This window comes from Pseudooctadecabacter jejudonensis, from assembly GCF_900172275.1.
GTDB lineage: Bacteria > Pseudomonadota > Alphaproteobacteria > Rhodobacterales > Rhodobacteraceae > Octadecabacter > Octadecabacter jejudonensis.
In genome coordinates this window covers 1-56,869 of sequence record NZ_FWFT01000003.1, presented here as the reverse complement: position 1 = coordinate 56,869, position 56,869 = coordinate 1, and the positions used below count along the sequence as shown (strand labels likewise).

53 protein-coding genes, 2 tRNA genes and 2 pseudogenes (1 of these 57 cut by a window edge) are annotated in these 56,869 nt (G+C 59.3%); 21 read left to right on the top strand and 36 right to left on the bottom strand.

What is annotated here, in order from left to right; translation table 11 throughout:
• From PSJ8397_RS09440 to PSJ8397_RS09430, 3 genes are all read right to left on the bottom strand, one after another.
• Positions 1-126, bottom strand: partial view of an endonuclease/exonuclease/phosphatase family protein gene (locus PSJ8397_RS09440; protein ID WP_085864371.1) — the start only. The gene continues 975 nt to the left of window position 1, outside the view; only the first 126 of its 1,101 coding nucleotides appear in the window; it begins with the start codon at positions 124-126; its stop codon lies beyond the left edge, outside the window.
• A 72-nt stretch (positions 127-198) separates the two neighbouring features.
• The gene (gene lipB / locus PSJ8397_RS09435; RefSeq protein WP_085864370.1) at positions 199-867 is read right to left on the bottom strand and encodes a lipoyl(octanoyl) transferase LipB; all 669 of its coding nucleotides are present in this window, start codon (positions 865-867) and stop codon (positions 199-201) included.
• Positions 868-1,659, bottom strand: a complete 792-nt coding sequence (locus tag PSJ8397_RS09430) for a LytTR family DNA-binding domain-containing protein (protein ID WP_159453118.1) — start codon at positions 1,657-1,659, stop codon at positions 868-870.
• Positions 1,660-1,761: 102 nt separating this feature from the next.
• Here PSJ8397_RS09430 and PSJ8397_RS09425 point away from each other — a divergent pair, with 102 nt between their 5' ends.
• The 6 genes from PSJ8397_RS09425 to PSJ8397_RS09395 all read left to right on the top strand — a co-directional run bounded on the left by PSJ8397_RS09425 (position 1,762) and on the right by PSJ8397_RS09395 (position 6,635).
• On the top strand, positions 1,762-2,265 hold the full coding sequence (locus tag PSJ8397_RS09425) for a DUF2306 domain-containing protein (RefSeq protein WP_085864368.1): 504 nt from the start codon (positions 1,762-1,764) through the stop codon (positions 2,263-2,265).
• On the top strand, positions 2,255-2,743 hold the full coding sequence (locus PSJ8397_RS09420) for a DUF2306 domain-containing protein (protein ID WP_085864367.1): 489 nt from the start codon (positions 2,255-2,257) through the stop codon (positions 2,741-2,743). The genes PSJ8397_RS09425 and PSJ8397_RS09420 overlap by 11 nt, the downstream gene beginning before the upstream one ends.
• A 76-nt stretch (positions 2,744-2,819) precedes the next feature.
• Positions 2,820-2,906: transfer RNA gene (locus tag PSJ8397_RS09415), tRNA-Leu, on the top strand.
• A 661-nt stretch (positions 2,907-3,567) separates the two neighbouring features.
• Positions 3,568-4,458: a hypothetical protein gene (locus PSJ8397_RS16855; RefSeq protein WP_143515421.1), complete on the top strand. Its 891-nt coding sequence runs from the start codon at positions 3,568-3,570 to the stop codon at positions 4,456-4,458.
• 10 nt (positions 4,459-4,468) lie between these two features.
• Positions 4,469-6,289, top strand: coding sequence for a carbamoyltransferase family protein (locus tag PSJ8397_RS09400; protein ID WP_085864365.1), 1,821 nt, complete (start codon positions 4,469-4,471; stop codon positions 6,287-6,289).
• Positions 6,282-6,635 (top strand): hypothetical protein, encoded by a 354-nt coding sequence (locus PSJ8397_RS09395; protein WP_085864364.1) that lies wholly within the window; start codon positions 6,282-6,284, stop codon positions 6,633-6,635. The genes PSJ8397_RS09400 and PSJ8397_RS09395 overlap by 8 nt, the downstream gene beginning before the upstream one ends.
• A gap of 219 nt (positions 6,636-6,854) precedes the next feature.
• Here PSJ8397_RS09395 and tnpC read toward each other — a convergent pair.
• Positions 6,855-7,535: pseudogene (gene tnpC / locus PSJ8397_RS09390) on the bottom strand (IS66 family transposase); the annotation flags it as partial.
• A 215-nt stretch (positions 7,536-7,750) separates the two neighbouring features.
• On the opposite strand from tnpC, the gene glgB reads away from it, so the two are divergent.
• From glgB to PSJ8397_RS09365, 5 genes are read left to right on the top strand one after another with little or no spacing between them, the layout of a single operon-like run.
• Positions 7,751-10,006: a 1,4-alpha-glucan branching protein GlgB gene (glgB, locus tag PSJ8397_RS09385; RefSeq protein WP_085864363.1), complete on the top strand. Its 2,256-nt coding sequence runs from the start codon at positions 7,751-7,753 to the stop codon at positions 10,004-10,006.
• A gap of 18 nt (positions 10,007-10,024) precedes the next feature.
• The gene (glgC, locus tag PSJ8397_RS09380) at positions 10,025-11,281 is read left to right on the top strand and encodes a glucose-1-phosphate adenylyltransferase (protein WP_085864362.1); all 1,257 of its coding nucleotides are present in this window, start codon (positions 10,025-10,027) and stop codon (positions 11,279-11,281) included.
• Entirely contained in the window at positions 11,278-12,702 is a 1,425-nt protein-coding gene (gene glgA, locus PSJ8397_RS09375; protein ID WP_085864361.1) for a glycogen synthase GlgA, read from the top strand. Before glgC ends, glgA begins: the two co-directional genes overlap by 4 nt.
• A 2-nt stretch (positions 12,703-12,704) precedes the next feature.
• The gene (gene glgX, locus PSJ8397_RS09370; protein WP_085864360.1) at positions 12,705-14,792 is read left to right on the top strand and encodes a glycogen debranching protein GlgX; all 2,088 of its coding nucleotides are present in this window, start codon (positions 12,705-12,707) and stop codon (positions 14,790-14,792) included.
• Positions 14,793-14,803: 11 nt separating this feature from the next.
• A complete protein-coding gene (locus tag PSJ8397_RS09365) occupies positions 14,804-16,429 on the top strand; it encodes an alpha-D-glucose phosphate-specific phosphoglucomutase (RefSeq protein ID WP_085864359.1) in 1,626 nt (541 codons plus the stop codon).
• Here the strand turns inward: PSJ8397_RS09365 and PSJ8397_RS09360 are convergent.
• The 8 genes from PSJ8397_RS09360 to PSJ8397_RS09325 all read right to left on the bottom strand — a co-directional run bounded on the left by PSJ8397_RS09360 (position 16,426) and on the right by PSJ8397_RS09325 (position 24,701).
• On the bottom strand, positions 16,426-18,030 hold the full coding sequence (locus tag PSJ8397_RS09360; protein WP_085864358.1) for an alpha-glucosidase: 1,605 nt from the start codon (positions 18,028-18,030) through the stop codon (positions 16,426-16,428). The genes PSJ8397_RS09365 and PSJ8397_RS09360 overlap by 4 nt on opposite strands.
• A 162-nt stretch (positions 18,031-18,192) precedes the next feature.
• On the bottom strand, positions 18,193-19,122 hold the full coding sequence (locus PSJ8397_RS09355) for an AEC family transporter (RefSeq protein ID WP_085864357.1): 930 nt from the start codon (positions 19,120-19,122) through the stop codon (positions 18,193-18,195).
• Positions 19,123-19,274: 152 nt separating this feature from the next.
• The gene (locus PSJ8397_RS09350) at positions 19,275-20,069 is read right to left on the bottom strand and encodes an MBL fold metallo-hydrolase (RefSeq protein ID WP_085864356.1); all 795 of its coding nucleotides are present in this window, start codon (positions 20,067-20,069) and stop codon (positions 19,275-19,277) included.
• Positions 20,066-20,863, bottom strand: coding sequence for a TatD family hydrolase (locus tag PSJ8397_RS09345; protein ID WP_085864355.1), 798 nt, complete (start codon positions 20,861-20,863; stop codon positions 20,066-20,068). Before PSJ8397_RS09345 ends, PSJ8397_RS09350 begins: the two co-directional genes overlap by 4 nt.
• A 13-nt stretch (positions 20,864-20,876) precedes the next feature.
• Entirely contained in the window at positions 20,877-22,007 is a 1,131-nt protein-coding gene (locus PSJ8397_RS09340; protein WP_085864354.1) for a DNA polymerase III subunit delta', read from the bottom strand.
• Positions 22,007-22,657 carry a dTMP kinase gene (tmk, locus tag PSJ8397_RS09335; protein ID WP_085864353.1) on the bottom strand — a complete coding sequence of 217 codons (651 nt, stop codon included), beginning with the start codon at positions 22,655-22,657 and terminating at the stop codon, positions 22,007-22,009. Before tmk ends, PSJ8397_RS09340 begins: the two co-directional genes overlap by 1 nt.
• Positions 22,658-22,660: 3 nt before the next feature.
• A complete protein-coding gene (locus PSJ8397_RS09330) occupies positions 22,661-23,845 on the bottom strand; it encodes a D-alanyl-D-alanine carboxypeptidase family protein (protein WP_085864352.1) in 1,185 nt (394 codons plus the stop codon).
• A gap of 19 nt (positions 23,846-23,864) precedes the next feature.
• Entirely contained in the window at positions 23,865-24,701 is an 837-nt protein-coding gene (locus PSJ8397_RS09325) for an SPOR domain-containing protein (RefSeq protein ID WP_407691742.1), read from the bottom strand.
• Between the two features lie 291 nt (positions 24,702-24,992).
• On the opposite strand from PSJ8397_RS09325, the gene PSJ8397_RS09320 reads away from it, so the two are divergent.
• The 4 genes from PSJ8397_RS09320 (at position 24,993) to PSJ8397_RS16840 (ending at position 27,210) form a co-directional block, all read left to right on the top strand.
• A tRNA-Ser gene (locus tag PSJ8397_RS09320) sits at positions 24,993-25,082 on the top strand.
• A 145-nt stretch (positions 25,083-25,227) separates the two neighbouring features.
• On the top strand, positions 25,228-25,470 hold the full coding sequence (locus tag PSJ8397_RS16850; protein WP_143515420.1) for a DUF6538 domain-containing protein: 243 nt from the start codon (positions 25,228-25,230) through the stop codon (positions 25,468-25,470).
• A gap of 12 nt (positions 25,471-25,482) precedes the next feature.
• Positions 25,483-26,118: a site-specific integrase gene (locus tag PSJ8397_RS16845; protein WP_143515419.1), complete on the top strand. Its 636-nt coding sequence runs from the start codon at positions 25,483-25,485 to the stop codon at positions 26,116-26,118.
• Positions 26,119-26,139: 21 nt separating this feature from the next.
• A complete protein-coding gene (locus tag PSJ8397_RS16840; protein ID WP_143515418.1) occupies positions 26,140-27,210 on the top strand; it encodes a hypothetical protein in 1,071 nt (356 codons plus the stop codon).
• Between the two features lie 207 nt (positions 27,211-27,417).
• Here the strand turns inward: PSJ8397_RS16840 and PSJ8397_RS09310 are convergent, their stop codons facing one another.
• On the bottom strand, positions 27,418-29,724 hold the full coding sequence (locus PSJ8397_RS09310) for a TRAP transporter permease (protein ID WP_085864350.1): 2,307 nt from the start codon (positions 29,722-29,724) through the stop codon (positions 27,418-27,420).
• A gap of 16 nt (positions 29,725-29,740) precedes the next feature.
• A complete protein-coding gene (locus PSJ8397_RS09305; protein ID WP_085864349.1) occupies positions 29,741-30,796 on the bottom strand; it encodes a TAXI family TRAP transporter solute-binding subunit in 1,056 nt (351 codons plus the stop codon).
• 134 nt (positions 30,797-30,930) lie between these two features.
• On the opposite strand from PSJ8397_RS09305, the gene PSJ8397_RS09300 reads away from it, so the two are divergent.
• Complete coding sequence (locus PSJ8397_RS09300; RefSeq protein WP_085864348.1) at positions 30,931-31,440, top strand: MarR family winged helix-turn-helix transcriptional regulator; 510 nt, start codon at positions 30,931-30,933, stop codon at positions 31,438-31,440.
• Positions 31,437-33,083 carry a sulfatase-like hydrolase/transferase gene (locus tag PSJ8397_RS09295; protein ID WP_085864347.1) on the top strand — a complete coding sequence of 549 codons (1,647 nt, stop codon included), beginning with the start codon at positions 31,437-31,439 and terminating at the stop codon, positions 33,081-33,083. Before PSJ8397_RS09300 ends, PSJ8397_RS09295 begins: the two co-directional genes overlap by 4 nt.
• Before the next feature lie 797 nt (positions 33,084-33,880).
• Here PSJ8397_RS09295 and PSJ8397_RS09290 read toward each other — a convergent pair.
• The 20 genes from PSJ8397_RS09290 to PSJ8397_RS09205 form a co-directional block, all read right to left on the bottom strand.
• On the bottom strand, positions 33,881-34,381 hold the full coding sequence (locus PSJ8397_RS09290) for a cytochrome b (protein WP_085864346.1): 501 nt from the start codon (positions 34,379-34,381) through the stop codon (positions 33,881-33,883).
• 28 nt (positions 34,382-34,409) lie between these two features.
• Positions 34,410-34,601, bottom strand: a complete 192-nt coding sequence (locus PSJ8397_RS09285; RefSeq protein ID WP_085864345.1) for a hypothetical protein — start codon at positions 34,599-34,601, stop codon at positions 34,410-34,412.
• A gap of 77 nt (positions 34,602-34,678) precedes the next feature.
• The gene (locus PSJ8397_RS09280; protein ID WP_085864344.1) at positions 34,679-35,962 is read right to left on the bottom strand and encodes a sensor histidine kinase; all 1,284 of its coding nucleotides are present in this window, start codon (positions 35,960-35,962) and stop codon (positions 34,679-34,681) included.
• Positions 35,946-36,626, bottom strand: a complete 681-nt coding sequence (locus PSJ8397_RS09275) for a winged helix-turn-helix domain-containing protein (RefSeq protein ID WP_085864343.1) — start codon at positions 36,624-36,626, stop codon at positions 35,946-35,948. Before PSJ8397_RS09275 ends, PSJ8397_RS09280 begins: the two co-directional genes overlap by 17 nt.
• Positions 36,627-36,711: 85 nt before the next feature.
• On the bottom strand, positions 36,712-37,056 hold the full coding sequence (locus tag PSJ8397_RS09270) for a PepSY domain-containing protein (RefSeq protein ID WP_159453117.1): 345 nt from the start codon (positions 37,054-37,056) through the stop codon (positions 36,712-36,714).
• A 139-nt stretch (positions 37,057-37,195) separates the two neighbouring features.
• On the bottom strand, positions 37,196-38,212 hold the full coding sequence (locus PSJ8397_RS09265; protein WP_085864341.1) for a LacI family DNA-binding transcriptional regulator: 1,017 nt from the start codon (positions 38,210-38,212) through the stop codon (positions 37,196-37,198).
• Between the two features lie 248 nt (positions 38,213-38,460).
• The gene (locus PSJ8397_RS09260) at positions 38,461-40,020 is read right to left on the bottom strand and encodes a trimethylamine methyltransferase family protein (RefSeq protein WP_085864340.1); all 1,560 of its coding nucleotides are present in this window, start codon (positions 40,018-40,020) and stop codon (positions 38,461-38,463) included.
• Between the two features lie 98 nt (positions 40,021-40,118).
• Complete coding sequence (locus tag PSJ8397_RS09255) at positions 40,119-41,066, bottom strand: isopenicillin N synthase family dioxygenase (protein ID WP_085864339.1); 948 nt, start codon at positions 41,064-41,066, stop codon at positions 40,119-40,121.
• A gap of 172 nt (positions 41,067-41,238) precedes the next feature.
• Positions 41,239-41,934, bottom strand: coding sequence for an urea ABC transporter ATP-binding subunit UrtE (urtE, locus tag PSJ8397_RS09250; protein WP_085864338.1), 696 nt, complete (start codon positions 41,932-41,934; stop codon positions 41,239-41,241).
• Complete coding sequence (gene urtD / locus PSJ8397_RS09245) at positions 41,921-42,676, bottom strand: urea ABC transporter ATP-binding protein UrtD (RefSeq protein WP_085864337.1); 756 nt, start codon at positions 42,674-42,676, stop codon at positions 41,921-41,923. The genes urtE and urtD overlap by 14 nt, the downstream gene beginning before the upstream one ends.
• Positions 42,673-43,842 carry an urea ABC transporter permease subunit UrtC gene (gene urtC / locus PSJ8397_RS09240; protein WP_085864336.1) on the bottom strand — a complete coding sequence of 390 codons (1,170 nt, stop codon included), beginning with the start codon at positions 43,840-43,842 and terminating at the stop codon, positions 42,673-42,675. Before urtC ends, urtD begins: the two co-directional genes overlap by 4 nt.
• Before the next feature lie 3 nt (positions 43,843-43,845).
• On the bottom strand, positions 43,846-45,774 hold the full coding sequence (urtB, locus tag PSJ8397_RS09235) for an urea ABC transporter permease subunit UrtB (protein WP_085864335.1): 1,929 nt from the start codon (positions 45,772-45,774) through the stop codon (positions 43,846-43,848).
• A gap of 87 nt (positions 45,775-45,861) precedes the next feature.
• Positions 45,862-47,145 (bottom strand): urea ABC transporter substrate-binding protein, encoded by a 1,284-nt coding sequence (gene urtA, locus PSJ8397_RS09230; RefSeq protein WP_085864334.1) that lies wholly within the window; start codon positions 47,143-47,145, stop codon positions 45,862-45,864.
• Positions 47,146-47,703: 558 nt separating this feature from the next.
• Positions 47,704-48,348 carry a 3-oxo-tetronate 4-phosphate decarboxylase gene (gene otnC, locus PSJ8397_RS09225; protein ID WP_085864333.1) on the bottom strand — a complete coding sequence of 215 codons (645 nt, stop codon included), beginning with the start codon at positions 48,346-48,348 and terminating at the stop codon, positions 47,704-47,706.
• Positions 48,345-48,647 (bottom strand): nucleotide-binding domain containing protein, encoded by a 303-nt coding sequence (locus PSJ8397_RS17205; protein WP_235000667.1) that lies wholly within the window; start codon positions 48,645-48,647, stop codon positions 48,345-48,347. Before PSJ8397_RS17205 ends, otnC begins: the two co-directional genes overlap by 4 nt.
• 21 nt (positions 48,648-48,668) lie before the next feature.
• Positions 48,669-49,055 carry a four-carbon acid sugar kinase family protein gene (locus PSJ8397_RS17200; RefSeq protein WP_235000665.1) on the bottom strand — a complete coding sequence of 129 codons (387 nt, stop codon included), beginning with the start codon at positions 49,053-49,055 and terminating at the stop codon, positions 48,669-48,671.
• A complete protein-coding gene (locus PSJ8397_RS17195; RefSeq protein WP_235000663.1) occupies positions 48,989-49,258 on the bottom strand; it encodes a four-carbon acid sugar kinase family protein in 270 nt (89 codons plus the stop codon). Before PSJ8397_RS17195 ends, PSJ8397_RS17200 begins: the two co-directional genes overlap by 67 nt.
• A complete protein-coding gene (locus tag PSJ8397_RS09215; protein WP_085864332.1) occupies positions 49,255-50,052 on the bottom strand; it encodes an N-acyl homoserine lactonase family protein in 798 nt (265 codons plus the stop codon). The genes PSJ8397_RS17195 and PSJ8397_RS09215 overlap by 4 nt, the downstream gene beginning before the upstream one ends.
• The gene (locus PSJ8397_RS09210) at positions 50,049-50,339 is read right to left on the bottom strand and encodes a putative quinol monooxygenase (RefSeq protein WP_085864331.1); all 291 of its coding nucleotides are present in this window, start codon (positions 50,337-50,339) and stop codon (positions 50,049-50,051) included. Before PSJ8397_RS09210 ends, PSJ8397_RS09215 begins: the two co-directional genes overlap by 4 nt.
• Entirely contained in the window at positions 50,339-51,301 is a 963-nt protein-coding gene (locus tag PSJ8397_RS09205; RefSeq protein WP_085864330.1) for a tripartite tricarboxylate transporter permease, read from the bottom strand. The genes PSJ8397_RS09210 and PSJ8397_RS09205 overlap by 1 nt, the downstream gene beginning before the upstream one ends.
• A 315-nt stretch (positions 51,302-51,616) precedes the next feature.
• Here PSJ8397_RS09205 and PSJ8397_RS09200 point away from each other — a divergent pair, with 315 nt between their 5' ends.
• Genes PSJ8397_RS09200 through PSJ8397_RS09190 form a run of 3 tightly spaced genes read left to right on the top strand, consistent with a single transcriptional unit; the run spans position 51,617 to position 54,408 of the window.
• Positions 51,617-52,708, top strand: a complete 1,092-nt coding sequence (locus tag PSJ8397_RS09200; RefSeq protein WP_085864329.1) for an isocitrate/isopropylmalate dehydrogenase family protein — start codon at positions 51,617-51,619, stop codon at positions 52,706-52,708.
• Positions 52,705-53,727: a Gfo/Idh/MocA family protein gene (locus PSJ8397_RS09195; RefSeq protein ID WP_085864328.1), complete on the top strand. Its 1,023-nt coding sequence runs from the start codon at positions 52,705-52,707 to the stop codon at positions 53,725-53,727. The genes PSJ8397_RS09200 and PSJ8397_RS09195 overlap by 4 nt, the downstream gene beginning before the upstream one ends.
• Before the next feature lie 12 nt (positions 53,728-53,739).
• Positions 53,740-54,408, top strand: coding sequence for a GntR family transcriptional regulator (locus PSJ8397_RS09190; RefSeq protein WP_085864327.1), 669 nt, complete (start codon positions 53,740-53,742; stop codon positions 54,406-54,408).
• Here the strand turns inward: PSJ8397_RS09190 and nagA are convergent.
• The gene (gene nagA, locus PSJ8397_RS09185; RefSeq protein ID WP_085864326.1) at positions 54,405-55,520 is read right to left on the bottom strand and encodes an N-acetylglucosamine-6-phosphate deacetylase; all 1,116 of its coding nucleotides are present in this window, start codon (positions 55,518-55,520) and stop codon (positions 54,405-54,407) included. The two genes, PSJ8397_RS09190 and nagA, sit on opposite strands and share 4 nt — an antisense overlap.
• Entirely contained in the window at positions 55,513-56,421 is a 909-nt protein-coding gene (locus PSJ8397_RS09180; RefSeq protein ID WP_085864325.1) for an ROK family protein, read from the bottom strand. Before PSJ8397_RS09180 ends, nagA begins: the two co-directional genes overlap by 8 nt.
• A 284-nt stretch (positions 56,422-56,705) precedes the next feature.
• Between PSJ8397_RS09180 and PSJ8397_RS16835 the strand changes: the two are divergent.
• Positions 56,706-56,869, top strand: a pseudogene (locus tag PSJ8397_RS16835) (histidinol dehydrogenase); the annotation flags it as partial.

Sequence of the window (56,869 nt, the reverse complement as noted above, 5' to 3'; positions counted from 1 at the left end):
AAGCTGTAACCGCACAAATTCCGGCCCACGTAACGCTCCATGATGTACCCGCAGGAACGGGATCAGGGTCAGCCCCAAAAGGGCGGCGCTTACGCTGGTGACGATGATGTAGAGGAGGGGCGTCATTTTCAGGCCTGGCTTGGACAAAGGGGCGAAAGCCTAACCCGCACGTATGCCGATCCGTTCCCGCGTACGGGGCTATTGGGGGGTGTCGGTGCGGGGGGTTATGGCCGCATCAAAGGTTTGGCGCAGGGCAACATCAACGTCGGCCATGGTGACGGGCAACCCCAGATCCACCAAAGATGTCACCCCGTGTTCGGCGATCCCGCAGGGCACGATGCCCCCGAAATGGTCCAGATCTGGTTCCACGTTGATTGACAGGCCGTGAAAGCTGATCCACTTGCGCAACCGAATGCCGATGGCTGCGATTTTGTCTTCGGCTTTGGCACCCGTGAGTGTCAGCGGTTTGTCATCCCGCGTGACCCAGACGCCCACGCGGCCCTCGCGGATTTCGCCCTTGACGTTAAAGCGGTCCAACGTGGCGATGACCCAATGTTCAAGGTCTTGCACAAAGCGGCGCACATCATGGCCGCGCTTGCCAACATCAAGCATGACATAGGCGACCCGTTGGCCGGGCCCGTGGTAGGTGTATTGACCGCCCCGTTTGGTGATGTGGACCGGAAAACGGTCCGGGTCTGTCAGGTCCGCAGGCTTGGCCGAGGTTCCAGCGGTATACAGCGGCGGATGTTCAACCAGCCAGACACATTCCTCCGCCGCCCCGCGTGCAATCGCATCGGCGCGGTCTTCCATGAACGTCACGGCGGCGTCGTAGTCTGTCAAACCGTCTGTTGTGATCCATTCAACCATCTATGATCGCGGCAAAAGCCCCGCCTCCTTCAGTTTGGCCACATTGGCCCGGCTGACGGGAATATCGGGGCCGTGGGTCATCGACAAGAGGGCACCATCCCCCTTGCGAACCGCCGCCGTCACCTGATCCGTCGCGATCCAGTGGGAGCGGTGAACATGCAATCCTGCGTCCTGCGGCACCTCGCGCAGGGCATCACCAAGACGCAGCAGCAACATCTCCTCGCCCTTGGTGGTGCGTACACGCACGTAGTGGTCTTCGACGCTGATCGACACAAGGGTGCCGCGTTTGTCCAAAGGCACGCGGTCAAGAAGGGCGGGGCGGGCGTGATCGGTGGAAAGTGCAGGGCTGTCCGGTGCAGGGCCGGTGCCTGCGTCGATCATGTGAAAGATGACACTGATGATGGAGGCAATGACGGCCACGTTGATAAACCCCTCGACCGCGATTGCCCCGCTGGCCCAAAAGTCAAAGGCGAGGCCATTCAGAACATAGACCACTGCAAAGACGCCCAGAGACGTCAACGTCGCGCCAAGTGCGGCCTTTTTCCAGACAGGCGCGTCTGGCCCCGCCAATAGGGTCGCAAACATGTTGGCAAAAAAACCGGTGGAATAGGTGGTGGCTACAAGGATCACCCAATAGGCCAGTCGGGGCGCTGCGCGCATGGTGCGATCGGTTTCAAACGGGGCCATGACAGTGAGGATCACCGCCGCCCCGATCAAGGCCGCCGCCCGAGGCGGGTGGCCCATATGGGCCCGCCATTCACGAAGCGCAGACTGCGGTGGGGTGTCGTTCACGAAAGGGTCTCGTCGTTTGGCACAAAGGGTCTGGGGCGCGAACGGCCGCTGGGTCAAGGGTACGCTATCGCTAAACCAATTGCCAATTCGAAAGGACACGACATGACCCTTGACCCATGTCTGAATGCCCCCGTTCACATCCAGATCCACGCAGCCTCTGCCCTTGTGGCTTTGGTGCTGGGCCCCGTGGCTTTGTACGGTCAGCGCAGGGCGGGCCTGCATAAGACGGTGGGATATGTTTGGGTGTTGGCGATGGCATCGGTGTCCCTATCGGCGTTTTTCATCCATTCGTTTGCGGTCATAGGGCCGTTCAGCCCGCTGCATGGGTTTGCTGTTGTGACGTTGGTGTCCCTGTGGCTGGGCATCGGGCACGCACGGCGCGGCGATATCACTGCGCACCGCGCGGTGTTCGGCAATCTGTATCGGTTCGGGCTGGTGCTGGCGGGGCTGGCCAATTTCATGCCGGGCCGAACTTCGAACCAAGCGGCCTTTGACGGGGCCGATCATCTGGGGTGGTGGGTGATTGGTGCAGGGGTGTTCTGCGTCATCCTGCGTGCCGTCTTGCGCCAACGTCAGATCCAAGGGGGGATGCCTCATGTCGCTTGATCCGATCCTGTCATCTGCGCCCATCGTGCAACTGCATGTGCTTTTTGCCTGTCTTGCGCTTTTGTCCGGTCCTATCGCGATGTTTCGGCGCAAACGCGACCGGCTGCACAAAATCGCGGGCTACGTTGGGGTGGTGGGGATGCTGGGCCTCGCACTCACGGGTCTTGGCATCAAAAGCAACATCGCGGTCCTTGCACATTTCGGCCCAATCCATGTGTTCAGCATCTTGGCGACCTGGGGCATGGCGGAGGCGATCTGGGCCATTCGCATCGGTGACATCGCGCGCCACCGCAGGTCGATGCAATCGACGTGGTTTGGCGCGTTGGGTGTGGCGGGACTGTTCACGTTGCTGCCCGGACGGACCCTGAACCGCGCCCTGTTTGGTGAGCCGTCGGCCGCCGGATATGTCGTGATTGCCATGGGCCTTTTGGGGCTTTGGGCGCTGTGGCGGATGCAGCGTGACAGGACGCTGCCTTAAATCGGGGGACGCATGCTTTTTGCCCTTGAGGTGTGGGGCCGCTTTGTCTAAAGCACCTCCACCAAGCCTAGACAGTGCGGTCGTGGCGGAATTGGTAGACGCGCAGCGTTGAGGTCGCTGTGGGGTAACACCCGTGGAAGTTCGAGTCTTCTCGACCGCACCATTCTCATAAATTCGAACGGTGCGGCCGTACTTTTGTATGAGTTCGAACTTTGCTCGAACGGGCGCACCAAAAATCCCAATAAAATATATCTGGATTGGGATTTTTCATTTCTGGTCCCCCAACTGGTCCCCCAAGCTGATCATAAGCTTCTCGACCTCGGACACGCTGACGAATGTGATGCCGCCATGCTTTCGCAGGGTGATCAGACCCTTTTTCGACCAGTTGTGGGTCGTTTATCGTGACACGCCTATGGCGTGCTTGGCATCCACTGGACGGAAATATGCAGTTGAAACGGTCATTCATCTCCTCCCTGCGTCCGGGCGGCGCGGGAGGAGTACCCCCGCGAAGCGCTCTGCGGAGCGGTCAAACCGAAGATGAAAGACGCAGACGTTCTGGATGCGCTCTATCCATTGCGACTGCGGCACGGGACGCCCGAATACAGTCGCTCCGATAATGGTCCGGAGGGAACAATCAGATCCGACCCCATCAGGCCCTAAACACGAGCCCGCCCGTGCCAGAAACCTTGCTCAAAAGTGGCCCGTAAAAATGGGGCCCGTAAAAATGGAGCTGGACAGCGGTGGCCAAAGGTTCGAATGCGACTAGACCTACCTGGGCGCGAAGGCTAGTGTCCCAGCTGAGTGACGTGCTGGGAAAATCGCCCTTGGCAAACATTATTTTTGACCCAGTTCTAGGGTGGCGCAGAGCGCCAGGCCGCGCACGCGCCGCTATAGGAGACAGCATTACCTGGGAGTGGGATATTGATCCCACAGGATTTCGCCGTTTGCCAAACGCTCGGCCAGGCAAGGGGCAAAAGAAAGTCTGGGTTTTCGGGTGTTCGTTTACTGAAGGTCAGTGCTTGCCGATAGAACAGACCTATTGTTATTTGCTTCAAGACCGCTTTGGTGGGGCAGAGATACAACCTTATGCCATAGCTGGTTATTCGTCATTTCAGAATCTTCTTCAACTGCAAGCCAACCTGATGACATCCAAACCGGATGTTGTTGTGTTCGGTTACTTTCACTTTCATCTTATTCGCAATGTGGCTCACCCGATCCTTTGGAAGAATCGACATTCTCACCCCGCTTTTGGAAGACTTCAAAAGGTTGGAAGCCGGAGCACCGAGATATTCAGGCCGGCCGCCTTCATTAATGAGTTCGGCAAACTGAATTTTCGTAAAGTCAACATGCCGCTTTCCGAGCAAGAGTACGAGGGCATGATGGCATACGCGCCAGATAGGTTTACACGTCACCAGATTTCTTGTCGCGTGTTTGAAGAGGCACGCGCTTTGACAGAAGCTGCGGGTGCGAAGTTTGTTGTCGCGGTCTTGAGAAGTGGTGATTCAATCGAGGCGAAAGAGGTGGATAAGACACCACCAATGGAAACCATGTTCGTCAAGCAATTGTTGGAACGTGGTTTCGATGTCGTTGATGCCGATCCAAATAAGCCGTTCGAAGACATCAGTTTTTATCCGACTGATATCCATCCTAACAGCTCTGCGAACAAGCATTTCGCGGCGGTGATTGGCGAAAAACTCGATACGATGCTGAACTGAAGAGGTAAGCATGCTCATTGCCGGTGTATCTGGTCTTTATCACGATGCGGCTGCGGCCTTGGTCCGAGATGGCAGGATTATCGCCGCGGCGCAGGAAGAGCTTTTTTCCCGTAAGAAACATGATGCGCGCTTCCCGAAACAAGCGCTGCAGTATTGTCTATCGCAAGCCGGCGAAGACGAAGCTCTTGATGCGATCGTGTTCTATGAAGACCCTGTACTCAATCTAGACCGTGTCATGCAGAACGCCTTTCACATTGCCCCCGAAGGCGGGGACGTTTGGAATGCAACTCTCACTTCGGCGCTTGGCAAAAAAGCGGCGATTGGTTCAGAGCTACGGTCATTTGTGTCTTCGGACGACAAAGTATTCTTTTGCAAACACCATTTATCGCATGCGGCGTCGGCGTTTTTCCCATCTCCGTTCAATGAAGCTGCTCTGGTGGTTGCCGATGGTGTTGGGGAGTGGGCGACCACGAGCCTGGGCCACGGCAACGGAGCGGAGATTCGACTGGATCGAGAGATCTCGTACCCGCATTCGCTGGGGTTAATGTACTCCGCCTTCACAGAATTTTGTGGGTTGAAGGTCAATTCCGGCGAGTACAAGCTGATGGGCCTTGCGCCGTATGGGCGCCCTGTACTTGCCCAAAAGTTTTTGGATGAACTCATTGATGTGAAGACAGACGGATCGTTTCAACTCAATCTGGACTACTTCGCGTTCAACAAGCTCAAAAACAGTTTCGCACCTCAGCTTGCGAATTTGGTGTCCTGCCAACCGATCCCCCTTGGGGGTCAACTGAAACTGCGCCACATGGATATCGCAGCGTCAATCCAAGCCGTCATCGAGGACATCATGTTACGATTGGCACGCACGGCCCTGGAAACGTCCGGAAGCCGCAATCTGTGTCTCTCTGGCGGACTGGCTTTGAATTGCGTCTCCAACGGACACATTCGACGTAAGCTGGAGAACCTTGACGGTCTGTGGATTCAACCCGCAGCTGGCGACGCGGGCGGCGCGCTAGGGGCTGCTTTGGCGCATTATTATTCCGAAAATCCCGAACGTCAGGCACAGAGCAATGACAGTCAGAGCGGCAGTTTCCTAGGGCCGCGCTATTCCAAGGCGCAGATCCAACATGCACTTGAGGACCAAAACCTCGTTTACCGATCTCTTCCAGAAGACGAACAACACAAAGACGTTGTCTCGGCGCTCGCGAAAGGTCAGATCGTGGCCAGGTTCACGTCTCGGACCGAGTTCGGACCGCGCGCCTTAGGAAACCGCTCTATTTTGGCGGACCCGCGCGTTCAAGACGCGCAGAAACACGTCAATCTGCGAATTAAGTTCCGAGAAAGCTGGCGCCCCTTTGCCGTGGCGATTCTCGCTGAAAGTCTGCAAGATGTTTTCGAGCTAGAGGACGAAAGTCCCTACATGCTGGTTGTATCCCATGTCAAAGAAGAATTGCGTAGGCCATTGGACTGGGACACCTTTCGTAACACAGATGCGGACATGCAGGCTTTGCTTAAACAGCCTGCGTCGTTCGTACCAGGTGTGACACACGTGGATCATAGTGCACGGATCCAGACAGTGGACAAATCTCGCAATCCAGCATTTCATCGCATACTTTCAGAGTTTGAGGCGCAAACAGGTTGCCCGATGCTTATCAACACCTCGTTCAATGTCAGAGGAGAGCCGTTGGTCAACTCGCCAGAAAATGCGATCGCATGCTTTCTGAACACAGGGCTTGATGTCCTTTGGATAGAAGATTTTGTTGTGCTGAAAGAAGAACAGCCTCAGGACTTGCAGAACCTGGTCGGAAAAACGGAGTTCGAACTTGACTGAAGACGAGCCTCTTATCTCACAAGAAACGCCAGACGGCTTTTTTCACTATCGCTTACTTCCTTATCGCATGATGGCGATCAAGGACGGGACCTATGCTGACTTCACGAAAACAACTGGCGATTTGGAAAGCTATTTTACCAAGCCCAGTAGATCCGATCGCACAACGGAAATCTGTCCGATGTCGCCTGAAGCGGTTGCAACGGAACTCTTGTTCCGCTGGAGGTCGACGTCATCGCTGTTGGCGGATATGGGATCGAATCTTGCAGATGTCGCACGCCAACTATCAAAGATAGAAACAAGCCAGGACGACGGCGAAGTCTCTGATTTCGTATATCCACTCTTCTGATGGGTCAAAGGCGCGCAGCGGACCACCCTCAGCGCGGGGTACTGGCAAGGTTTAGCGACTAAGAGACGGGCCCTGGACGCGAGGTATGAGCTGTCGGTCGCATAAACACTGATCGCCTCGGGCATCGTCGGGGGCGTGTTCTTTGCCCGGCTTTTTGCGGTTTCGGACACGCCGCTATGGTTCAGATGCCGATCTTGAAGAAGCTTTGTAACCGGTTTATCAGCCCGCCCAGTTCCACGGTAGCAGGTGGTCAATATCCCTCTGCTTATGCCCATTGACGATGGCTGTGAGGACGCCTGTTAGGTCGCTGTGCGGCTCGATCTTGTTCAATTTGCAGGTTTCGATCAGGGAGGCGATGACGGCCAAGTTTTGTGCGCCGGTATCATGACCCGCGAAGAGCGCATTTTTGCGGTTGAGGGCGATGGGACGGATGGTGCGCTCGACGGCGTTGGGATCTAGTTCGATGCGACCGTCGTCGAGGAACCGGCACAACCCGTCCCAGTATTTGGCGATGTATTTTAGGGCTTCTCCAGTCGGAGATTTGCTTGAGACGCGGGCGCGGCTTTGGGCAAGCCAAAGCTCAAAATCTTCGATGATGGGTTTTGAGCGGTCCATTCGTGCAGCGTGCCGTTGATCGGCACTTTGTCCGCGCAGGTCTTTTTCGATGCGATAGAGCGTCTGGATCTGAGCAAGGCCTTCCTGTGCAATCGGAGCCGCGCCGGATTGGGTGATATCGTGCAATTTACGCCGTGCATGGGCCCAGCAATAGGCCAAGGTCACGTCCTGCGCAGGCCGTTTGAGCAGGCGGTTATAGCCTGCGTAGCCGTCTACCTGCAGGGTGCCGCTGAAGCCTTTCAAGATATTGTCCGCATACTGACCGGAACGTCCGGGCGCGTAACTGCATTTGGCCGGACGTCAGTCAACAGCCATGGACGCTTTTCAGCTGCCTCTCAACCGCACCATTTGGTCCCTGGGGACCGGCCTGATCCCAGAATTCATCGTAATGACAATCGCTATGACACACGTGCATGACGCGCTTGCATGGTCGTCTTTTGATAGATGGAACTTTTCCGTGTAGCGTGACGTTGATCACCTAAACACCACGCGGGGACACTATGGCGCCAGGTTCAAAACCTGCCACGACCAATGCAACATCACATCAAGCGGCCACTGGATCACCAGACGGTGGTCCCGCTTGGCCTGATTTTCTAACACCTGAGGCTGTGGACGCTTTGGGCGCAGGTCGCATGGCCCAGCCCTTTGCGCATTTGGGCCCTCATAAATACAAAAACCGACGTTGGATTTCGACGTTTCAGCCTGACGCCCTTGAGGTGTCAGTGCGGGTCGGGGCCAAAACCACCCCTTTGCCTCGTTTGCGGGGGGACACATTTGCGGGGCCGGTGGCGGGCAAAACCTATTCGTTGGTGGTTCGCTATGCGGACGGATCGGTGGTTGAGACGCGCGATCCTTACAGCTTTGCCCCGGTTTTGGGCGATTTTGATCAATATCTGCTGGGTGAAGGCACCCACAAGGAGTTGTGGCGGGCGCTGGGCGCCCATGTCACGACGCACGAAAAGGTTGCAGGTACGCATTTTGCGGTCTGGGCGCCCAATGCACAACGGGTGTCTTTGGTGGGTGATTTCAACATGTGGGACGGGCGGCGCCATGTGATGCGCGCGCTTGGCACGTCCGGTGTCTGGGAAATTTTCATGCCCGATCTTGGGGACGGCACCCTTTATAAATTTGAAGTCCTCGGCGCGGACGGGTCTTTGGTACAAAAGGCCGATCCCGTGGGCTACGGGTCGCAACATCCCCCTGAACAAGCCTCGGTTGTGCGGGATATCACGGGATATGGTTGGGACGATGCCGCTTGGATGCAGGCCCGCCGCGCGCGCGGGGCGTTGGATGCACCCGTGTCCATCTATGAGGCGCACTTGGGCTCTTGGCGCAGGCGCTATGACGAGGGCGGGCGGCCTTTGTCGTACAAAGAACTGGCCCGCGATTTGATCCCTTATGTGAAAGACCTCGGCTTTACGCACATTGAATTGCTTCCGATTTCGGAATTTCCGTTTGACGGCTCATGGGGCTATCAGCCCGTGGGTCTTTATGCGCCCACCATCCGCTTTGGACCCCCGCATGAGTTTCGCGATTTTGTCGATGCGGCCCATGCGGCGGGGCTTGGCGTTTTGCTTGACTGGGTGCCGGGGCATTTTCCAACGGACGCCCACGGCTTGGCGCATTTCGATGGCACCCATCTTTATGAACATGCGGACCCGCGCGAAGGGTTCCACCAGGACTGGAACACGCTGATTTATAATTACGGCCGCACGGAGGTGAAGAATTACCTTGTGGCCAATGCGCTGTATTGGATGGAGGAATATCATCTGGACGGGCTGCGCGTGGATGCGGTGGCGTCGATGCTCTACCGCAATTATTCACGCAATGAAGGCGAATGGGTGCCCAACAAAGATGGCGGCCATGAGAATTATGAGGCGATCGCCTTTCTGCAAGAGATGAACACAGCAGTCTACGGCGCACATCCCGACGTGATGACCGTGGCTGAGGAAAGCACGTCATTTCCTGGCGTTTCGCGGCCCGTGGACGCGGGCGGGCTCGGGTTCGGATACAAATGGAACATGGGCTGGATGAATGACACGCTGGCCTATATCGAACGCGACCCGATCTATCGTCGGTATCATCAAGACGATCTGACGCGGCCCTTGATGTGGCAGTATTCCGAGAATTTCATCCTGCCCATCAGCCACGATGAGGTCGTGCACGGCAAAGGGTCCATGCTGGAAAAGATGCCGGGCGATCGGGGCGAAAAGTTTGCGAATTTGCGGGCATATTACGCCTATATGTGGACCCATCCGGGCAAAAAGCTGTTGTTTATGGGCTGTGAATTTGCCCAGCCGGAGGAGTGGAAACACGACGGTGAATTAAACTGGTCAGCCGCAGCAGACCCCGCCCATGACGGGGTGCGCACCCTGATCCGTGATCTGAACGCACTTTATTCCGACACGGCGGCGTTGCATGTGAAGGATTGTGATCCGGACGGGTTTGCATGGCTCAATGGCGACGCGGGCCAGTCAACCTTGGGGTATGTTCGGTACGGCCATGATGGCGATGCGCCTGTCGTGATCATGTGCAACTTTACACCTGTGTTGCGACAGGATTTCGCGCTGGGCGTGCCAAAGGCAGGCCGGTGGGACGAAGTCCTCAATACAGATTCTGAAATTTATGGCGGCGGAAATCGTGGCAACATGGGCGGTGTGCACAGCACGCCCGAGCCGCGCGATGGTCACGACACTTCTGTCTCGATCGTTTTGCCGCCCTTGAGCGTCGTGGTTTTGCGCCACGCCGCCGACTGACCTTGGAAGGGGGAAGATATGGAACAAAAGAGACTTACACAGCGGTCTATGGTGTTCGTGCTGGCAGGCGGGCGCGGCAGTCGCCTAAAGGAGCTTACGGACAGACGGGTCAAACCGGCGGTGCCTTTTGGCGGAAAGGCACGAATCATTGATTTCGCACTGTCGAACGCGCTGAACTCCGGCATCCGAAAAATGGCGATTGCCACGCAATACAAGGCTCACAGCCTGATCCGGCATTTGCAACGGGGCTGGACGTTCTTTCGCGCCGAACGCAACGAATTTCTGGATATCCTGCCTGCGTCCCAACGGGGCAACAACGAAAACTGGTATCAGGGCACGGCGGACGCGGTCACCCAAAACATCGACATCATCGACAGCTATGACGTGGATTATGTGATCATCCTTGCGGGCGACCACATCTACAAAATGGATTACGAGATCATGTTGCGCCAGCATGTGGAAACGAAGGCCGATGTTACCGTCGGCTGTCTGACCGTTCCACGGATGGAGGCCACGGCCTTTGGCGTCATGGCCACGGATGACAGCGGCCAGATCACGTCGTTTCTGGAAAAACCCGCCGATCCGCCCAGCACGCCCGAAGACCCCGACAAGGCGCTGGCCTCCATGGGGATCTACGTCTTCAACTGGGATTACTTGCGTAAGCTGTTGACGGATGATGACAGCAATGTCGAAAGCTCCCATGATTTTGGGAATGATCTGATCCCTGAGATCGTGAAAACCGGCAAAGCGATGGCGCACCGCTATGACAAAAGCTGCGTTCGGGCCGAGGGTGCGCCGGTCTATTGGAAGGACGTCGGCACGGTCGACGCCTTTTGGGAAGCGCATATCGACCTGACGGATTTCACGCCTGACTTGAACCTTTGGGACAAGAACTGGCCCATCTGGACCTATTCCGAAAGCGTGCCGCCCGCGAAATTCATTCACAATGAAAAGGACCGGCGCGGCATGGCGATTTCGTCGATGATCTCGGGCGGCTGCATTATTTCAGGGACCGAGGTGCGCAATTCGTGCCTGTTCACCAATGTGCACACCAATTCCTATGCGGTGCTGGATCACGCGGTGGTGCTGCCCAACGTGGTCGTCAGCCGCCATGCGCGGCTGCGTAAGGTGGTGATCGACAGTGACGTGACGATTCCCGAAGGCCTCGTGGTGGGGGAAGACCCGCAAGAAGACGCCAAATGGTTCCGCGTGTCGGACAAAGGGGTGACGTTGATCACCCAAGCCATGCTGGATGCGAGGGCTGCGGCGCTATGATCAAAGTGTTGTCCGTGGCGTCCGAAGTGGCGCCGCTGATCAAAACAGGCGGACTGGCGGATGTGGCCGGTGCCTTACCTGCCGCGATGGCAGGGCTGGATGTTCAAATGCGGACCGTGTTGCCCGGCTATCCGTCGGTTCTGGCGCAGGTGACAGGCGGCACGGTCGTGGCACAGTTTGCTGATCTGTTTGGTGGCACGGCACAGGTGCGGGCGGTGGATCACGGTGGCCTTGATCTGTTGGTGCTTGACGCCCCGCATCTGTATGACCGCGCTGGCGGGCCCTACGTGACCGACGAAGGGCGCGATCACCCGGACAATGACGTCCGGTTCGCCGCGCTGAGTTTCGTGGCCGCCCATTTGGCCAAGACGGGCGCGGACGGCTGGATGCCAGATCTGGTGCACGGGCACGATTGGCAAGCTGGCCTTGTGCCGGAATATCTGCACGCCATGGGGGCGGATACGCCTTTCGTGTTCACCATCCACAACATCGCCTTCCACGGGAACACCGCTGCGGACAGGCTTGAGGCGTTGCGTCTTGATCCCGCGCGGTTTCATGCGGACGCCTTTGAATTTTGGGGGCAGATCTCGGCCCTGAAGGCGGGGCTGGCCAGTGCCACCAAGATCAACACCGTGTCCCAAACCTACGCCGAGGAATTGATGACCCCACATTTTGGCATGGGGATGGACGGCATTCTGCAGGCCCGCAAAGCTGATCTGGTGGGGATCGTGAATGGCATCGACACGCAAGTGTGGAACCCCGCGACAGACGTCCATGTGGCCAACTACAAAACGCCGAAAGGCAAGGCCAAAGCAAAGGTCGCGCTGCGAACGGAGTTTGGGTTGCCCAAGTCAGATGGCCCCCTTTGCGTTTTGGTCTCTCGTCTGACTGATCAAAAGGGCATTGATCTGGTTCTTCAGGCTCTGCCGACGTTAACGGGGCAGGGCGGACAACTTGCATTGCTGGGATCGGGGGACACCTCCCTTCAGGTTGCTTTGCTGGAACGCGCGGCCCATGACGACAATGTTGCCGTCAAGATCGGCTATGATGAGGCGCTGTCGCACCGGATGATGGCGGGGGGGGATGCAATTTTGGTGCCCTCGCGGTTCGAACCCTGCGGGCTGACGCAGCTTTATGGCCTGCGATACGGCACGGTGCCCGTGGTCGCGCTGACCGGAGGGTTGGCCGATACTGTGATCAACGCGAACCCCGCGGCCATGGCGTCGCGCGTGGCGACAGGCGTGCAGTTCAGCCCCATTACGGCGGACGCCTTCGCCAATGCATTGACGCGGACCTGTGATCTGTTCAAAGACAAAACCGCATGGGCGCGGCTGCAGGCCAATGGAATGGCGCAGCCCGTGGGCTGGGAAACGTCGGCCAAAGCCTATGCCGCGCTTTATCACTCTGCCCTGAAAGGCTGAATATGTCTGGTCATTTTGCCATGCGTGCAGGCGTCCCCTCGCCTCTTGGGGCGACGTTTGACGGCGACGGCGTAAACTTCGCCGTCTTTTCGCGTCACGCCACGCAGGTCAGCCTGTGTTTGTTCGACGATGCAGGGACCGAGACCCAGATCGTGCGGTTGCCTGAACGGGATGGGCATGTCTGGCACGGCTATGTCCCCGGAATGCGTCCGGGCCAGCAGTACGGGTTTCGGATGCAGGGATCATGGAAGCCCCAAGAGGGGCACCGGTTCAATCCCTATAAACTGTTGATTGATCCTTATGCCAAGAAATTGACGGGTCATCCGGTGTGGAATGATGCCTTGTTTGGCTATGATTTAACCAGTGACGACAAGGATTTGGCGATGGATCGCCATGACAGCGGACCTTATATGCCGCGTTCGGTCGTGGTGGACCCTGCGTTCACATGGGGGGCGACGCCGCGCCCACAAACGCCCATGTCCGACACCGTATTCTATGAGGCGCACGTCAAAGGCCTGACCGCTGAACGACGCGATGTTGACGCGCCAGGCACCTTTCTTGCCATGTCGTCTGAGCCAATGTTGGACCATCTGACGAACCTTGGCGTGACAGCGATTGAGTTGCTGCCTGTGCAGGCGTTCCTGAACGACCAGTTCTTGGTCAAAAAAGGGTTAAGCAACTATTGGGGTTATATGACCTACGGGTTTTTCGCCCCTGATCCGCGGTACATGCAGGCGGGTGACATCGCGGAATTCCAGCAGATGGTTGCGCGGTTCCGGTCAGCGGGGATCGAGGTGATTTTAGATGTTGTCTACAACCACACCGCCGAGGGCAATGAGTTGGGCCCACATCTGTCATTCCGTGGCCTCGATAATGCCTCGTACTACCTGCTGGAGGATGACAAACGGTTTTATACAGATTTCACCGGCTGCGGGAACACGCTGGACTTCGAAAACCCCTTTGTGCTGCGTCTGGTGATGGACAGCTTGCGGTACTGGGTTGAGGTCATGGGTGTCGATGGATTCCGTTTTGATCTGTGTTCCACATTGGGCCGCGCGGGGCGTGAATTTAACCGCGACGGCCCGTTTTTCCGCGCCATTCGGCAAGATCCGGTTCTGAATCGCGTCAAACTGATCGCAGAACCTTGGGATTTGGGGCCCGGCGGGTATCAGCTGGGCGCCTATCCGGCCCCCTTTGTGGAATGGAACGACAAGTTCCGTGACGACACGCGGACGTTCTGGCGTGGAGATAACGGCAAGGTCAAGGCGATGGCCGAACGGCTGGCAGGTTCCGCCCCCTATTTCGATCACGACGGGCGCGCGCCCACAGCCTCGGTGAATTTCCTGACGGCCCATGACGGGTTCACGCTGATGGATACGGTCAGCTATGGGCAAAAGCACAACGCCGCCAACGGCGAAGGAAACCGCGATGGCCATTCGAACAACCATTCGGACAATATGGGCGTCGAAGGTAAGACCGAGAACAAAGATATCCTGGAAGCCCGCGCGCGCCGCCGCCGTAACATGATCGCCAGCCTGATGTTGTCCCAAGGCACGCCCATGCTTTTGGCAGGGGATGAGCTTGGCAATTCGCAAGGCGGCAACAACAACGCGTATTGTCAGGATAATGAAATCGGATGGGTCAATTGGTCCGATGCTGACCCAGACTTTGTTGAATTTTGTAAAGCCGCAATCGCGTTCCGCAAGGCGCATATGATCTTGCGGCAACGTCGGTTCTTGCACTCGCGTCCGCGTTTGATCGACGGTGCGCCAGACTTGTTTTGGCGCACGGTCACCGGCGGCGGCATGACAGAGGCCGACTGGCACGATGCAGATCTAAAAACGATCATCGCCGAGTTGCGCACCGCCTCAGGCACGCCGGAATATGTAGAACGCGAGGGCGCGTTGCTTGTGGTGCTGAATGTTGGCGATGCGGTTGATGTGACGCTGCCTCTCAGCCGTGATAGGTTTCACTGGGCCCGTGTCTTTGACACGGCCGAGCCTGCCACCGTCGGCGTCTTTGACGGAACAACCATCGCCGCCAACTCTGTGGTCGTTTTCGCAGAAACACCGCAGGCAGACCCGCAGTAAAGGAGAGTTTCATGACCCTGATCGAGACCACCCCCATCGCCGGACAAAAACCAGGCACCAGCGGGCTGCGCAAACGGACAGCTGTTTTCATGGGGCCGCATTTTCTTGAGAATTACGTGCAGGCGACGTTTGATGGCACGGGCGGGGCGGCAGGTAAAACCTATGTGGTGGGTGGCGACGGGCGCTATTTCAACGACCGCGCCATCCAGGTGATCCTGCGCATGGCGGCGGCAAATGGGGCGCTGCGCTGCATCGTGGGGCAGGGCGGCATTCTGTCGACCCCCGCCGCATCCAATCTGATCCGCAAAACCGGTGCCGATGGCGGTCTGATCCTGTCGGCCAGCCACAACCCCGGCGGGCCAGACGCAGACTTCGGGCTGAAGTTCAACGGGGCCAATGGTGGACCGGCGAGCGAAAGCGTAACCGCAGAGATCTACGCCCGCACCCAAGACATCACCGCATACCACATCGCTGAGACGCAAGATGTCGACTTGGGGGCGCTGGGCCAACAGAGGTTGGGCGACATGGTGGTTGAGATCGTTGATCCGGTGGCCGATTACGCCGCGCTCATGGAAGATCTGTTCGATTTCAACGCGATTGCCGCGCTGTTTCAGGGCGGCTTTACGATGCGGTTTGACGCCATGCACGCCGTCACCGGCCCCTATGCCACCGCGATCCTTGAGGATCGTTTGGGCGCTGCAAAAGGCACCGTTATGAACGGCACCCCGTCGGAGGATTTTGGCGGCGGGCATCCGGATCCAAACCCCATTTGGGCCAAGGATCTGATGGATGTGATGTATGCCGACGACGCGCCTGATTTCGGGGCGGCCTCTGACGGTGACGGGGACCGCAACATGATCGTCGGGCGCGGCGCCTATGTGACGCCGTCCGATTCGTTGGCGCTGTTGGCGTCCAAGGCGCATTTGGCGCCGGGCTATCAGGGCGGGCTGGCCGGTGTCGCGCGGTCCATGCCCACATCGGGTGCGGTGGACCGTGTGGCCGAGGCGCTCGGGATTTCCTGTTATGAGACCCCGACGGGATGGAAGTTCTTTGGCACACTGCTGGACGCGGGCAAGGTCACATTGTGTGGTGAGGAATCTGCGGGCACCGGCAGCGATCATGTGCGTGAAAAAGACGGGCTCTGGGCGGTGCTGTTGTGGCTGAATATTTTGGCCGAAACGAAGATGTCCGTCGCCGATCTGATGGCCGAGATGTGGGGCACCTACGGGCGCTGTTATTACACGCGCCACGACTATGAGGATGTCGAGGCAGACCGCGCGAATGCCATGTTTGACGGGCTGCGCGCGCGGCTGGGTGATCTGGCGGGTGAGGTATTCGCGGGCCAGACCGTCGCGTGGGCGGATGAGTTTGCTTATGATGATCCGGTGGACGGCAGCCATGCCTCAGCCCAAGGCCTGCGCGTGGGGTTTGAGGGCGGGGGCCGCGCTGTGTTCCGCTTGTCCGGCACCGGCACGGTCGGGGCCACGATCCGTCTCTACCTTGAACAGCTGGAAACGAACGCCGCGCGGCTGGGGCTGGACCCGGCAGAGGTTCTGGCCCCTATTAACGCGGCCGCCTTGGCCCTGTCAGACCTGCCCGCAGTGACAGGCCGCGATGCGCCCAACGTGATCACCTAAGCCAGATCCACTTGTCCTGTCAGATAGACGTAGCCATTGGCGGGCAGGGTGAGTGTGGCGTCTTTCAACGTCGCGTTGTTGGGACCCGTGATTGCAGTATCGCCGGTCACGGCCACATCATGGCTGTCGCCCGATAGGTTGAACACGCAGGTTAGCGTTTCAGCGTCGCTGATGCGATGGAAGGCCAGCAGGGGCTCTTCCAGATCGATGAATTCGGTCTGCGTGCCGGACAGCGCGGGAGAGGCTTTGCGGAAGGCGATGACCTCCTTGTAGTAGGCCAAGATGCCGTCACTTGTTTGTTGATCCACCGCGTTTTCCGCCTGCGGCGCTTTGACGGGCAACCATGGGGTGCCGTCAGAGAAGCCTGCGTTTGCCGCGTCCTTTTCCCAGACCATGGGTGTGCGACACCCATCGCGGCCCTTGACGGCGGGCCAATATCGCAGGGCGGGGGGATCGGTCAGCTCATCATAGGTCAGCTCGGTCTCGGTCTGGCCAAGTTCTTCGCCCTGATAGATGCCGATGGTGCCCGGGAACGACATAAGCATGGCGACGGCCTGGCGCGCGATGGCGTCCACGCTGGCGGAATGGTCCAGCCAGCGGGTGACATGGCGGGGCACGTCGTGGTTTGAGAACGACCAATAGGGGTGCCCGTCCGGCGCCCCGCGTTGGAAGCCCTCGATGCAGTTGCGAAAGTGTGCGGCGTTGAAATCGGGGCCGAGCATGGCAAAGCTGTAGGCCATGTGCAGGCGGTCTGATCCGGCGGTGTATTCGCCCATGATCTCAATCGAGCGGTCGCCCATTTCACCCACTTCGCCAACCATCATGATGTCGTCATACCCATTCGTCAGGGTGCGAAGCTGTTCCAGAAAGCCCAGGTTTTCGGGCCGTGTTTTGTTGTAGATGTTGCGCTGCATTCCATACAGATCGGTGGCCATGACCTGTGGGGCGGCATTGGCGGCGGGGTTTGAGCGCAGTTTCTGATCGTGAAAATAGTAGTTCACCGTATCAAGACGGAAGCCATCGAGGCCGAAATCAAGCCAGAATTGACAGGTCTTCAGGATCGCGGTGACCACATCGGGGTTGTGAAAATTCAGATCCGGTTGGGAGGCCAGAAAGTTGTGCAGGTAATACTGCCCGCGGCCCGGGTCGAATTCCCACGCAGGGCCGCCAAAGTGGCTGTGCCAGTTGGTGGGTGGTGACCCATCGGGCAGCGGATCGGCCCAGACGTACCAATCGGCTTTGTCGTTGGTGCGGTCCTTGCGTGAGGCCTTGAACCAGTCGTGCTGGTCTGAGGTGTGGGACAGGACCTGATCGGTGATGACTTTCAGTCCCAGATCATGGGCGGTATCGATCAGGGTTTTGAAATCCTCAAGCGTGCCAAAAAGCGGGTCGATTTTGCAGTAGTCGCTGACGTCATAGCCCATGTCCTTTTGCGGGGACATAAAGATGGGGGACAGCCAGATGCAGTCTGCGCCCAAATCGGCGATATGGGGCAGGCGGCGGGTGATGCCCGCCAGATCGCCAACGCCGTCGCCAGTGCTGTCCTGATAGGACCGCGGATAGATTTGATAGATAATCGCGTCGCGCCACCAATCGGCCATGGGGATGCTCCTGTGTTTGGGTTGTCCGCTTCATAGTGATGTTTGCGGTAACATAAAGGGGTTTTCTGGCCCCTGTGGATCACCTGTGGATCACCTGTGGATCACCTGCGCGAAACCTTGCGGCTCTGTGGTGCGTTCAGGCGGCCATTGACGCGGCCCACGTCAGGGCAGCAGAGTGATCCAAAGGCTGGTCGTTAAAATGGACAGGGCCGTGCCAATCAGCACCGCCGAGGCTGCCACCCGGCGGGCCGCCCCATACATATTGGCAAACACATAGGCATTGATGCCAGGCGCGGCCGAGGCCGTCACCACCGCAGACCGCAACGCGTCTCGGCCAAGATCGCCTGCGGTGCCCAGCGTGTAGGTCAACGTGGGATGGACCAGTAAGGAAACGGCGCAGACAAACAAAATGGTGCGGATGTCGCCCTCGGGGCGGTATCGGTAAAGGACCCCGCCCAAACCAAAGAGGGCTGCCGGAAGGGCTGCGCGGACCATCAGATCGATCGCATCTGTCAACACCACGGGCAGGGGGATTTGGCCGAGGTTCACGACCAAACCGGTGCAGATGCCGATGACAAGCGCGTTGGAAAACATCGCACGCCCAACCTTGGCGGGCACATGGGACAGCGCGGTCCCCTGCGCGCGGGCCAGCTCCATCGCTGTGATGCCCAACAGGTAGCAAAATGGCGCATGAATTGCGATGATCGCATAGTTGCCCGACAGTGCATCAGGCCCGAAGGCGCGTTCGGTGATGGGCAGGCCCAGCAGCAATGAATTGGAGAAAAGGCAACAAAAGGCGATGGCCACGCTGTCCTGCCAGTTGCGACGAAACAGGAGGCGCGCGGCCAAAAGGCCCAGCCCGAACGCGACCGTGGCGCCTGTGTAGAAGCTCAGCAAGAGGGGGCCATTGAAGTTCTGGCCCAGATCAAGGGTCGATATCGCACGGAACAACAGGCACGGGATTGCGAAGGTTTGGGTGAATTTCATAAGCCCATCGACATGATCGTCGCTGAAAAGGCCGCGCCATACGGCGCCGTAGCCAAATGCCAGCACGATAAAGACCGGAAGGATGACCGTAAGGATATCAGTCATGGTGTAGACCACCTGACGACCAGATTTGCGCCTGCGGCGGGCGGGGGCCAAAATTCTGCGAATTTTGGCGGCGACAGCCGGGGGTGTGGTGCATGGGACGCGGGCCGACCCTCCGGGGGGAGTTTTTTGGGTCAGATGAAGGGGAGGGTGCGCTAGTCTGCAAGGGTTAATGTCAGACCGTCGTAGGCCGGTTGGATGTGGTCCGGTGTTTCGTCCAAGATGGTCTGATAATCGAGGTCGATGTGCATGTTGGTGAGCACGGCGGATTTGGGTTTGGCGCGGTCAATCCAGCCCAGGGTTTTATCGAGGTGCGCGTGGGTTGGGTGAGGGTCGCGGCGCAAGGCGTCGACGATCCACAGGTCTAGGTTTTGCAATTGGGCCCAAGCGGGGTCGGGGATGTCGGACACATCGGGCAAGTAGGCTGCGTTCCCGATGCGAAAGCCCAAGGCGTCAATGGACCCGTGTTCAACCTCAAACGGGGTGAGGGTGATGGGGCCGCCTGCACCGTCGATTGTGACATCCTCTTTAAGTGTGTTGAGGTCGCAGATGGGCGGGTAGCTGGAGCCTGCGGGTTGCACAAAGGCGTAGCCGAAGCGGGCCAGCAGTTGATTGCCGGTGTCGCCGTCGGCCCAAACGGGCAGGCGTTGACGCATGTTGTAGACGATCATGCGGATGTCATCGAGGCCATGGACATGATCGGCATGGGCATGGGTGTAGACCAGTGCGTCCAGTTCACCGACGTCGGCGTCCAACAGCTGTTGGCGCAGATCCGGTGAGGTGTCGATCAGCACACGGGTGGTGCCGTCGGGGCCTTCGCGTGTGACCAGCAGGGAACATCGTTTGCGACTGTTTTTGGGATTGGTCGGATCACAGGCGCCCCAATTGCCGCCCAGACGGGGCACGCCGCCAGAGGAGCCGCAGCCCAAAATGCGCAAAGAAAGCGTCATGCGCCCCACCTCGCAGCTTTGGTAAAAAGGCGGTCAAAGTTTGCGGTCGTTTGGGCGGCGAAGTCGGCATAAGACATCCCAAACGTGTCTGCGCCCACTTGGGCGGTATGGGCCGTGTAGGCCGGTTCATTGCGTTTGCCGCGGTGTGGCGGCGGGGCCAGATAGGGGCTGTCGGTTTCAACTAGAATCCGGTCCACCGGCGCACGTGCGAAGATGTCCCGCAGGTCGGTGCTTTTGGGGAAGGCAGCAATGCCCGACATGCTTAGGTAGAACCCCATTTCGATTGCTGCATTTGCCAGTTTGGCGCTGCTGGAAAAGCAGTGCATGACACACGAAAACGGCTGAGCCTTCATGCCTGCGCTGAGGATGTTGATCATGTCCTCGTCTGATGCGCGGTTGTGGATGATAAGTGGCAGGCCGGTTTCTTGTGCGGCCTCGATATGCACCTTGAGGGAGGTTTTTTGTACCTCCGCAGTCTCGGCGGTGTAGTGGTAATCCAGCCCGCTTTCGCCGATGCCAACGAATTTGGGATGGCCAGACAGCGCGATGAGGTCCTCGGCCGTGGCGAGGGGTTCATCGGCGGCGGACATGGGATGGGTGCCTGCGGCATAGAACACCGGATCATGGGCTTCGGCGATGGCGCGGACCTGAGGCTCAAGCCGCAGTTTGGTGCAGATGGTGACCATGCGCGTTACCCCTGCGGCGACGGCGCGGTCAATCACATCGCTGCGTTCAGCGTCAAAGTCGGGAAAATCGAGGTGACAGTGGCTGTCGACAATCTGTGGCGTGGTCATTTCAGCCTCTGGTTCAGGCGGCCACCTCAAGCGCGGCCTCTTCGATCTTAAATAGCGTATCTAGGACCAATGCAGCAGGGTCAAGATTGACGGCCCGACCGTGGCGGGTGCGGTCCGATACCAATTGGGCGAGCTGTGCCCATCGGCGCGCGGCGCGGTCATCGGGGCTGAGTTTGGTCAGCAGCAGCGCCTCGCCTTGCGCCGCTTGCACCGCTGGTGGGCCCTGCAGGCCTGCACGGGCGGCGCGGGCGAGGAATTGGTCGATCAGGTCGAGGGTGAGTTCAAACCGCGTGGCCCCTGCTTTGCCGACGCATTTGTCGGCCATGGCCAGCGCGCGGGGGCGGTCGATCATGGGCAGGCCAGACATGAGCGATACGAGATCCGAGTAGAGCGTGATGCCATCAAGGTTGGTCAGGCGGATTGCCTCGCCCACGGACCCACCTGAAAGGGCAGCCAACGCCTCGCTCGCGTCCGTCTGAACGCCTGCCTGCGCCATGGCCGTGGCCATCTCAGGGGCTGACAGCAGCCCGCAGCGCAACTCGCGGCAGCGGGACCGGATGGTGGGCAAAAGACGTGAGGGCGCGTGCGATATCAGCAAGATCACTGCATCGGCTGGCGGTTCTTCCAGCAGTTTTAGGATCGCGTTGGCAGCGTTGACGTTCATCTCATCGGCGGGGTCCACGATCACGATGCGACGGCCACCGTCGGTCGCAGACATGCCAAAGAAACTCTTCAGCTTGCGCACATCATCGACAGTAATGACGGTGTTCAACTTGTCTGCCTTTTCATTCCACGATCGTCGCAGCGTGAACAAACGCGGGTGTGCGCCAGACCGGATCAGGCGCATATCGGGGTGTTCATTGTCCACTTCCAAAGACGTCGGTGGGGGCGGGGCACCGAACATATCGTCCTCTGGCGTGAGGGGTTGGGACAGCAAAAAGGCGGCCATTCGCCATGCCAGGGTGGCTTTGCCCACGCCCTTGGGCCCCGTGATCAGCCAGCCGGAATGCAGGCGACCTGTGGCGAAGGCTTCGAGAAAATCGGCTTCGGCCCGTGATTGACCGATCAGGGCCTGGGTTTCTGACGGATGCGGTGCGCCCTCGATCTGGTCGGGCAGGGGGCGGTCTTCGGGGGGCGTCGCCATCAGAAGGCGTCCGCAAGATGGCGTGCGCGGTCGGCCACATGGGCTGCGATTTCGGCGGCGATCGCGGCGGTGTCGCGGTTGCCGTCGATCAGGATGCAGCGATCGGGGTGCGCGTGGGCGAGGCTGAGGAACCCGTGGCGCAGGGTTTCCTGAAACGCGAGCCCCATGTCCTCAAACCGATCTTCGCCAGATTTACGGGCCAGTCCACGGGTCAGGGCTGTTTCAGGGTCCATGTCGATGATGAATGTCAGATCCGGTTCGCGGCCGATCATCAAACCGTGCAGGGTGTCCACGGTGGCCCGCAGATCGCCGCGTGTGGCGCCCTGATAGACACGGGTGCTGTCGGCAAAGCGGTCGCAAATGACGATGCGTCCGGCGTCCAACGCCGGTTGGATCGTCTTTTCCAGATGATCGCGACGGGCCGCGGTGAAAAGTAGAATTTCCGTCTCGGCCGACCACCGGTCTGGATCGCCCGTTAACAAAAGCGCCCGAATTTCTTCGGCCCCGGCACTGCCGCCTGGTTCTCGGGTGTGCAAGGCGCCGTCGTATTTTTCAGCCAAAAGGCGCGATTGGGTGGATTTGCCCGACCCGTCGATCCCTTCGAACGAAATGAAAAGGCCGGAGGGGCCATTGCCTGCGCCGGGTGTCACGGTCTACTCCGCCGCGGCCTGGGCTTGAGGGGCGTCATCGGCCATGATGCGGGCGGCCAAAATCTCAGCCGTGGTGCGCAGACGGGTGTTGAACCCACCACGCGCCACGTCTGCCGCCGCAATCAGGGGCACGCGCGTCTCAGGCAGGTTTTCCAAACGGATCACAAGCTCACCCAACTCATCGCCCGCGGCAATCGGGGCTTCAATCGGGGCGTTGAACACGGCTTCCGCGTCAATTTCGGTGCTGCCCGTGTTGGGCACGAGCAAGGACAGGTCTTCGGCCAATGTCAGACCCACGGTCATCTGTTCGCCCATCCAGACGTCGGCTTCCGCGATTTGGGTGCCGCTGGTGCCCAGATCACGCTGGGCGAATTGGCGGAACGCCCAGTTTACGATGCGTTGGCTTTCTTCGGCCCGCGCCTGTGCGCTGTCGAGGCCGGTGATCACAAAGATCACGCGCCGGTCGCCCTGTTTGGCCGACCCCGCGAGGCCGTAGCCCGCCTCTTGCGTGTGGCCCGTTTTCAGACCGTCGGCACCGATGCCCAAACCCAACAGCGGATTACGGTTGCGCACGTTGGCGGGATGTTCGCCATCATAGTCGAATTGCTGTTCCGCAAAGAGCGGATAAAACGTCGGGAAATCCGTGATCAAACGATCCGACAGGATCCCGATGTCACGCATGGACATCCGGTGCCCCACCGCAGGCCAGCCGTTGGAATTGGCGAAGGTGGAATTCATCATTCCTAGGTCACGCGCCTTGACCGTCATCTGATTGGCGAAAGCCGTTTCGGTGCCCGCAAGACCCTCTGCGATCACACAGGATGCGTCGTTGCCCGACAACACGATGATCCCGCGCAACAGGTCTTCGACGCGCACGCGGTCGTTGACGTTCAAAAACATGGTGGAGCCGGTGTATTCAAAGCAGTGCTGCGACACGGGCAATTCTTCATCCACCGACAGCCGCCCCGTGGCGATTGCATCGAAGGCCATATAGACGGTCATCAACTTGGACATGGACGCGGGCGGCAAAGGCTCATCCGCGTTTTTGGACAACAAGACGGTGCCCGTTGTCTGATCAATGACGTAGGCGGCCGTTGCGCGGGTGTCGAACCCTTGGGCCAGAGGGGATGTGGCCGCGCCCAAAGACAGGGCAAGGGCAGCAATGGGGGCAGCTAGATGGCGGAGCATTCAAACCTCGCGTTCAGGTCTAGTTGGTTACGAAATAGGCGTCCTCAAACCCCTGCGCCTTGACTTGACGGAGCAATTCAGCGCGCTCGGCCTCGGACGTGGCAGGGCCTACGATCACACGAAAGAAGGTACGGCCCTGACTGGTTTGTTCAAGAACGGTTGGCACGATGCCGTTTGCGCGCATCCGGTCTGCGGTGCCTGTGGCGTTGGCCTCAACCGAGAAGATGCCAAGCTGGATGAACGGCTTTGCAAGGGTGGCGGGTGTCGCTGCAGGGGCAGGGGCTGGTGCAGATGTCGGGGCAACTGCGGGTACTGCGGCTTCTGCCGCGTCGATCGCGGCGGCCGCCCCGGCCAAGGCGTCGGGTGCATCAAGCGGCGCACTTTCGATGGGGGTCGCGGTGATGTCTGTTGGGGCCTCAAAACTCGACGTCGGCTGTGCCTCGGGCGCAGGGGCGACCTCTTCGCGGCGCAAGGCTGTGACCTGCAACGTGGCCGGCGCGCCGGCCAGCATCTCCAGCGCCGCAGCCGCGTCAGACGACACCTGCAGCGATGGGCCCGGATTCTCACGTTCACGTCGGAACAAGGCCCCGATGACGAAGGTGCCGTTGGCCTGATTGCGGATGATCACGCGTTCGGGTTCGGACACATCCGGATGGGCCACCCAGACACCGCCCAAGGACGGCCGCCCGTCCCACAACCCCGCTTCGGTCACTTGAAACGCGTCAGGCGCTTCGACGTCGCGTTCCACCAATTCGACGCTTTGTGACGTGGTGACGCCAGTGTCATTTGCGGCCGCCTGGCCCAAGGTGGGGAAAGCAAATTCCCCGTTTTCATCACATGCGGTCAGAACCAGCATAGACGTCACTGCCAGTGGCACGCCAAATTTTCTGAATGATCCTAATGTCTTGCCCGACATAATTCGCCCTCACTTTTGTGCCGGTTTGTCCGGTCACGCTGCCCTTTGCGGGTTTTTCAATATCTCAACACCCCGTCATCGCGGGGCTTTTGTGGAACACTAGCGCCACAGTCGTTCGTTTGAAAGGGTTTGCACGGCGTTTCGGCGGAAAACCCCACAGCACAATGGTGTGACAAACCGCGCGCTAGGACCTTTCAGAATCAATTTCGCCCGCGTAAAGCTACCCGCAGCGGAGGCTTGGCAGAGTGGTCGAATGCACCGGTCTTGAAAACCGACGAGGGTGAAAGTCCTCCCAGGGTTCGAATCCCTGAGCCTCCGCCATGATCAAACTCGACCAAACCTTGAATGCCCATATTTTACGAGTACTTAGCCCTCGAGGGGGTGTTTTGTATAGTGTATGGGCCAATCGAACACCCTCAAATTGCCACACAAACTGCTACACAGCAGGGCCAAAGCGGGGTGCGTTATGTCTGTGATCAAGAGAGGAAATCAGTGGTGTCTGCGCCGCCGTGTGCCTGTGGAATTTCAGCAGGTCGAATCCCGGAATGAGATCTGGATCAGTCTGAAAACGGATTCTCGCAGGTTGGCTGATCAGAAAGCATCTGCGGTGTGGGCCGAACAGGTGGCCGCATGGACGGCGCGTTTGTCCGGAAATGATCCCGATGCGGTGAAGCATTATGAAGCCGTCCAGGATTTGGCGGCCGCCTAGGGCGTGCGGTACATGCCGCTGGATCAGGTGGTGAAGCTGCCGATCAACAGTCTGCTGGAGCGGATTGAGGCGATCGCCAATCGCAATCAGACGCCCGACCCGGTGGACGCCGCAGCTGTTCTGGGGACCAAGAAACCTCCGGCATTGACCGTGACACAGGCACTGGAGGCCTATTGGACACTGGCCAAGGACAGGACGTTCGGCAAAAGCGACGACCAGAAACGGCGGTGGGAGAACCCACGCAAGAAGGCTGTCCGGAATTTTGTGAGCATCGTCGGCGACAAGCCGATGAATGAGATCACCGCTGACGACATGCTGGAGTTCCGAAGCTACTGGCAAGAGCGGATCGAGACGGGCGGGCTGACCGCGAACAGCGCGAACAAGGATCTGATTCATCTGGGTGAGGTTCTGAAAACCGTGAACAAGATGAAGCGGTTGGGGCAGGATCTTCCGCTGGATGGCCTGGCTTTCAAAGACGGCGAAAAGTCGGAACGCCCGCCGTTTAGCGATGACTGGATCCGCAAAAAGCTACTGGCGCCAGACGCATTGATGTCGCTGAACGCAGAGGCGCGGGCCATTCTGTTGGGGATGATCAACACCGGCTATCGCCCGTCCGAGGCGGCCTGTGCAGCACCGGATCAATTCTGACTAGAGGCCGACATCCCCCACATGATCATCAAGCCCCGCGAGGGGCGTGCTATCAAGAACAAGAACTCGACACGGGTCATTCCGCTGGTTGGGGTGAGCTTTGATGCGATGCGCGCCTTTCCGAACGGTTTCCCGACGTACCGAGACAGTGACGCCACCTTGTCCGCGACCGTAAACAAATACCTGCGGGCGAATGGTCTGATGGAAAGCGACAGACATGTGATGTATTCCCTGCGCCACAGCTTTGAAGACAGGCTGTTGCCGGCCGGTGTAGCCGCCTCGACCAAAGCAATTGAAGAACTCGGTTTCTCTTCTGATACTGATCGAATGGTTCTACAGACCGAATTGGAACAGCTCAGCAGTCAGGTTGAGAGACTGAGAACTGTGCTTCCTGAATTGGACATGAGCCGTCTTGCGACTTCTTTGGAGCGCGCTTCGAACGCCTACGCAAAAGAACACGAACGGGATCGTGAGGCAGAGCGTACGTTGTCACGAACGCGGCAGAAGGAAGCTGACGCAAAAGAACTGCATGACTCGGTTCGGAAAGCATCTAACGACGCACTGAATCAGAGACTTGATAGGATTCTACCCCTAATTACAGAGCTTTATGCACGCTTGCGACCACACCCAAACTTTCAAGATATCAAGTACAAGATTCGGGGAGAACTTAGGCGCCATCTAAGTTTTAGTGTTGGAGATGATATAAATTCGCGATTCGTATATTCGAGCGGACAGCGACGAGCAACTGGACTCGCCTTCCTGATCGCAGTCAACTTTTCGATGGCTTGGAGCCGATGGTCGTCAATTCTGCTGGACGACCCCGTACAACATATTGATGACTTTAGAAGCGTACATCTCGCAGAGTTGCTTGGAAAACTAGTTTCAGAAGGCAAACAAGTGATCTGCGCTGTTGAAGACCCAGCCTTGGCAGACTTGATTAGTAGAAAGGTCCCTGTTTCAGGTTCAGGAGTAGCCAAAAGAATTACGCTGGGCATAGGCGAGAATGGCAGAGTTGTTGTCAGCAATCAGAGCGACTTGGTTCCTATGCGTCCGTCTGTCCTAGTAGATCATCAATCGACCCGCGCGGTGTGATCAGCGGCCGGAGACATTCTGAAGATTCAGTGATGCAGCGAATGTCCGGTATTCGAGCTGCGAGTGCAGCATCCAGACCAGAAGGTGGACGACTGGTTTGGGCCGTTCCCGTCGCCGTTTGATCCTACATCGGATCTAATGCTGCGATGCATCGGAAGGCAGTTGTGAGCCCATTTTACCAGATGCTGCAAGTTGCACGATTGTCTGCTAAGCGCTGTTCCGCGACCCCCTGTCGGCTTTGGAGGTCATAATATAATGTTTTGAGATCAACAGAATAGTGAGCGCCACACCCACCCCAATTACCACAGGTGCTTTCCAAAGGATGAGTAGGGCCGCGACAATGCGTAGGAACACTTCCCATTGCTTCAGAGACGCGCGATCAAAACCAGCCAATGCCGAGGCGATGAGATAGAGCGCGGCTAGGAGGCGGCACAGCAAGAGTGAGAGCGAGACGAAATCGGTGTCTTCCGAGTATCCGTCCATAAAGACACGCCGCCCGTTTTCATCGGTGATTGTCACGGCCTCTGGAATCAACAACAGCTCGGGGTACCAGGCGAAAACGAAGGGGATGGTGAACATCACGATGCCCACCCGCACGGCGGACACGGCAGTGCGCATCGGCTCGCTTCGGGTGATTGAGGCGGCGGCAAACGCCGCCACAGCGACGGGCGGGGTGATGGCCGAGGCGACAGCGAAATAAAACACAAACATATTGGCGGTGAAGAAACTGACGCCAAGCTGGGACAAAAGCGGGCCCAGCAAAAGCGCCACGTTCACATAGGCCGGAACCGTGGGCATCCCCATACCCAACAGGATTGCGCAGAGCATCGCGCAGACCAGCGCCAGCATCAGGTAGACGCCGCCCACGATCGGGATTTCAAAGCCAAGCATCGTGATCGACGTCACCTGCGCCAACCATGTCGTCACCGCCCGTGTCAGCTCGCCCGTCAGACCACTTTCGTTGAGGAAGGCCGCGATGATCGACACCGCAAAGAGCAGCAGGAAGAGGCGTGAGATCAGGATGCCGCCTTCGCCGAGGGCGACAAAAAGTTTGGCAGGCTTTGCGCGGGTCTCTGGATCAAGAAACATCAGCGGCAAAAGCACCGCGACGGCCCACCAGCCCGCCGAGACCGCATCGCCCGCCGCGTTGACGATTGTTTGCACAACGAACTGCGGGAGCAGCGCCGCAAACCAGCTTTGGCTGATGGCATCCTTGTTGCCCAAAAGCAGGAACAAGATGGTCAGGATGGGCAGGAAGATGATCCACAGGTTGCGCCAATCCTGACGTCCCATGATCAGGTCTTCGGGGATGTCCCGCATAGGTTCGACCTTTTCACGGCGGGCCTGAAACATCACCGCAAGGAAGATAGAAAAGAAGAACGCCATGGCCGGAATGAAGGCCGCCGTGATCACTTTGGTATAGGGCACAGCGGTCAGCGCCACGAGGACGAAGGCCGCGATGCCCATCACCGGCGGCATGATCTGCCCGCCTGAGGACGCCGCCGCCTCGACCCCGCCAGCAAATTGCGGCGAAAATCCGTTGCGCCGCATCATCGGAATGGTCAGCCGACCGGTGGACAACACGTTCGTGACAGGCCCGCCCGTGATGGTCCCGAACATCGCGGATGAGACAATGGCCGCATGGGCAGGCCCCCCGCGTAGGTTGCGGGTCGCCCGCACGGCCAGTTTGATCAGCGAGGTGCCCCCCGCAGAGGAGCCAAAGAGCGCCCCCAACACCACATACGGAAAGACTTGGTTGATGATGATGTCCATGAAGCGGCCCATGAACCCATCGGGTGTGATGAAGACATTCGTGGCTTTTTGCACAGCTGCCGACAGGGCATCACCGCCGTCTGCGCCCAGCTTTGTCAGAAGGAAATTATTGTCGCTTAGCCCAAACACCCAGACCAGCGCCGTTGCCACGGTGTAGAACACGACCACACTGGCCACGATGACGAGCGGCAGGCCCCAAACCCGAATGTTGTAGAGGAAAAACAGCACGATGATGCTGAACAGGAGCGGCAAGGCCCAGACCCCAAGGCGTGCCTGACAGGCGGGCACCTCCGCCTCCAGCGTGAGGCCTGGGATCAGGCCTTCTGACCGCGCCATGGCGTCTTCGATCAGGCGCGCGCGTTCGCCGGTGATCTGGTCGATCAGGCAGACGGAATCGCTTTCGATCCAATAACCCAATGCGCCCAGAATCGCCGCCGCAACAAGGCCCACATCCAGCGCGGCCCCCAGCCACGCCCGTTTGGGGCGGGTGTCGCGCCAGCTTCGATACAGGCTCGCGTCAAGGGCCACGACCACCATCATCAGAATGAAAAGCGGCGGGAACAGGTATTCGGTCGGAAAGCCGGAGATCCGGAAAAACGCGACACCCGTCAGGTCACGCGCCCAATTTTGAAGACCTGGAATTTCGGGCAGGGTGTTCACCATGCCCACCAATACAAGCACAAAGGCGAGGAGCAGCGCGATGCGCTGCCCCTGTGATCTGGTGGTGGCTGTATTGGTCATCGCAAAGCCCCGCGCGTTACGGCTTGACGCAATCGGCGATGGTGTGTCCCGCCTCTTCATAGGCGCGCACGGCACCGGCGTGCAGCTTCATCGTCACCGCACCGCAGACACCCTGTGACGTGCCATCGATGTCCCCGAAGCTGAGGAACAGGTACGGACCACGGGGGGAGCCCGTCTCGAACCGTTCCTGTCCTGCGAGGTAGGATTTGGTGATCTGATAGGCGAGTTCTTCGTCCATCGTGGCGGGCACGATCTGCGCAAAGGCCAAGGCAAAGGTGTCGAAGGTGTCATCATCGGTCACGATGGTGATGTCATTGCCCGCATAAGCCGCGCGATATTCCTCAACCGGGATCGAATATGGCGCATTGCCCGGTGCAGCCACGATCTGTTGCCCCAATTCGCTGTTCAGCACTTCGGACGGCATATCATACAGCGTTGTGCCGCCTGCCGCGGCAATCGCGATCTGGCGACCGGATGGCAGTCCTTCGGGCAATGTCCAGCCATCGACAGCACCGCCTGTGATCGTTGAGACTGTGTCAGGCCACGGGGTCTGGACGCCTTCATAGCCTTCGCCATCTTGCAGACCGGACAAAAGCTGGATCGCCGCCCGACCGGTGGTCAGGGCTGCACCGCGAGGCGGGCCGTTGTAGATGCGTTTGCCTTCAATATCGTCCGGCCCCTGAATGGCGCCGCTGTTGTAATGCCCAAAAAGCTGTGCGGCCGAAGCCGAAAAGAACAAGGCGCGCAGGTTACCCGCAAGCTCTGCGCCCTGTTCGGCACCCACACCCGAATACGGGCCAACGCCACGCGACAACAAAAACGGCAGGATGAGCGGCGCCGGCGCCATATCAAGCTGCCCCTCGGCCACAGCCTGAACCGAATTGGTCAGCGTCGCGCCTTCGGTGATCTGCAGGGTTGCAACACCGTCTGCGTCCAAAATGGCGGCAAGCGTTGTGTCGATGTAATGCGGTGTCGATCCTGGTGAGGTCGTCTCCGCCGTCAGTGTTGTTTGTGCGAAAATTGCGGCAGGCAACAGGGCCAGCACCGCGCCCGCGATGGATGTCTTGAACATTTTTTCCTCCCTTTACGGCGCGCATTGCGCGCACAACAATCCCGTTTGTGGCGGGCCTCCGAGGAAAGGTTTGCAAAAATTATGTGACTTGTCACGTAAAAAATTACAGATCATATTCAGGGGATGGAGGCCACATGACCACATCACAGCAAGAACGCTTGGACCGGTTTCGCGCACGACAGACCGCTCAAGACCGCAATCTGTTTGGACGGATATCAGGCGCAGCCCTGTCGTCGCGGTCGCAGGCAAAGCGGTTGCTGCGCAGTGTTGGGACGCTCTCGATCACGGAATGGCGTGTGCTTTGGGACTTGGTCGAGGCCGGTCCATTGACCGTGACAGAGATGGCCACGATTCAACGCACCGATCATGCCCTGATCAGCCGGACTATTCCGCCCATGATCGAAAAGGGCTATGTCGTCACCACGACAGGTGCCGAGGACCGCAGGACCTCATTGGTTGCCATTACCCCGTCGGGGCACACGGTCTTTGACGAAACCTCGGCCACCATGGCGCAACGTCGCACGGCGATCAAAGACGCCTTCACTGAGGCGGAACTGGACACGTTCCTTGCCCTGATTGACCGCTTTGAACGCATCGTCGAAGGCCCCATGCCAGCTGTATCACAAACGGAAGATGTCGCATGACCGATACACCCAACGTCCTGTGGATCATGGCGGATCAGCTGCGGTTCGACTACCTCAGCTGCTACGGCCACCCGCATCTGCACACGCCCCACATTGACGCGCTGGCCAAGCGCGGAGTGCAGTTCGATCACGCTTATGTGCAATCGCCCGTCTGTGGCCCGTCGCGCATGTCGGCCTACACCGGTCGTTATGTGCGCAGCCATGGGTCAACATGGAACGGCATGCCCTTGCGAATCGGGGAGCCCACGTTGGGCGATCACCTGCGCGAGGCGGGGGCACGTGCGGTGCTGGTGGGCAAGACCCACATGATCGCCGACAAGGAAGGCATGGCCTGGCTTGGCATTGATCCCGAAAGCGAGATTGGCGTGCACCGGTCGGAATGCGGGTTTGAACCCTTTGAGCGGGACGACGGATTGCATCCCGACAGCGCGCGCCAAAACTGGTCCGCCTATGACGATTATCTGTTGGCCCATGGGTATGACAGCGACAACCCGTGGGAAGATTTTGCCAACTCCGGCGTGGACGAGACGGGGGAGCTTTTGTCCGCGTGGCTGCTCAAGAATTCCCGTTTGCCGGCCAATGTGCCAGAAGAACACTCCGAAACCGCCTATATGACGGACCGCGCCATGGAGTTCATGGAAGACGCGATGCAGGACGGCCGCCCGTGGATGTGCCATCTGAGCTATATCAAACCGCACTGGCCCTACATCGTGCCGGCCCCCTATCACGACATGTATAACGAGACCCACATCGTGGATCCAATCCGGTCAGACGCTGAGCGCAAGACCGACCACCCCCTCATGGGCGCCTATCTCGACGCCCGCGTCTGTCGCAGCTTTTCGCGCGATCATGTGCGCGAACATGTCATCCCCGCCTACATGGGCCTGATCAAACAGCTGGACGACAATTTGGGCCGGCTGTTCGCATGGATGGATGAAAAGGGGCTGAGCGAGAACACGATCATCGCCTTTACCTCGGATCATGGGGATTACATGGGCGACCACTGGATGGGCGATAAGGATTTTTACCACGATATGGCGGTCAAGGTGCCGCTGATCATCGCAGATCCAAGGCCCGCCGCAGATGCGACCCGTGGGACCGTATCAGACGCGCTTGTAGAGATGATCGACCTCGCGCCGACGATTATGAATGCACTTGGCTGCACGCCTAAACCCCACATCATCGAAGGCCGGGACCTGACCCCGATTCTGCATGACAGGGCTGGGTTTTCGCGCCAGTACGTCATCAGCGAACATGACTACCACTGGTCCGAAATGGCGGCATCACTGGGGGTGTCACAAGAAGACGCGCATACAACCATGATCTTCGACGGGCGGTGGAAATACATCATCTGTGAAGGCTTCGCGCCTGTCCTGTTCGACCTGCAGAACGACCCAAACGAACTTAACGATCTCGGCCGCTCAGACGGGCCAGAGCATGTCGAAGCGCGCGCGCGCATGGATGCGGCCCTTCTGCGGTGGGCAACACGCCATCATACCAGGGTCACCGCGACGCCTTCGGTACTGGCACGCCAGAAAACGGCCGCGAAGGACGGAATTCTCATCGGATTTTGGGACGAGGAGGAATATCTCAGCGCGACAGGCCAGGCCTTTGGTGACTTGGCGCCTTCCGGGAAGAGGTGAATTTGAAAGCGCATATTTCCCACGACCTGAAATCTGGGCTCAGCAGCATTGCATCTTTGGCTGGATTGCGGTCGCAATGTGCTAACAGCGGCCATTCGCATTAAAATCACTGACGGCAGTTTTGTCCGCGATCCGGCCATCCACGCACCGAGAATGCTGCGGGATGCACGAATGCCGGCAATGCGGGCTGCGCCCGCGGCATAGTGATCGGAGTATGGATGTCTCCTTTGGGCCGTTCGCGTATAACGTTTTCTGTCGGGGGGCGTTACTTTCATTCCCAGTCAATACGGGTGAGCATATTGCCGTATTATTGACGATTTGATAGGGTTTTTCCTGAACGCTTGCTACACATTCTGCTCCGCACGGAATATCATGTTTCTCTCTATCTATTTGATAAATAACAAACTTATATAGTACCTTCACACGCGGCAAAGGGCTGAGCCTCCGCCGCTAGAATCGCTCAAGCCGTTCAAATTTCGACTTTCTGTTGAGTGTGTTCCCACGCCTGTCCCACATCTTCCATTCGCTAAGACTGCGCCGTTTCAATCTAAATCTGTCGTGTTTCCGGTCATCTTTTTCCGTTGGTCTTCTCGACTTATTTGTCCGTAACTGCGCAGGTTGGTCAAAACATCAGTGTGTCCAAGGTTGTGCGACGCTGCCATAAGTTGCGTAACAGCCTTTGACCCTGGCCCGCATCAGACGCCACCGGCGGACTGTTGATCGTGAGAGCGGTGGCAATCTGAAAGTACGGGGCAAGGTCGATTTGGGCCGTCTTTGGGGCCGAGAGCGACGTTGTCCTAGACCGGCAGCTGGCCCGTCATGCTTTCCATCACACCGTCACGGCGGATTACTTTGTGCCAGATCGCCCCTGCGACATGCGCAATCAAAAGGAGGGGCAGGGCCGCCAGTGTGATCTCATGCAGGCCAATCATCGCGCTCATGAAAAGCCCGCCCAGCCACGGCGTCGCATATGCCAGCGCAATCCCGAGACCGGACAGAACGATTCCGAAAACCGAGGCATAGAGTCCGACATGCACCGCTCGCGACGCCCGTTGTTCCCACCTTGGCGCATCGTCTGGCAGACGTGTCGCCCCGGCGATCTGCTTGGTCCAGAACAGGCGGAACAAGAACAGCGCGCCGATCGACAGCGCAAAGACAATCTCCGTCAGGAAAAGGGTCGGATCGGCCAATTGGCGAACAGTGTCGAGCCCTTTGAGATAGCCAAAGCCGATCAGACCGGCGGACAGCCAATGAATGCTTTTTGTGACGAACCCATGTGGTTTTGCTTGCGATGTCATTGCTGTGATCCCTGTTCCCTTACGCTGCTTAAACTGCGGTGTCGTCGTCGCTGGCCACGGAGACGAACGGCGCGGTCAGACAGGCGATGCCCACGGCCAGCAGGGCGAAAAACGCAAGGGTCGCGATGGCCGCAAAGCCGACGCCTGCCATGGCAACTGCAGCAGCAAACAGGACCGCGCCAGAAAGTGCGGATGTTGCTTTGGTGATGAGGTTTTTCATTTGAGGTCTCCAGTTTCATCTGTTGTTTCGATGAAACTGATATGGCGCCTCGACTTCACGGGCGCCTGACGGCAACCTTACAAATCTGCAAAGTTCAACGTGACCTTTAACCCGCTTGGCAGGTTTTGCGACAACTCAAGCCGGGCTGTGTGCCGGTCTGCGACCGCCCGCACGAGGGCCAGACCAAGGCCAGAGCCATCCCGCGTCCGCGCCGCATCAAGACGTACCATCGGCTTGATGATGTCCGCGTAGTCCGCCGGATCCACACCAAGCCCGTTGTCCGCCACCCCGAAGGACCGACCGGCAGCAAACAAGGTGATCACTTCGCCGCCGTGGACGATGGCGTTCTGTATCAAATTGGCCAGGGCCTGGATCAGCATGTTCCGGTCGGCCTGCACCTGACCTGCGGCCTCCAAATCAAGAGAAAGGGTCTTGCCCTCATCCTCAACCACGGGGCCGAACGTCTCTGCGATGTCTTGCAACAGGTCGGAAATTTCGACGGTTTCAAACCCGTCGTTGCCTTGCGCGGCCTCAATGCGGGCCACGCGCATGATGGTGTCGAAGATATCCGACAAACGGCTTGCTTCTTCAAGGGCTGCGCCGCGTGCGTCCCCGTCGGGCAGCATCTCAAGTTGGGCCCGCAACCGGGCCAATGGCGTCCGCAAATCATGGGCGATGCTTGCGCTGAGATGGCGCGTCTGGGTCACAAGGCGTTCCAGCTCTGCGGCGGTCACATCCAATTGACGGGCCATGTCGTCCAGATCGTCACGAGATCGGGTATGCCCTGTGCGGGCCGACAAAACCCCCGCCGCCAGAAGACCCAAGGTCTGGTCGATGCGCGAAAGCCGCCGTTGTGCCAAAAGCCCGCTGATCAAACCGACACCAACAGTCAGGACGACGACAATGGCCGCCGTGGCCCAAAGAACGCCCGCAAGAAGCTCTTGCGTGTCTTCTGTTGCCTCCAACGAGACGGCAACCATGACCGGCGTGCCTTCGCTGTCTTGCGCAACCAAGACCCGCCAGACGTCTGAGCCACGCAAATCTCTGTTCAATTCCACCGTGCCGCCGCCCCGTTCAACTGCCCGTCGGAACGGCGATGGCAATCCTTGAAGATCATCAAGGGCACGCAAAATCATGTCCTGTCCGTCTTCGGCACGGTCGTCCACATCCGCAGCACCCGCCAAGGCCAACAGGGATGCATCCACGCGCCGTTCATTTGCGTCCCTGCCCAGGGTTAGGGCCACGAAAATCGCGATGGCAAAGCCGATTGCAAAGATGACAGACAACATCAAAGCCAGCCGCAGGGTCGATGACCGCAGGAGCCAGCGCAACTTGCCAAGGACCCTAAGCACCAAAGACATACCCCTCACCGCGGCGCGTCCGGAGAAGTTGGACCTCAAAGGGTTTGTCGATCTTTGAACGCAGCCGGCTGATGTGGGTTTCCACAACGCTCGTTGTGGGGTCAAAACTCATGTCCCAGACCTGTTCCAGCAACATGGTGCGCGTCACCAACCGCCCCGGTCGGCGCATGAAATACTCCAACAGCTTGAATTCCTTCGCCATCAGGTCAATCGCCGTACCTTGCCGGTCGCATTGCCGCGAGAGCAAATCAAGCGTCAGGTCGCCATATCGCAGCACGGTCTGCTCAGCGTCCTGCGCCGTCCCGTCGCGGCGGCGGCCCAAGGCACTGACCCGTGCCGACAATTCGGCAAACGCGAAAGGTTTCGTCAGGTAGTCATCGCCACCGGCTTCAAACCCTTCCACGCGCGCGTCCACCTCACCAAGGGCCGTGAGAAAAAGGGCGGGCGTCGTGTTCTTTGAGGCGCGCAGCGACTTCAAAACCGCCAGACCGTCAAGCCCGGGCACCATTCGGTCAAGGATCAAAAGATCAAACTCTTGCCCCATGGCCGCGATCAGGGCGTCCTTTCCATCCTCAAAATGGTCGATGACATGACCTTCTTCGCGCAATCCGCCCGCAATCCATGGGCCAAGCTGCTTGTCATCTTCCAACAGTAAAATGCGCATGATGATCCTTCGGGTCGCAAGGCAAAGTAGGTTGCCGTGACGGGCAACCTACAGGGCCTAAAAGAGAATTCAAACGTGAACTGCGTTACGCGTCTTCGCCTTCATCCTCGTCATCATCATCATGGTCGTCGTCGCAGCCCCGGTCATCTTCCTTGACGCGCAAGATCTCTCCGTCGTCGGCGGCGATCTTCAATTCCATCTCGCTGCCATCTTCGGCGGTGATTTCAACTTCGTAAAAGGTGCTCCCCCGACGCTCTTCCAATTCGACTTCGGTGATTTCGCCGGGCACTTCGATAAGTGCGATTTCGATGACCTGTTCGACGGTCAGGTTGGTTTGTTCTGCCGTTGTTTGGGCCGATACCATTGTTGCGATGCCGCCGACTGCGATAAGGCCAGACAGGGCGCCGATTTTAAGGGTGTTGATGTTCATTTTGTTTCTCCATTTCATGTGTTTCTGGCGGCGTTGTGCCGTCCTATGACATAGAAATGGGGGGGTTAGATCACATTGCCTCAACACCAGATTTACAATTCTGTAAGGTGGACTGAAGGGCGCATATGGGGCGATGACGTTACACCGCCTGCAACGACTCGCGCAGTTCAAGCCGAACATCCAGCGTCCGCCTAACACCGCTGCTTTGCTCTTCGATCATTGTGATCAGTTCCTGCGCTGCTGTCCCGCCCATAAGGCGATGCGGCACATGAATTGTCGTAAGCGACGGGTCCAGAATGCTTGCCAGTTCGATATCGTCAAATCCCGTGATTGAGACATCGTCCGGAATGCGCAGCCCCATCTGTTTGGCCTTGCCGATCGCGCCCGCTGCAAGCACGTCGTTGCCGCACATGACGACGGTGGGTTTTGGATCCGCCTGCATCATCGCCTCGAAGGCCTGCGCACCCGTTTCGACCTCATAGGCGGTCTCGATCACGGGCAGATTGTCGGGATCAAGGCCGTGGGCCGCCAGACTTTCACGGACACCCTCAAGGCGCCCCCTCGCGCGATCATTGCCTTCGATGATGCCGGAAATATAGCCGATCTTGCGATGCCCCATGGACAGCACTTTGTCGGCCAGCATGCGCATCGCCGCGCAGTTGTCGAAGCCGACCGATGGGTGATCTTGGTCGGCCAGCGTGATCCATGCCAGAATGAACGGAATGCCGCGGCGTTCAAGGTAGCTGTAGATTTCCGGGGGGCGTTCGTAGCCGATCAGCAAAAGACCATCGACGCCACGGGCCACAAGGGTGCGGATCTGTTCTTCTTCCAGTTGGGGTTTATAGGCGTTGCTGGACACCAAAAGCGTATAGCCGTGCGTCAGCAGCGTTTCCTGAAACGCCTGCAGACCGCGCGCAAAGATTGCGTTTTCCATTGTCGGGATGATGGCGCCTATGGTGTTCGTCCTCTTTGCAGCCATCGCGCGGGCGTTGAAGTTTGGTGTATATCCCAGCGCCTCAATGGTTTTCATGACGTGGTCCAGCGTCTTTTGCGAAACCTTCTGCTTTTCATTCAAGCAGCGAGAGACCGTTGCAGTGGACACCCCGGCCTCTCGTGCAACGTCGAACAAAGTTGGAATGTTTGGAGAGTTCGACATCACGCAGACGACCCTGTGATTGTGTTCCTGATGATTTATATAGCGCCCGAGATCATGGCACAAAGTGAAAACTGTAGGGCGTGCATGACGCGGGGCGACGGCCAAGGTGGCCTCAAGACATAACCTTTGCAGGTTCGCCGTCTGCACGGATATGGCCGCAAAACCGACGCGCTGCAGCGGCCCGATATCTGTGACGGTCTGATCCTGCACCGCCGCATGTTGTGATTCTGTTAGGCGATATAGGTTCGTTAGCTTTCGGGAGGCGCGCCACCGTCTTTGGTGCGTTTGGCCACAAACGCCTTAAGATCGCCCCAACGTTCCATATCGAGGCCGGGCTGTTTTTGGTCGGCAACGATCCCTTTCCAGACGGCCGTGGCCCGTTGGTTTGCATCCTGGGCACCACGTTCGGTCCATGTGCCGAAATTGGCGTAGTCGTGCACGATTGGCTCGTAAAATTCGGTGTTGTAGCGCGCCATGGTCTGGGACGTGGCGAAGAAATGGCCCTGGGGCTCCACCTCGTTGATCGCGCCCGACAGGCCGATTTCGTCCGGCCCCGCCTTGGCCCCGGCGCACAGTTCAGCCACCATGTTCAGCACTTCGGCATCGGTGATCAGTTTTTCATAAGACACAGTCAATCCGCCCTCCAGCCAACCGGCGGCATGGATGATGACGGTCGATCCGGCCATCAGGCAGCCCCACAGGCCCATCTGGTTTTCGTTGGCCGCCTGAACGTCGTTGCTGTTTGAGGCCGACCCCGCAGCACAGCGCCAAGGCAGCCCCGTCAACCGTGCCATCTGGCCTGCTGCCAGAGAGGCCTGAAAATGCGCGGGCGTGCCGAATGCCGGCGCGCCGGATTTCATATCGACGTTCGATGTGAACGTGCCGTAGCAGATGGGCGCGCCCGCGCGGACAAGCTGGCTGAGGGTGATGGTCGCCAAGGCCTCCGCATGGCTGAGGGTCACAGCGCCCGCGACGGTGATGGGCGCCATGGCCCCCATCAGCGTAAAGGGCGTGACAATCGACAACTGGCCCAGACGGGCGAAATCAATGACCCCGCGTGCCATGGGGATATCCAACGTGCGCGGACTGTTGGTGTTGATGATCGTGTAGGTATGCGGCGCGGCTTGAAAGGCGTCGTCGGACAGCCCGCGGTAGTCGCGGATCATCTCAAAACAATCCATCACCTGCGGGGTTCCGCGTGAGAACGTGAAGGGAAATTTGTCCGACCAGATCAACTGCGCCTCGGTCGTGAAATAGTGGCGCAGGTGGGTGGGCACATCCTGCGGTTCCACCTGAGGAGAGATCATATGAAAGACATCGTAGTGCTGTGTCAGCTGCAGATATTCGATGTAATCCGACGCTGATCCAGGCCTGCGCCCCCGTTCCAGATCTGTGGCATGGGGCGCGCCTGCACCTGCCTGAAAGGCCAGTGTCCCAAGGGCCAGTTCGATGTCGCGGTCACGCGCACCCGCACGACATTGGATGGATTTTGGGGCGCTGTCCAAAGCGGCCTCAACCATATCGCGCCCGATAAAGACCATGTCGTCGTCAACCCGCGCACCGCCCTTGGCAAAAATCTGACGGGCTTCGGGCAACAGCACGCGCAGGCCCATATCCTGCAGAATTTGAAGCGCGGCGTCGTGGATGTTGTGCGCCTCGTCCTCGGAAAAGGCGTTCATGGTGGGAAAGGGGGTGCGCAGCTGGCGGTAGTTCGTGTGCCGCTTTGGTGAGGCGTTGGCCGCGTCACCGCCTGCGCGCCCACGTCTGCGTCTGCCGCTTGGGCGGCCTTCACCCTCTGCTTTGCCCATGGTCCACCTGCGTCCCCTGATGTCTCTGGTCACCTTAGACAGATGGCGGTGTGCCGCAATAGGTTTGCAGCGGTCCGCGTCCCGCCATGCTGGGGGGATCAATCGTCGCTTTGATGGGCGTCGTAGCCCGCCTCAAGCTCTGATTTCAGGAAGGCGCCAAATTGGATGGGGGTGAACCGTGCGGGGCCGGCCCCCGCCAGCGGCGCGATTGTGGTGGACACATGCGGGTCAAAAAAGAACGGCACCGAATAGCGTGCCTTGCCTGAGGTGTTGATCACGCGGTGGGGTGTCGACAGAAGCCGCCCGTTGGTCAAGCGGTGCAGCATATCCCCGACGTTGACGACGAAAGCACCCTCGCGCAGGGGCACATCGACCCAGTGTCCGGCGGGTGTCTGCACCTGAAGCCCGCCCACATCATCCTGCGCCAAAAGGGTCAGGCATCCGAAATCCTTGTGCGGAGCAGAGCCGTAAAGATCATCGGGTGATTGCGGCGGTTGGGGCGGATAATGCAGCAACCGCAGCCAAATGGTCGGGTTATCAAAAGCCCGCAGGATCGCGAGGTCCGTTACCCCCGCCGCCGCCAGCGCCAGCCCCATAAGCTTTCGCCCCAGGTCGGACATGGCAGCCACATAAGCCTCACAGACCGAGCGAAAGTCGCCGAGGTCGGGCCACTGATTGGGGCCGGACAGATAGATGTCGGGATCCGCCACCGCATCTTCGCGCATCATCATGAAAGAGGCCGATTGGTTGGGTTTGGTCACCTCTGCCAAATCGGTCGTCACATCGGTCGATGTGTTGATCGCGATATAGCCGCGGTGGGTTTTATCCAGCGCAATGGCCTGCTTTTTGGCCTCGGGCAGGGCATGAAACCTTTGGGAGGCGTCGAACACATCGCGCAAAAGGGCCGCATCAATGCCGTGGTTGATCACATATGCAAACCCTGTGTTGCCATAGGCATCGGCAAAATCGCGGGTCAGGGCCGTGGTGTCGGTCCCTGCGACAAGCGGGGCCAGATCAAGCACGGGGATCTGTGTGAATTCAGTCATGTCCGTCCTTTGAAAACGGTTTGGGACGGGGGCGGATCCCCCCGATCGCCCTCAAACCCTTTCGGGCGGAACGCGCCCTGGCGTTCAAGGATGACAAGATGCAAAACGGGCGTCATGGGCCGACGCTATGCGGGAATACGCCGTTGATCAACGGCTTGCCCCGGGCGGGCCGCTACAACGCCAAGCTGGCCAAAAGCCTGTCTTTGGTCGCGTCCTGTTTTGAGAACGCCTCAGTGATGCGGCCCCGTTGCATGACGTGGAAATGATCGGCGTTGCCATAGGCGAATTCGAAATTCTGTTCGACCAAGACGATAGCCATATCCCCACGGTCCCGCAAAAGCTGGATGGTGCGCCCGATCATTTGAATGATATTGGGCTGGATGCCTTCGGTCGGCTCATCCAGCAACAACACCGATGGCCGCGTGACCAGCGCGCGGGCGATCGACAACTGCTGTTGTTGTCCACCCGACAAATCGCCCCCCCGCCGTGCTTTCATATCGGCCAGCACGGGGAACAGATCGTAGATGTCATCGGGGATGCGGCGATCGGATTTGGGCAGGCAGGCGAAACCCGTTTGAAGGTTTTCCTCAACACTCATCAACGGGAAAACCTCGCGCCCCTGGGGGACATAACCGATACCCGATTGCGCCATGATCGCGGGTTTTCCGGGCGGCAGATCTTTGCCGTCAACGCTGAGAGTACCGGCGCTGAACGGATGCCGCCCTGCGATGGCTTTCAGCAGGCTGGTTTTGCCCACGCCATTGGTGCCCGTCACGCAGGTGATTTGCCCAGCGGGGGCAGACAAGCTGACGTCGTGCAGGATTTGCGATTGGCCGTATTTGAGATTGAGGGTGTTAATGTCCAGCATCGGTGCGTCCCAGATAAACGTCAATGACGGTTGGGTTTTTGGTCACATGATCAAGGCTGCCTTCGGCCAGAACCGACCCTTCATGCAGCACGGTCACTTTGCAGTTCAGCCGCCGCACGAACTCCATGTCATGTTCCACCACGATTACAGCGCAGGTTTGTGCGGCCCTTTTGAGGATGTCGGTGGTGTGTTCGCGTTCATGGGCGGTCATGCCCGCGGCGGGTTCATCGACCAGCAACAGACGCGGGGATTGGGCCAGGAGCATCCCGATTTCCAGCCACTGCTTTTGCCCGTGGCTGAGCTCCCCCGCAGGGCGTTGCAGATGATCCGTCAGGTTGATTTCTTCAGCAATACTGTCCAGCCGCGCGGCCCCGTCCTTAGTTTTGCGGTAAAACAGAACAGAGAACGGACCGCGCGGATTTTTCAGGGCCATGGCCAGATTTTCGCGGACCGTCTGGGCCTCAAACACCGTGGGTTTCTGGAATTTCCGCCCGATCCCAAGGCTGGCAATGTCACTCTCAGACATGCCGATGAGCGACCGATTGTCGTCGCCAAACAGGATCGTCCCCGTGTCGGGCTTCGTCTTGCCGGTGATGATGTCCATGAACGTCGTTTTGCCCGCCCCGTTGGGGCCGATCACGGCGCGCAGTTCAGGTTCACCAATCTGTAGCGACAGGTTGTTGATCGCCTGAAAGCCGTCGAAGGATTTTGAAATGCCGGAAAGTTCAAGAAGAGACGTCATGATTTGCGCACCAATTTATCAAAGAGACCGCCGATGCCTTTCGGCGCAAACAACGTAACCAGAACAAAGGTCAGGCCCAGCAGCACAAGCCACCAGTCGACCCATTGGATGGTGTACACCCCAAGGTCGATGTTGGGCGCGCCACCGCCTGTGAACCAGCTGGACAGCAGCGACACCAAGGCCGCGCCGATGACCGCGCCATAAAGCCGCCCGCGCCCCCCGATAGCGACCCAAACCGCCAGATATATGGACGCAATGGGCGCGATTTCGGCGGGGTTGATGATGCCCGCCTGCGGATAATACAGCGCGCCCGCGATGCCTGCGACGATGGCGGTGATGGTGAAAACGAACAGCTTATAGCTTTCGACGTGGTAGCCAAGGAACCGCACGCGGGCCTCATCATCGCGGATGGCCTCGATGATGTTGCCCAACTTGCTGTCGGTGATCCATGCAAACAGTAGATAGCCGAGCGCAAGGGCCGCGGCTGAGGCCAGAAAGAACGCGACAGACACCACGTCCTGGCCGCTGTCTTCGAAACCGGGGATATTTTGCAGGCCCGACAGCCCGTTGTTGCCGCGCAAGCCGCTGTCGTTTTGAAACAGATAAAGCGACAGGGCGAGGGTCATCGCCTGCGTCAGGATCGACAGATAAACGCCGGTGACGCGGCTGCGGAACGCCAGCCAACCAAAGACCAGCGCCAGCAGGCCCGGCACCAAAACCACCATCGCCAGCTGGATCCACAGATGATCGGCAAAGGCCCACAGCAGTGGAAAGTCTGACGATCCCACGACGCCGAAAATCTGGTTGCCAATCGCGTCCGAGATTTCTTGCGGGGTGGGGGGGATGACTTGCCCTGCAAGGCTGTCGGCCACGATGATTTCAGTGCGCGCATACATCAGCCACATGCCGATGGCATAGCCGCCGATCCCGAAAAAGGCGAAATGCCCAAGCGATAGGATCCCGCAATATCCCCAGACCACGTCCATCGCGATGGCAATCAGACACAGACACAGTGTCTTGCCCAATGTCTTGACGAAAGAGGTTGAGATCAGGCCCGCGCCCGTGGCCTCTGACATCACAGTGACAAGGGCGGTGAACAGTCCAAGGGCTACCAAAAAGTACAGCACAGACGGATTGCGCCCGATAAAGGTAGTGCGTTTTTCCATTGCTTAGTCCGCTGCTGCGCGACCCTTGGGGGCGACGATGCCCTTGGGTCGGAATTGAATGAACAGGATGATGAACAGGATCATGTAGGTCTGTGCGGCCAGCGTGTTGGATGGGTTCAACCACTCGATCCCCTTTTGCAGGAACCCGATAAGGCCTGCCCCCGCCAAGGTGCCAAAGACAGACCCGACACCGCCCACAACTACGGTCATGAAGCTTTGCACGATGTAATTGGCGCCCATCTCAGACGTGACTTGCGCATAAAGTCCGATGCCCACACCGGCCACACCGGCGATGCCGGATCCAAGACCGAAGGTCATCATGTTCACGCGGTCGGGGTTGATCCCCATGGAGGCCGCCATGCCGGGGTTTTGCGTCACCGCGCGCACCTCAAGCCCCAGTCGGGTACGTTTGAGGATGAACATCAACAGCGCCAGAAACACCAAGGCCAACACGAAAATCGCAATCCGGATATAGCTGATCTGGATGTTGTCCGAGATCACCAACGCCCCGCTGAGCCAATCGGGCGAGGTCAGCGGGCGGGCCTGCGTGCCAAAAATGTTCTTGGCAATCTGTTGCAGGGCAATGGAAATCCCGAAGGTCGCCAAAAGCGTCTCAAGCGGGCGATGATAAAGGTGCCGGATGACCAGCCGTTCCATCGCCACGCCTGCGCCAAACGTCACCGCAAAGGCCAGCGGCAAGGCGATAATCAGCGACACGGTATAGTCGGGCACGACCAGTTGCACGACATAGCCCGTATAGGCCCCCATCATGATGAATTCGCCATGGGCCATGTTGATGACGCCCATCTGCCCAAAGGTGATCGCCAAGCCGATGGCCGCCAGAAAATAGATCGATGCCAGTGACAGCGCATCGAGTGACAGATCAACGGTTTGCGCGATCCCCACACGGGTTTCCACCGCGTCCAGCGTGGCACGGGCGGCCTGTGTGATGGCGGTATCGTCTTCGACATAGGCGTCAAAAAACACCACGCTCCTCAGCGCGACGTCGATGTCGTCATCGGTCACCAGCGGCGGCACGATGCCGTCCTGCGCCAGTGTGCGGTAGGCTTCGGCGCGGATGGCAGGATCACTCAGTTGCGCGACGGGAATGCCTGCGACACGGCCCTCTTCGATGTTGGCGGCAAGGGCTGCGCGGATGTCGCCTGCGGGGACAATGGCAGGGGCAAGGCCTGCGTCCACCAGTTCGGCATAGAACGCCGCGCGGTCCTCCATCGGGTCCAGAATGGCGGCAATGTTGGCCTCGGGGGCTTGCGTGCTGACGCCGGATGTCGTGGCAAGAACTTGGCTGAGAACCGCGCGCGCCTCAACGGACGTATCCTTGGCGAGGCTTTCGATAGCGGCGATGCGGGCCTCTGGCGTGTCACCAAACCGCGCGGTCAGAAAGGTGATCAGCTGTTGTTTGCGCGCATAAAGGGCGGGGTCCTCTTCGCCCGTCAGCGAGGCCGCCAGCGGTGCCAACTGGCTGGCGTCGCCCCGCCGCGCGATGGTATCGAGGGCCGCCTGTCGCCGCGCGGGGTCAGGATCGGACAGTTGGAACTGTACCAAGGCCGCCCCGATCACCCGACGCACGCCGCCGTTGGGCCGGATTTGGGTGAAGCCGCCAGCGTCGGCGGTGCTTTGCGCGCCAGTGTCCACATCGCGCAGGGCAAGGGTGTCGCCGTCTTTCTCACCGATGAAAAACAGCCCGTTGTCTTCGGCTTGCCAGACGCTGCGGTCTGACCAGGCCTCAAGGAAAACAGGCACCTGGGGCAGACCCAACGCCTGCATGTCATCCAGCGCGACGCTGACCGACCCGCGAGAGGGTTTGGCGATCTCATCGGCGTGGGTTTGCAAAACGGACTGCAGATCTTGCGCAGTCGCGGTGCCAACGGACACCAGCAGGCCAAGCATGCTGAGGAAAAGACGAACCATAGGTGGGTGCTTTCGGTCAGGCCCAAAGAAAGGGCAGGTCTTGGGGAAGGGCACCGGGCGCCACATGCGCCCGATGCGAAGGGTGCTTTAGTAGTTGGATGTCAGCTGAACACAGGTCTCTGTCTCAGTGTTGAACATCCCGCACCCAAGGTCTTTCCAGTCGGACACCAGGACAGCACTGGCAGGCAGAAAGTCTGTCCAAGCATCTCCTGGAACTTCGGATGTCTGGCTGATGATGTCGAACTGGCCGTCTGCTGTGATCTCACCGATCAGCACTGGTTTGGCCAAGTGGTGGTTGGGCAGCATGACAGCCGTGCCGCCGGTCAGGTTCGGAAATTCCTGCCCGTACATGGCCGTGCGCACCGCGTCGACATCCGTGGTGCCGGCCTCTGTCACGGCGTTCACCCACATGTTGAACCCGATGTAGTGGGCCTCCATGGGGTCGTTGGTCACGCGCTCTTCGCCCATGGCCGCTTTCCATGACGCGACCCAATCGGCGTTGGCCTCGGTGTCGGCGGATTGGAAGTAATTCCAAGCAGCGAGGTGGCCGACCAGATCGGACGTATCAAGACCGGAGAGTTCTTCTTCCCCCACCGAGAACGCCACCACAGGGATATCGTCGGCGGAAATGCCAGCCGCCGCCAGTTCTTTGTAAAACCCGATGTTGGCGTCGCCGTTGATGGTGGAAATCACGCCGACCTGGCTGCCATCCGCGCCCAGTTCAACAACATCCGCCACGATCGTGGACCAATCAGAATGGCCAAAGGGCGTGTAGTTGACGAAGATGTTCTCTGCGGGAATGCCTGCGTCGATCAGGTATTGTTCAAGGATGTTGTTGGTCGTGCGCGGGTAGACATAGTCGGTGCCCAAAAGCGCGAATTTCTCGACGCCCAGCTCCTCAAGGAAGTAATCCGTCGCGGGGATGGCCTGCTGGTTGGGGGCCGCACCGGTGTAGAACACATTGCGCGAGGATTCCTCGCCCTCATACTGCACAGGGTAGAACATCAATCCGTTGAGTTCTTCCAAAACAGGCAGGGCAGATTTGCGCGACACCGACGTCCACGACCCGAAGATCACGTCAACTTCGGACACCGTCAGCAGCTCTCGCGCTTTTTCGGCAAAGAGCGGCCAGTCAGAGGCGGGGTCGACGACGACGGCCTCGATCTCACAGCCCAGCAGACCGCCCGCGTCGTTTTGTTGCGCGATCAGCAGCTCCATCGTGTCTTTGAGGGTGGTTTCTGAAATGGCCATCGTGCCGGACAGCGAATGCAGTACGCCAACCTTAATCGGGTCGTCACAGGCCGAAGCAGCGGTGCCCGCGCAAAGCAGGGCCGCGGTCGCAAACAGTGACGAACGAGCAGAAATTTTCATGGTAGTGTCCCTTTTGGGCGTGCAAACCAACCCGAATATCTTGACGGCGCGCCGTCCAACCCCCAGATCAATCTGCACAGCTGTTGCTGTAGCCGCGGGCGGGTTTGGATCCTGCAAGATTGGCCCGTCCGTGGCGCCCCGATACGGAGCGCCGTCACCGTTTCTTTACGCGTGTCATCAAACAACCCCCAGACAGGCGTGCCCCATGAGGGCCAGCACCTTACGCCCATTTTTTGTGCGGCGGTTTCCCTCTTGTGTGAGAATTAGGCGACATCAGTATCATTCGTATGGCGCAAGGTGCCCGATTTTCGCGCAAGACGCGCGGCAAATGGGATGTTTTGGTCGGTTCAACACAGGGCATCTGTAGTCAAGGGGCGGCGGATGCCGCTGAGTCGTCGCGCGGTTCAGTGATGGCACGCCGTGCAGGTGGTGTTTGATGTTTCGCGCAACTGTGCAATCGCGCAGACGCAGCGGTCTGCTCCCTGCTTGTGGCGGGACCGCCGCGACTGGGTCAGTCCCCGCGCGGCGATCATTAAATCCAGCACCGCACCGCAGAACTCACCAATCGACATCAAACTTGCGGACCACGGCACCGACCTGATCAGGCGTCAGTCCGCGCGGTTCCAGCCCACGGGTCAACACCGCGAGCTTTGCAGTCTCCTCAAGCTCTTCCATGGCGAAGGTGGCGGCGAAGAGGTCTTTGCCCGCCACAACAGGCCCGTGGCTGGCCAAAAGCATCGCTGATCGTTTGCCCGCCAGCCCGCGCACGGCCGCGCCCATCGCAGGATCGCCTGGCACAAAAAAGGGCAGCAGTTTGACCTTGCCCACCTGCATGATCGCATAAGGGGTCAGTGTGGGCAGGACGTTGTCGGGGTCAATGTCGGGCATCATGGACAGGGCAACGGAATGGGTGGAATGCAGATGCACCACCGCCCCGGTATTGGTGCGCGTATGATAGAAGGCGGTATGCAGCGGCACCTGTTTGGTGGATTTGTCGCCCGACAGATGCTGGGATTTGGCATCCAGATGGCTGATCTGCGCGCGGTCCAGAAAGCCCATGGCACGCCCCGTTGGCGTCACCAGAATGGAGCCGTCGGACAATCGCGCAGAGATGTTGCCCGTGGACCCACAGGCCAGCCCGCGATCGAACATGGATTTGCCCAACATGCAGATGTCCTCACGCAGCTTTGCGTGCTCGCTCATCCTGCGGTCTCCGTCTTTTTTAACGTCTCCCTGAAAAAGGCCGGGCCGCCGAAGGTGCCGGATTTGAGTGCAAGGGCCAGACCGCGCGTCTGGACCAGCGGCACGCCCGCCGCCGCCCGTGGCCCGATGTTGAGAACAACCGCCTGAAGTCCCTTGACCACCGCGCCTGAGGTTTCGCCCCCCGCCACCACAAAGCGGCGCACCCCACGTGCGGCCAGGGTGGCCGAAAGGGTGGCAAACAGCCCCTCAATCGCGTCAGCTGCTGCCTGTGAGCCGAAGGCGTCTTGCGCCGCCCGCACCACCTGCGGATCGGCGGAGGATTAGACGAGGGGCGGGGTGTTTTGCATCAGCACCCAATCGGCCATGGCCTCCACATCATATCCGCCCGCCACGGCAGTCTCGGCCTTTATCTGGAACCCCGCGACCTGGGCGAGCAATGTTGCAACTTGCGTTCGTGTCGCGCGGCTGCACGATCCTGAAATCACGACGCCAGGCCCTTGAATGCCGTCCCATGCGGGCGTTGCGGGTGTGGCGTTGTCATTGGCTGGCAAGCCCAAGGCGATGCCCGATCCACCAGACAGCAAAGGCATGTTACGGGCCGCCTTGCCAATTTCGATCAGGTCTGCGTCGATGATCGCGTCTACGATGACGTGGCCCGCCTCGGGCAGCGCGCTGCGGATGACCTCTGGCCCTGCGGCAACAGCCATTCACAGGCCGCCAAGGATAAGGTGACCGCGTCCTCCACCGGGGCAGTGCGCGATTTCAGGGCGACACCCCCCGCCTCCAGCGCGGCGTCCGCAAGGTGGGGTGGTACACCGATGAACTGCGCCGTGGACATGCCTGCCTCAGCCAAGGTCAGGGCTTTGTCGGATGCGCCAGTGAAATCATCCGCGATCACGCCGATTTTCATAAGGTGACGTCCTGTGTGGGGCCCGCATCCAACCGGTGGATATGATCGGCCAGGTCCTGTGGGAAATACTGGCGCACCAGCGGGTCATGGCCGGGGATGATCAGGCTGGGGTGGGAGGCGAGACGTTCCAACCTATCAAACCCGTCCAACATGTTTTGCAGATCGACGACGATGGGAAACGGTTTGCGTGCCTGCAGGTTTTCGTAAAAATGCGCCGCATCCGAGGCCAGCACCATCCACCCCGCTTGCGTGTGCACCCGCACGCATTGCAGGCCGCGACTGTGGCCGCCAATGCAGTGCACGCTGACGCCCTCTGCAATGTCAGCGGAGCCATCGTAAAACGTCAGTTTGCCGGAATAGAGACGTTGAACAGCCTCACACACATGGGAGGCCGTAAAGGGCATCCGCAGGGTGTCATGGCACATGCACGGGCCCGTGGCATAGGCCATTTCCGCGGCCTGCAGGTGCAAATGGGCGTTGGGAAACAGGGCCAGCCCGCCTGCGTGATCGTAGTGCAGATGCGTGACGATGATGTCCGTGATGTCATCGGGTGTCAGACCAAAGGGCGCCAGTGCCGCTGCAGGATCAAGGCGAATGGGGCGGTTGCGGGCCGCGGCCTCGGCGTCGTCATATCCGGTGTCCACAAGGATCGTGCGGGTGCCTGCGCGCAGCAGCCACATGAAATAATCCATGGCGTGGGGCGCGTCATGATTGTCGTCAAAGATAAAACTGTCGGCGCGGGTGCGGGCGTTGCGATCCGCGTATTTGACGGCGAAGACTTCCCACGGGCTCATGAAGACACCTGCGCGTAGGTGGCGACCGTTTTGTCGATAATCATGTTCGCCACGTCGTGGTCGAAGGCTTCGAAATGGGGGCTGTGCAGATGGGCCTCAAAGGCCGCTCTGTCTGTATAGAGTTCATATAGAAACACCTCATTGGGGCGATCGGGGTCCGTGCAGACATCAAAGCGGTGGCACCCGGCCTCAATCGCCAAGGACGTCTGCGCGTTCTGCGTCATGGTTGGCAGAAAATCCGCCATTTGGCCCGCCCTGATCTGAAAGGTCACAACAACGACAAACATCAAACGCTCCTTCTGGTGAGACGCCGAAACGCCCTTTTGATGGCTGGGATTTGCGCGGCGATCAGCGCAAGGCTCAGCGCAAGTAGAATGCCAGCAACAGGGCGCGACGCAAAGACCGCAAGATCACCGCCTGAAATCAACAGCGACCGGCGGAAGGTTTCGTCAAAAAGCCCGCCCAAGATGACGCCGATGACCAAGGGTGCGATGGGATATTGCAGCAGGTTCATGAAATAGGCCACGAACCTCACGCTCGGCACCGACAGGGGGATCAGCGCGCGGCCAAGGCAGGCGGTGTTGGCCGTCTCCGGGGACAGCAGACCTTCGAGGGACCCTTTGCCGAACGTATCACCCTCTGTGCTGACGGTTTTGCCAACGCCGTCGCTGACCCAATCGGCCACGTCCTCACCCACGCCGGGCAGCGCGGCCCAGACGGCCAGCGTGACCCAATCGTCGTCCGGCGCGGCCCAGTCCGATTGGGGGAATTGCCGGATCAGGGCATAGGTGCCACACAAGCCGACAGCCGCGGCGGCCAGCACCATGCGGCGCGGTTGGCTCAAGTAGAACCCATAGATCCGCGCGGTGATCAGCAACCCGCTGCACAGCACGAAACCCACGCACGGCACGAGGCCCGCGATATAGAAAAACAAGATGATGCCGATGGTGGTAAACCGGATCGCCTCATCCGTGTTCCAACCGATGCCCACAGCCGACAGGGCGCGCGCCGCACCGCCTGCGCGGATGGCAATGATCATCAACACGATGGACAGCACAAAAAGGGCGGTGAAAATGCCAAGCGGCACGATGGCGGCGGAAGTGCACCAGTCTGCGCCGCTGACACCTGCGCGGTTGCCGCCCCAAAGGGGAATGTCAAACGTGCGCCACAAAAAGAACAGCGACAGCGCCATCAGCACACAAGCGCCCCAAAAATCGCGGGCGCGCAAAATATCCGTATCGTCCTCCATCACCGATACCCAATGTCACAAAGAGAAAAGGGGTGTCCGGGCGCAGGGTGGGGCCGCGCCCGAACGGGATTGATCCACGACTACGGCTTTTCAATGCCGAGGCTTGCCGGATCGACGGTTGTCGCACCCAGGTCCTGCAACGTGTAGGCAAAGTTGCTTTCAAGGATCGTAAAGATCGCCTGTTGATGGTCCTCTCAGGGTTTTGCATTCTGTATTGCATTTATTTGCGCATGCATTAATTAATGCCCTGTCGACTTTTCGATTGGAGAAGTTGGAAAATTCGTTCAAACCAAAACCGGTAAAAAGGGGCCAGAGATGAAAAAGAACTTCGACATTGCGGTGTTTCATGGGGACGGGATTGGCCCTGAAATTATGGCGCCAACCCTTGCGATCCTTGACCGGATGGCGAAGGCGTCAGACAGCTACGGCCTGACATTCACCGACGCGCCTGCGGGCGCCGCCCATTATGTCGAAACGGGCGAAGCGCTGCCCGTGGCGTCGATGGACAGGGCGCGCAATGCAGATGCTATCTTGCTGTCCGCCATGGGTTTGCCCGACGTGCGCTACGCAGACGGGACAGAGATTTCGCCCCAGATCGATCTGCGCAAAGCCCTGACCCTTTTTGCCGGTGTGCGCCCCGTAAGGGTCAAGGCCGGACAGCGCACGCCGCTGAACATGCCCGCAGGCCGTGAGATTGACTTCGTTCTCATCCGCGAAAGCACCGAAGGGCTGTTTCACACCCAAGGCTGCGGGGAAATGACCGAAAACGAGGCCCGCGAAACCCTTTTGATCACCCGCGATATTTCCGAAAAGCTGTTCAAATTTGCCTTTGGTCTGGCCAAGCAACGCAAAGCCGCGGGGCGCGGGCCGGGGCGTGTGACCTGCGTGGACAAGGCCAATGTCTTCCGCGCCTTCGCCTTCTTCCGTGCGATGTTCGATGCCGAAGCCGCGCAGCATCCCGACCTGCAGGCCGATCATGCCTATGTTGATGCGACGGCCCTGTGGATGATCCAGAAACCATGGGATTTTGATGTCATGGTGACCGAAAACATGTTCGGCGACATCCTGTCTGATCTGGGCGCTGGACTGATGGGGGGGCTCGGCTTGGCACCGTCCGCCGACATTGGCTTGGATCACGCGGTGTTCCAGCCCTGCCACGGATCCGCCCCTGATATTGCAGGCCGTGGGCTGGCCAACCCCCACGCCATGATCCTGTCAGCGGCCATGATGTTGGACTGGTTGGGCGTCAAACATGACAACGCAGCGATGGTGGCCGATGGCACCCGCCTGCGCGAAGCGGTCGAGGACGTTGTGGCCCGTGGCACCGCCCTGACCCGCGATTTGGGCGGAACGGTGGGCACGGCCCGCGCGGCAGACGCGGTTCTGGACGCCTTGTTTGTCGCATGACAGCCAACGCTGACCTAAAGGTTGCCTGCGTCGGCGCGGGATATTTTGCGCAGTTTCATTACGGCAGTTGGGCGCGGATGGACGGTGTGCACCTTGTGGCGTCGTGCGACTCCGATATCACCCGCGCCCGCGCGACCGGTCTGGCTGCCTTTGCTGATCTGGGGCAGATGTTGGCTGAGGCGCAGCCTGATGTGTTGGATATCATCCTGCCCCCCGTGGCCCAGGCCAATGCCATTCGCGCAGCCTTGGCCCACGGCGTGCGTTGGATCATCTGCCAGAAACCGTTCTGTGTTGATCTGGCCGAGGCCGAGGCGATGACAGCTGAGGCCGAGGCCGCAGGTGCCACGATCGTCGTGCACGAAAACTTCCGGTTTCAGCCGTGGTACCGGGCCATCAAACGTCTTTTGGAGGACGGCGTTTTGGGCGATCTGCATCAGGTCACCTTCCGTCTGCGGCCCGGCGACGGGCAGGGCCCGCGCGCCTATCTGGACCGTCAGCCCTATTTTCAGACCATGGACCGCTTCTTGGTGCACGAAACGGCTGTGCATTGGGTCGACACCTTCCGATACCTTCTGGGCGATCCGCAGGCGGTTTACGCCGATCTGCGCCGCATGAACCCTGCAATCGCAGGGGAGGACGCGGGCTATATCCTGTTTGATCACCCGCACGGCGTTCGTGCGCTTTTTGATGGCAATCGCCATCTGGATCACGCCGCCGACAACCACCGCCGCACCATGGGCGAGGCGGCGTTCGAAGGCACGGCAGGCACACTGACCCTGACAGGGGATGGCGCCGTGCATCTGCGTCCCTTCGGAGAGCTGACGAATGATATGGTGGTCCCCCCCGACAGCTTTGACGGCTTTGGCGGCGATTGTGTTCACGCCCTGCAGTCCCATGTGGTCGATGCCATTCGTCACGCCCGCACGCCTGAGAACACCGCCCGGGATTACCTGACGGTTGAACGCATCGAAGCGGCGATTTACGCTTCGGCCCAGTCAGGGCAGAAAATCCCCCTGTAGGAGAAGCCGTTCATGCCAGACAAAGGCCCCTCAAACGTGCAGCGTGCGGTGCAGGAATTGCGCGCCCGCATCTTTTCGGGGGATTTGGCAGCGGGGTCTGATCATCTGGAATCGGAACTGGCCAACCTGCTTGAGATGTCTCGCACCCCGGTACGTGAGGCCGTTCTGACCCTCGAAGGTCAGGGCTTGCTGGAACTGCGCCCGCGCAAAGGCGTACGAATTTTGCCGCTGTCGCCGGATGATATGGCCGAGATTTATGACGTGCTGACCGAACTGGAAAGCCATGCCGCAGAACGGGCGGCCCAACTGGATCATGACGACGACGATCTGGCCGATTTGGCCCGCGCGATCCGCGATATGGATGCGGCGATCACGGGCAATGATCTGGATGCATGGGCCGACGCCGATGACCGGTTTCACACCGAGTTGGTCCGTTTGGGCGGCAACAGCCGCATTGAGGCGATCGTCGCCATGATGAGTGATCAGGTCCGCCGTGCGCGCACAACGACCCTGTTCATGCGGCCCTTGCCGACCAAGTCCAACGAAGACCACCGCACCGTGTATCAGGCGATCCGCGAGGGGGATGCGGCCACGGCGCGCGAAACACATCGCCAACACCGCCAGCATGCAAAGTCGATCCTGGTTGAACTGCTGGGCAAACACCGGTTGCGGTTTCTTTAGCCCGTCTTGGTATGGGGTAGGGGGCTTATCGTCATATCCGCATGGATCACCTGCAGGTCTTGGATGCACTGCCCCACAAGGTGCCTGCGGTCGGGCTGGTTGATCAAACGGGCCGGGGTGGTGATGGCCATCCGCAAAGCCTGTTCAAGCGATACCCCGACCGACTGAACCAGACGTGCGACCCCTTCAGCCATGGTTGTGTGCGCACCCGCCAGATTGCCCTCGGCATTGATCAGCCGCCCGCCGTCCACCGTTATGGTCTGTCCATAAAGCGCAAAGGTGTTCGGCCCGCCAACGGTGGCCATGGCATCGCTCACCAGAAACATCCGATCGGGGACAGGACGCGCCCGCAGGGCCAGCGCGATCATCCCATCGTCTACGTGGTGGCCGTCGCAAATGATGCCAGCCGCGATGTGTGAATTCAGCACGGCCCCCACCGCGCCTGGCGCACGCCCGCTCATTTGTGACATGGCATTGTAAAGGTGCGTGGCGCAGGTGGCGCCGGCCTCAATCGCGGCGTTGACCTGTGACGCACTTGCATCCGTGTGGCCGATGGACACCACGGCCCCCATGGCGGCCAATTCTGCGATCTGTGCTGTGGTCGCGGCCTCGGGGGCGAGGGTAATCATCACCGCGATCCCATCCGCCCGCAGCGCGGACACCACCTCAATCGTGCGCGCATCAAGGGGCCGGATGAACGCCGCATGGTGCGTGCCACGTTTGGCCGTTGCGATATGCGGACCTTCGATGTGAAGCCCAAGAATACGTCGGTCGGTTTTGGCCGTCCGCACCGCATCTGCCGCGCGGTCCAGCACGTCTGGCCCATCGGTGATGACGGTGGGCAAAATGGCCGACGTGCCAAGCTTTGCATGGGCGTCGGCGATGGTCGCAAGACCGTCGCGCGTGGGGGTGGTGTTGACCATCACACCGCCGCCGCCATTGACCTGCAGGTCGATAAAGCCGGGCGCAATGACGCCCGGTATGGCTTGCGCATCTGCGGGAGGCGGTCCAACCTCAACCCCCTGGCCCTTGTCGATGCGCAGGCCGAGGCCGGGGCGCAAAGTCTCTCCGTCAAACACGTGATCTGCGGTGATCCAATAGGGCTCAGTCATAGCGGTCGCCCTGTTGGTATGCGGTAAAGGCCGCCCCCTTTGCGCCGCTTGCATCTCCTCCTTGAGCCAGCACAATCGGGGCCACGGGCAGGCCGCCGATTTGTGCGGTGCGTGCCGCGTCCGTTACATCGTCGATGATGCCTTCGATCCGGCTAAGTCCGCCTGCAAGCACGATGACATCAGGGTCCAGGGTCGCGGTGAGGGTGTGAACCAGATCGCCCGCAAGGGCACTCCAGACCGCCCAGACCTGCGCCATGTCGCCATGTCTGCGTGCAGCGATCTCTTCAGTGGACAGGGTTTGGCCCGTCAAATGCCCTGCCAATCGCACCAGGCCGGGGCCTGACACGTAGGTTTCAACGCAGCCCGCGCGGCCACATCCGCAAGGCCAAAGGGGCAGGGCGTGCCGCTGTATCAGATGCGCGGGGGCGCTGGTGTGCCCGACCTCCCCGCCTGTGCCGGAGGGCCCTGCTAGGGTCACGCCGTTGATGGCCACACCGCCGCCTATGCCCGTCCCCAACACCAGACTGGCCACGCAGCGCAATCCGCGGCCCGCGCCAAAAACAGCCTCGGACACTGTCAGTGCACGGGCGTCATTGATATAGGCGACCGGACGGCTGATGGCCGCTGCAATATCGGCAGGCAAAGCATGACCTGAGGCGGGCAGATTGGCCGCAAAGACCAGACCGCTTGCGGGGTTCAAAAGACCCGCAGCACTGATCCCGATGGGGGCGTCCGCCCCCGCATGTCCCTGCGCCCATCTGATGTGTTGGGCCAAGGCCGCCAAAAGGCCATCATAGGTGTCGGGGGTGGCGCACCGGTCGCGTGCGATCAGATCCCATGTGTTATCAAACACTTGGGCTTCGATTTTTGAACCCCCCAGATCAATGCCAATCGCAGTCATGGCGCTACACTAGCGAAATGCACGGGCACGGCCAGTGGGTTTATGCCGGTTGGCGCGGCCTTTCCATGCGCGGCATGGGGCAGAGACGTTTGATCCCGGTCGGCATGCGCTTTGGGGGCGGTTTGGTTCGGTTTGCTGGCCTCACACGTTAGACTTCCTGATTTTTTCTTTCAGCCTTTCTGAAAAATTATCGGGCGTGAATGTAAGCGCTTGCATTAATTTGCTGTAAGGGCCTAAATCGTCACATCAGTTTTACAATTGCCTTTGTGACAGGACAACACGCCATGACCCGCGATTATCTTAAGAAAGCGACCCTGACATCCGCCTCTGGCGCCTCGGATGTGCATGATACGGTGGTTGGCATCCTCAATGATATTGAGGCGGGCGGGGACGCCAAGGCGATGGAATATGCCGCCAAGTTTGACCGCTACGAGGGCAACGTGATGCT

Coding starts and splice junctions, on each gene's coding strand:
- glgA (WP_085864361.1), top strand. CDS start 11,278: ATGATCAAAGTGTTGTCCGTGGCGTCCGAAGTGGCGCCGCTGATCAAA.
- PSJ8397_RS09215 (WP_085864332.1), bottom strand. CDS start 50,052: ATGAGCCCGTGGGAAGTCTTCGCCGTCAAATACGCGGATCGCAACGCC.
- PSJ8397_RS09200 (WP_085864329.1), top strand. CDS start 51,617: ATGAAAAAGAACTTCGACATTGCGGTGTTTCATGGGGACGGGATTGGC.
- PSJ8397_RS09285 (WP_085864345.1), bottom strand. CDS start 34,601: ATGAAAAACCTCATCACCAAAGCAACATCCGCACTTTCTGGCGCGGTC.
- PSJ8397_RS09180 (WP_085864325.1), bottom strand. CDS start 56,421: ATGACTGCGATTGGCATTGATCTGGGGGGTTCAAAAATCGAAGCCCAA.
- PSJ8397_RS09310 (WP_085864350.1), bottom strand. CDS start 29,724: ATGACCAATACAGCCACCACCAGATCACAGGGGCAGCGCATCGCGCTG.
- PSJ8397_RS09365 (WP_085864359.1), top strand. CDS start 14,804: ATGACCCTGATCGAGACCACCCCCATCGCCGGACAAAAACCAGGCACC.
- PSJ8397_RS09280 (WP_085864344.1), bottom strand. CDS start 35,962: ATGTCTTTGGTGCTTAGGGTCCTTGGCAAGTTGCGCTGGCTCCTGCGG.
- lipB (WP_085864370.1), bottom strand. CDS start 867: ATGGTTGAATGGATCACAACAGACGGTTTGACAGACTACGACGCCGCC.
- PSJ8397_RS09345 (WP_085864355.1), bottom strand. CDS start 20,863: ATGACCACGCCACAGATTGTCGACAGCCACTGTCACCTCGATTTTCCC.
- PSJ8397_RS09290 (WP_085864346.1), bottom strand. CDS start 34,381: ATGACATCGCAAGCAAAACCACATGGGTTCGTCACAAAAAGCATTCAT.
- PSJ8397_RS09205 (WP_085864330.1), bottom strand. CDS start 51,301: ATGGAGGACGATACGGATATTTTGCGCGCCCGCGATTTTTGGGGCGCT.
- PSJ8397_RS16850 (WP_143515420.1), top strand. CDS start 25,228: ATGTCTGTGATCAAGAGAGGAAATCAGTGGTGTCTGCGCCGCCGTGTG.
- PSJ8397_RS09350 (WP_085864356.1), bottom strand. CDS start 20,069: ATGACGCTTTCTTTGCGCATTTTGGGCTGCGGCTCCTCTGGCGGCGTG.
- glgX (WP_085864360.1), top strand. CDS start 12,705: ATGTCTGGTCATTTTGCCATGCGTGCAGGCGTCCCCTCGCCTCTTGGG.
- PSJ8397_RS09265 (WP_085864341.1), bottom strand. CDS start 38,212: ATGTCGAACTCTCCAAACATTCCAACTTTGTTCGACGTTGCACGAGAG.
- PSJ8397_RS09295 (WP_085864347.1), top strand. CDS start 31,437: ATGACCGATACACCCAACGTCCTGTGGATCATGGCGGATCAGCTGCGG.
- urtB (WP_085864335.1), bottom strand. CDS start 45,774: ATGGTTCGTCTTTTCCTCAGCATGCTTGGCCTGCTGGTGTCCGTTGGC.
- urtA (WP_085864334.1), bottom strand. CDS start 47,145: ATGAAAATTTCTGCTCGTTCGTCACTGTTTGCGACCGCGGCCCTGCTT.
- PSJ8397_RS09400 (WP_085864365.1), top strand. CDS start 4,469: ATGCTCATTGCCGGTGTATCTGGTCTTTATCACGATGCGGCTGCGGCC.
- urtC (WP_085864336.1), bottom strand. CDS start 43,842: ATGGAAAAACGCACTACCTTTATCGGGCGCAATCCGTCTGTGCTGTAC.
- otnC (WP_085864333.1), bottom strand. CDS start 48,348: ATGAGCGAGCACGCAAAGCTGCGTGAGGACATCTGCATGTTGGGCAAA.
- PSJ8397_RS09210 (WP_085864331.1), bottom strand. CDS start 50,339: ATGTTTGTCGTTGTTGTGACCTTTCAGATCAGGGCGGGCCAAATGGCG.
- PSJ8397_RS09255 (WP_085864339.1), bottom strand. CDS start 41,066: ATGACTGAATTCACACAGATCCCCGTGCTTGATCTGGCCCCGCTTGTC.
- PSJ8397_RS09325 (WP_407691742.1), bottom strand. CDS start 24,701: ATGCTGGTTCTGACCGCATGTGATGAAAACGGGGAATTTGCTTTCCCC.
- PSJ8397_RS09260 (WP_085864340.1), bottom strand. CDS start 40,020: ATGGGCAAAGCAGAGGGTGAAGGCCGCCCAAGCGGCAGACGCAGACGT.
- PSJ8397_RS09425 (WP_085864368.1), top strand. CDS start 1,762: ATGACCCTTGACCCATGTCTGAATGCCCCCGTTCACATCCAGATCCAC.
- glgB (WP_085864363.1), top strand. CDS start 7,751: ATGGCGCCAGGTTCAAAACCTGCCACGACCAATGCAACATCACATCAA.
- urtE (WP_085864338.1), bottom strand. CDS start 41,934: ATGCTGGACATTAACACCCTCAATCTCAAATACGGCCAATCGCAAATC.
- PSJ8397_RS09190 (WP_085864327.1), top strand. CDS start 53,740: ATGCCAGACAAAGGCCCCTCAAACGTGCAGCGTGCGGTGCAGGAATTG.
- urtD (WP_085864337.1), bottom strand. CDS start 42,676: ATGACGTCTCTTCTTGAACTTTCCGGCATTTCAAAATCCTTCGACGGC.
- PSJ8397_RS09420 (WP_085864367.1), top strand. CDS start 2,255: ATGTCGCTTGATCCGATCCTGTCATCTGCGCCCATCGTGCAACTGCAT.
- PSJ8397_RS09270 (WP_159453117.1), bottom strand. CDS start 37,056: ATGAACATCAACACCCTTAAAATCGGCGCCCTGTCTGGCCTTATCGCA.
- PSJ8397_RS16840 (WP_143515418.1), top strand. CDS start 26,140: ATGATCATCAAGCCCCGCGAGGGGCGTGCTATCAAGAACAAGAACTCG.
- nagA (WP_085864326.1), bottom strand. CDS start 55,520: ATGACTGAGCCCTATTGGATCACCGCAGATCACGTGTTTGACGGAGAG.
- PSJ8397_RS09340 (WP_085864354.1), bottom strand. CDS start 22,007: ATGGCGACGCCCCCCGAAGACCGCCCCCTGCCCGACCAGATCGAGGGC.
- PSJ8397_RS09330 (WP_085864352.1), bottom strand. CDS start 23,845: ATGCTCCGCCATCTAGCTGCCCCCATTGCTGCCCTTGCCCTGTCTTTG.
- PSJ8397_RS09305 (WP_085864349.1), bottom strand. CDS start 30,796: ATGTTCAAGACATCCATCGCGGGCGCGGTGCTGGCCCTGTTGCCTGCC.
- PSJ8397_RS09360 (WP_085864358.1), bottom strand. CDS start 18,030: ATGGCCGATTGGTGGCGCGACGCGATTATCTATCAAATCTATCCGCGG.
- PSJ8397_RS09195 (WP_085864328.1), top strand. CDS start 52,705: ATGACAGCCAACGCTGACCTAAAGGTTGCCTGCGTCGGCGCGGGATAT.
- PSJ8397_RS09355 (WP_085864357.1), bottom strand. CDS start 19,122: ATGACTGATATCCTTACGGTCATCCTTCCGGTCTTTATCGTGCTGGCA.
- glgC (WP_085864362.1), top strand. CDS start 10,025: ATGGAACAAAAGAGACTTACACAGCGGTCTATGGTGTTCGTGCTGGCA.
- PSJ8397_RS17195 (WP_235000663.1), bottom strand. CDS start 49,258: ATGAAAATCGGCGTGATCGCGGATGATTTCACTGGCGCATCCGACAAA.
- PSJ8397_RS09300 (WP_085864348.1), top strand. CDS start 30,931: ATGACCACATCACAGCAAGAACGCTTGGACCGGTTTCGCGCACGACAG.
- PSJ8397_RS09275 (WP_085864343.1), bottom strand. CDS start 36,626: ATGCGCATTTTACTGTTGGAAGATGACAAGCAGCTTGGCCCATGGATT.
- PSJ8397_RS17200 (WP_235000665.1), bottom strand. CDS start 49,055: ATGGCTGTTGCCGCAGGGCCAGAGGTCATCCGCAGCGCGCTGCCCGAG.
- PSJ8397_RS16845 (WP_143515419.1), top strand. CDS start 25,483: ATGCCGCTGGATCAGGTGGTGAAGCTGCCGATCAACAGTCTGCTGGAG.